This is a genomic window from Neorhizobium sp. JUb45, from assembly GCF_004343585.1.
Lineage (GTDB): Bacteria > Pseudomonadota > Alphaproteobacteria > Rhizobiales > Rhizobiaceae > Neorhizobium.
In genome coordinates, this window is sequence record NZ_SLYW01000016.1 from 1 (window position 1) to 56,098 (window position 56,098).

Consider the following 56,098-nt stretch of genomic DNA (forward strand, 5'->3'; position numbering starts at 1 on the left):
TTCACTGAATCTGCTCGTCTTCATCAAAATCTCCTCGATCATAAAGCCCGAGAAAATTCTACTTTTGAAGTCCGTTATTCGGAGGGGGGATTACCCAAGAAGGTTTGCGGCTTTCGCCACAAATCGCTCACAAGATAGGTCTGTGGGCATAAGTATCTCCGAGCGCACGAGCTCCATCCCCAGGACGGGGCAGGCAGATCTGCGGGATACGTGGGTGCAAACGAGAATTGCAATCTCGCGAACAGCCGCTACTCCTGCGGCAACCCGCCAACAGTGGCAGCTATCGCGAGCACATGCAATATAAGTGTTTATGGATCGTCCAGGCTTGAAGGTCTCTATACAGGATCGACGATATGGTTCGTGATCGCAAAAAACTCGAACTCGCCTAGTCCGACACACTTGAACGCTCTGTTCAAGCCAGTAAGCCAGTGTGAAAGAAGATCCGCGAGGGCTCTCGACATCTGGATTAAAGGGTCAGCCTAGCTTTTGGCCGAGCGGCCCTTCGGGAAAGTGCGGTGAGAGTGTTGCGGAGATGACGCTTTCAAATAAGTTTCTCAATCGAAGGCATACGAGGCGAAGAGGTGAGTTGAAGGCCGATGAGAACCAAGTCGATGTGCCTCTGGCTGTCAGCACTTGCAATCCCAGTCTTTATCCTTGTTGCCGTGCAGGTCGACAAGCCCTCTTCGCCATCAATAGGCGGTGGAGGCTACGATCTTGGGCCGCTCGTTTATTCCTGGTTGTTGATTATGATCACCGTGCTGTGGTCAGTCTGTACCTTCGTCGCAGCAGTCAACTTCAAAGATCGAGCGTCGTCCAAGCGCGCTTTCATTCTAATGGCTATGGGCATTATCACCTTCACCGTGGTCCTTCTCGTCTATCACGATAATCTCTCGTAGGCCATGCTCGAGATGCGATTCCTGCGAGCCGACGGTAATGCTAAAATGGAGTGTGTAGGTCACTTCTGTCGAATGCGCTTATAAGTTGGAAAGTGCGCGAAGCCTGGCGATGATGATAGAAAAGTCATAAGGCTTTGCAAAGAACTCTGCCGACGCAGGAAGCGTCAGGTCTGCCGGAGTAAGGCGGCCCGACGACACAATGATGCCTGCATCTGGAAAGCGCTCGGCAACGGCATGAGCCAGATCCACTCCAGACAGCGTGCCTGGCATCTGAACGTCGGTGAAGAGAAGATGGACATGGCGATTTTCGATGACTGCGAGGGCATCGTCAGCCGTCTCGGCCTCGATGACGTGGAACCCAGCATCTTCAAGCGCGTCGATCACCGTCAGGCGGATCAAGGGTTCATCTTCAACGACAAGAACGGTTGCCACGCGTCGCCTCCAGTATGTTGCATCGCCAAACACCCGACCGTTGCAGTCTGTTCCTTGTCGGCGAAAGTTTGTCGCCTATTCGCTGATCCTGACAATCTCGCCATCAGCATTATCGCCTCTGCTCCAAGAGCCATTACCGGCAAGGGTCGATGCCGCAATAAAACTGCGGCTAGTCGAAACATCACGTAAACTCTAAGGTTGTGTGCTTATCCCCAGCCAAACGAACCTCCATATTCATGCGAGTCGTCCACCCTTGAGGACGTCCAGAGGGTCAAGTCTGAGGAGCCTGAGCTGAGCGGGCTGCTCGGCACACGGACAAAGGCGGGCGTCTTCAGAACCACTGCCGACTGATGGGCCGTCCGATTATTCAACAGCTGGATTTGGGAAGGCCTGAGTGCTTTTCATAATCCGCCACGGCCGCGATGACTGGGCGGGCCAACGGTCAAAAAAAAGGGCAAGTAGTTGCCAATACTGGACAATTATTCTTAGATATTTTCACTAGAACGGGGTGCGAGAGTTCGTATCCCTTCAAGACCGACGTGGGAACTTGTCACCTTGGGAACTGATAATTGCAGGGGTTTACCTTACTTGACTAGCTATCGGTAAGATGAAACGCCCTACCCATTCGGGCAAATAGGTGGCATTTTCCAAATCAGTGGCTCGTTGAGATCCTGCTTTGCAGCAGGTCGCCCTGCTGTTCAAGAACGGGATAGGCGGTTGCGGCGACAAGATGGGAGTTGATCTGCTTGAGGTCGCGCAGCAGATCGAGATGCAGGGAACTGGTTTCGGTTGCCGTGACATCTCCTTGCCGAAGCCTGTCAAAATGGGCTTTTGTGCCTTCGCGTTCCGCTTTCCTGAACGCAATTTTCTCTTCCACCAGCATGCGGGCCATTCGCCCGTCCTGCGACATGAACAAGGCGGCAGCGATTTGCAGGTTGGTCGCAAGGCGGTCGAAAAGAGCGTTCAATTCGCTTTTGGAGGTCTTTGAGAATGTCATGCCGCGCCGCAGACGTTTGGCGAGGTGTGGAAGTACATTCTGATCGAGCACGTCACCGGCATGTTCGAGCCCGGTGGAAAAGATCAGGATTTCTTCGAGCCTACGCTTGTCGGCATCACTGAGTTCGTCGGGATCGATGGAGGTCAGGTAGATCTTCACGGCGGTGTTGAGCCGATCGAGCACCGTATCCTGCTTGCGCAGAACTGACAGCGCCCGGCGATCGTTGGTCGAGAGTGACGCTTTGGTGCCCGCCAGCATTTCATCCAGAATATCGACGATCCGCAGGACCTCACGGGCTGCTGCCTGTAGCGCAACGATCGGTGTCTCCTTGGCCGAGGGATCGAGATAACGGGGCTGGCCTGGGTCGCTTTCGTCGATGCGTTGCGGCATGAACCGGACAAGAGCATTTGCGAATGGCGTCAGGAAGGGCATGAACAATGCCGCCACCACAAGGTTGAACACTGTATGGAAATTGGCCACCACGCGGCCGTCGTTGCTTCCAGAGGAGGTCATTAGGGTGGTGATCTGCTCGAGGAAGAGGAAAGCCAGCGCAACGCCGATGACGCGAGTGAGAAGGTTGCCGATCGGAAGCCGTCGCGCTGATAGATCGGCCCCTGACTGGCCCTCGACAACGGGATTGATGGCCGTTCCGAGATTGGCGCCCAGCGTCAGCGCACAGGCCTGATAGGGATCAAGAAGGCCCTGGCTTGCCAGAGACATGATCAGCAGCACCACTGCGACGCTGGAATGCGCTGCCCATGTCAACACTGCTGCCAGCAGGAGGCTGAGAAGGGGAGCCTTCGAAATTGCGTGGAGAATGGTCTCGAAGGCGGGTGTATGGGCATATTGCTCCAGCACATCGAGCAATTGATGCAGCGCCAGCAGCATGAAGCCGATACCGATGAACACGCGGCCAAGATCATGAACCTGCGGGTTCTGCACCTGCCGGAACATCAGGACGCCGATCAGGATGAGAGCCGGTGAAACTGCTGCGACATTGAAGGATAGCACCTGCACGATCAGCGTGCTACCGACATTGGCTCCCAGCATGACCGCCAACGCCGGCACCAGATCCACTAGCCCGCCGGCCGTAAAGCCCGTTGCCATAAGGCCCGTCGCCGTGCTGCTTTGCAGAACTGCCGTGACACCCATGCCGGCCAGAAAGGCTTTCAAGCGGTTGCTCAGCGCATGACCCAGAAACGAACGCAGGCTGGGTCCGAAGGCGCGCTGGATGCCAGTCTGCACCATGCGCGTCCCCCACAGAAGGAGCGCGATATGGCCGGCCAATGCGATCAGGGCTATGATGACGGACATGGATATTCCAGTCGAAAGCAATCGAATTTTCATTAGCCGTCTAATAATATTCAGGCTGTTGCGGTAATCAAGTGTCGGCAGGAAATGCTGCGCGATGATGCCGTCACGGGTTCCGCGGCTCCACGCGACGGCCTTCGGCGTCGAACAGGTGAAAACGATCCGGTGAGGCGGTCAGCGACAGTGTCTCACCGATCGCGATGACAGAGCGGCCGGGCACGCGGAACACGATCGCGCTGCCATCTTCCGTTAGGCCATGGACATAACTTTCCGCACCAACCAGCTCGACCGCCATCACCTGTACCTGCGTGCGAAAACCATCGTCCACAGCGGGATCCGCGATCAGGAGGTCCTCCGGGCGGATGCCGACAGTGGCCACATTGGCGGGCCAGTTCACGCCGCTACCCTGTTTGCCGGCCAGCGGCATCAGGTTCATCGATGGCGACCCAATGAAGGTGGCAACGAATGTGGTGGCCGGTTTTTCATAAAGCTCGATCGGTGTGCCGACCTGCTCGATGCGCCCTGCATTGAGCACCACCAGCCGGTCGGCAAGTGTCATCGCCTCCATCTGGTCATGGGTGACGTATATCGAGGTGGTAGCGAGCGAACGCTGAAGCCTGCGGATTTCGACGCGCATCTGCACGCGCAGCTTGGCGTCGAGATTGGAGAGCGGTTCATCGAACAGGAAGGCTGCCGGCTTGCGCACGATCGCACGGCCCATGGCGACACGCTGTCGCTGGCCGCCGGAAAGCTGTCGCGGCTTGCGGTCAAGAAACGGCTCGATTTCCAGCGCGCGGGCTGCCTCGGTAATGCGCCGGTCGATTTCGTCTTTCGGCGTATTGCGGTTCTTCAGGCCGTAAGCGAGGTTCTGGCGCACCGACATATGTGGGTAAAGCGCATAATTCTGGAACACCATGGCAATGTCGCGTTCCGACGGTTCAAGATCATTGACCCGGCGTCCGGCAATCGTCACGTCGCCGCCGGTAATGCTTTCCAGTCCGGCCACCATGCGCAGAAGCGTGGATTTTCCGCAGCCGGACGGGCCGACGAGCACGATCATCTCGCCATCCTTGATGTCGAGCGATACGCCCTTGATGGCCTCGATATTCGCACCATAGGTCTTGCGGACGTCCTTGAGTTCAATCGTAGCCATTACTTTTCGGTCTCCACCAAACCTTTGACGAACCAGCGCTGCATCAGCACCACGACGATGACGGGAGGGATGATTGCCAGGATCGCCGTCACCATCACGTAGTTCCACGGCGTCGAGGCATCTGCGAAATCCACCATGCGGCGCAGGCCGATGATGATCGTGTTCATCTCTGCCCTGTCGGTGACGAGCAGCGGCCAGAGATATTGCGTCCATCCGTAGATGAAGAGGATAACGAACAGCGCCGCGATATTGGTCATTGATAGCGGCAGAAGGATATCCTTCATGAAGCGGAACGGCCCGGCATTGTCGATGCGCGCCGCCTCCAGCATCTCGCCCGGAATGGTGAGGAAAAACTGCCGGAACAGGAAGGTGGCTGTCGCCGAAGCCATCAGCGGCAGGGTGAGACCGGCATAGGTGTTGAGCAGGCCGAGATCGACGATCACTTTGTAGGTCGGCAGGATACGAACCTCCACCGGCAGCATGAGCGTGATGAAGATCATCCAGAAAAAGCCCATGCGAAAAGGAAAGCGGAAGAATACGATGGCGAAGGCCGACAGGAACGAGATGACGATCTTGCCGATGGCAATGGCGATCGCGACGACAAAGCTGTTGAACAGCAGCCGTTCGAGGCTGACGCCGACGACGCGTTCGACGCCGCCGGAAATGGATTCCGTATAATTCTCCACCATATGCCCGCCCGGCAGAAGCGAAAGTGGTGGACGAACGATTGCGCCGGCCGGCGCCGTCGAGGCGATGAAGGTGTAATAGATCGGGAAGGCGACGATTATGATGCCGAGGATCAGCATCAGATGCGCCATCAGGCTTGCTACGGGTCTGTTTTCGATCATCTTTTCACCTCACGCATAATGCACGCGCCGCTCGACGAAGCGGAACTGGAAGGCGGTCAGCGCAATCACGATGACCATCAGGATGACCGACTGTGCGGCCGACGAGCCGAGATTGAGGTTCACAAAACCGTCGTTATAGACCTTGTAGACCAGCGTTTCGGTGGCCTTGGCCGGTCCGCCGCCGGTGACGGAATGGATGATGCCGAAGGTGTCGAAAAAGGCGTAGACGGTGTTGACGACCAGCAGGAAGAAGGTGGTCGGTGCGAGAAGCGGAAAGACGATTGTCCAGAATCGCCGTGCGCCGCGCGCACCATCGATTGCAGCGGCTTCCAGCAGCGATTTCGGGATGGCCTGCAGACCCGCCACGAAGAACAGAAAATTGTAGCTGATCTGTTTCCATGCGGCGGCCACCACGACCAGCGCCATGGCCTGATCACCGTTCAGCAGCGGATCCCAGGCGACGCCGTTGCGGCGCAGAATATAGGCGAACGTGCCCATGGCGGGGTTGAACATGAACAGCCACAACATGCCGGCCACGGCGGGCGCCACCGCGTAGGGGATGATCATCATCGTGCGGTAAAAACCTTTGCCGCGCACGACGAGATCGGCAGCCGTCGCCAAAAGCAAGGCGATGCCCATCGAGAGAAGAGCGGTTGCCACGCTGAACACGACAGTGACGCGCAGCGCATGCAGATAGTTCGGGTCCGACAGGATCGCCGAAAAATTGGCAAACCCGACAAAGGCGCTCTGCAGCCCAAAGGGGTCTTCCCGCATGGCAGACTGGTAAAGCGCCTGGCTTGCCGGCCAGAAGAAGAACACGATGGTCAGCACGATCTGCGGTGCGACCAGAAAATAGGGAAGGATCTTGTTCGGAAAGACGACGCTCTGCACCGGCAACCTCCTCGATATCGGGATAGCCGTCCGCATGGTTTTTACATGCGGACGGCGTATATGGATGTTATTTGCCGATCGCCTGCTGGATCGCCGCATTGCCGCGTTCGACGGCCTTGTCGAGCGCTGCCCTGGCATCCTGTTTGCCGGCCAGCATTGACTCGAATTCCTCGTTCATGATGTCGCGCACCTGCGGCAGGTTGACGAGGCGCACACCCTTGGAGTTTTCGGTCGGTGGCTTGCCCATCATCTGCAGAAGCGGCGTCTCGCGGCCGGGGTTCTTGTCGTAGAAGCCGGATTTCTTGGTGTCTTCATAAGCGGCCATTGTCACCGGCATGTAGCCGGACACCTGATGCAGGCGGGCCTGGATCTTGGTCTGCGACAGGAAGTTGAAGAAGGTGGCGACACCCTTGTATTCCGCATCGCTTTTGCCCGCGAACACCCACAGGCTTGCGCCGCCCGGAATGGTGTTCTGCGGCCGACCTTCGCCCTCATAATAAGGTAGCTGGCCGATCCCGTATTTCATGCCGGATTTGATGATGTCGCCAAGCCCGCCGGAGGATTCCGTCAGGATGCCGCATTCACCGGATGTGAACAGCTGCTTTGCTTCCGAGGTTCTGCCGCCATAGCGGAACGTGCCGTCCTTGGCGAGATCGGCGATCGACTGGAAATGTTTGACGAAGGGTTCGGCATTGAAGGCCAGCTTGACGTCGGTGCCGCCGAGGCCGTTTTCGTGGCTCGCATAGGAGAGATTGTTCCAGGCGGCAAGATTTTCGGTCTGGATCCAGGTCAGCCATGTCGAGGTGAAGCCGCAGTTCGCGGCCCCGCTGGACTTGATCTTTTTGGCGGCTTCAAACACTTCCGGCCATGTCTTCGGCGGCGCATCTGCGTTCAGCCCTGCCTTCGCAAACACATCCTTGTTGTAATAGAGGATCGGCGAGGACGAGTTGTAGGGGAAGGACAACATCGTGCCGTCCGGTTTCGAATAATAGGCGACGATACCCGGCAGGTATTGCGCCTTGTCGAATTTGAAGCCGCCCTTTTCCAGAACGTCGGCGACCGGCACGATAGCGCCTTGCGCGCCCATCATCACGCCGCTGCCGGCATCGAAAACCTGCATGATCGCCGGTGGCTGTTTGGCGCGGAAGGCGGCGATGCCAGCATTCAACGTTTCCGGATAGGTGCCCTTGAAGACCGGAACGATCTTGTAATCGGACTGGCCCTCGTTGAATTCCTTGGCAAGCTGGTCGATCACCTCGTTATTGGCGCCGGTCATGGCGTGCCACCAGGAAATTTCCGTGGCGGCCAATGCGCTGGATGCCATCAGAGCCAAGGCTGCGGTTGTCAGAACTGATGTCAGAACAGTCTTCATGGTCGTATTCCTCCCTTTCCATGAATAGGCCTGCCGCCCTATCCGGCGGTATTGTCTGAGGCCCTCCTCGGCCTCAGCATGTCCTTCGCAGCTACGCGGCGGCGACACCTTCCTTGTCGATACCGGAAATACGCAGCAGGTCTTCGATTGCGCCCGGACCGGCGGCGAGAACAGGTGCCCCCTTGGTCAGATGATCTCCTTCGCTGGGGAAAGGCAGAAACCAGCCTCCCGCTTCACGCACGAGGCAATAACCGCCAAGGCAATCCCAGGCATGCATGTATGGCTCGAAATAACCGACGAGGCGGCCTGCTGCGACATAGGCCAGCATCAGCGCACCGGAGCCCAGCCGGACGAAATTGCCACCGCTCGCCAGTAGATCCTCGACGATCTTCCCAACCGATTCCGGCGTCACATGATGATTGGCGCCGATACCGGTCACGGCATTGCGGATGGTTTTGGTCGTGCCAAGTTCAAGAAGCTTGCCATTCAGAGTGGCGCCTTGGCCCAGCGCGCTCGAATAAAGTTCGTCGTGGCACGGCACATGGATCACGCCGACGACCGGCTCGCCCTTGTGCAGCACGGCAATCGAAACGCACCAGTTCGGCATGCCATGCACGAAAGGGCTGGTGCCGTCGATCGGATCGACCACCCAGGTGTAGCCGCTATTGCCGCCGGTCAGGCCGTATTCCTCTCCGAGAAAACCATCCGCGCCAAAGGCATCACCCGTGCAGTTGCGGATCAGTTCCTCGACTTCGCGATCGGCGATCGAAACGACGTCCTGTGGATCGCCCTTGCTCTCGATCACCAGTGTGTCGCGGCGATTGAAGTAGCCGAGCGCAAGCTTGCCGGCTTCGACGGCGACGCGTTCGGCCAGCTTCCGGCGTTTTCTGATTTCGTCCTCTTGTGCTGCCATGGGCAAATATCCTTCGATCTGTGCAGGCGCATCACTGCGCGATGATGGCGATGCCGCGGTTTTTCAAACCGATCGCCACGCGGGTACCGGGTGCAAGAGGGCGGTCGACCGACGGGTCCACGATGAACAGGGTCCCGCCGCTCGTTTCCGCCTCGTATTCGATATGATCGCCCAGATAGGCCGCATGGCTGATGCGGCCCGGAAAGGCAGCCGTTTCGGCAGGCTCGAGCGTGATGGCGCTGGGACGTACAGCCAGCTGGTGCCTGCCGGGCCGGGCACCTCGGGCCGGCACGACGTGGCGCAATCCTTCGATGCTGATGGTCGCATCGCTGCCGGTGATGTCGATCACTTCACAGGGCACAACATTCGCCTCACCGATAAAATCGGCAATGAAAGGCGAGGCGGGGGCTTCGTAAAGCTCGCGCGGCGAACCCTGTTGGGCGATTTCGCCGTCCTTCATGACGATGATCCGGTCGGACACCGCCAGCGCCTCGTCCTGATCGTGGGTGACGTAGACGGCAGTAAACTGCAGGCGTTGCTGCAGCTCGCGGATTTCGGTGCGCACTCGACGGCGAAGGCGGGCATCGAGATTGGAAAGCGGCTCGTCGAGCAACAACACCTGCGGTTCAAGCACGAGCGCACGCGCCACGGCGACGCGTTGCTGCTGGCCACCGGAGAGTTCCGCCGGAAGCCGCCCGCCCATGCCGGCAAGGCCGACGAGTTCGAGCCCATGTTCGGCCTTCTGCCGCGCTTCCTTGCGCGGCAGACCGGAGGATTCCAGGCCATAAGCGACATTGTCGAGCGAATTCATGTGCGGAAACAGGGCGTAGGACTGGAACACCATCGACACATCGCGCTCGTTGGCGGGCAGCATGGTCACATCCTTGCCACCGATCAGGATACAGCCAGATGTCGGATGTTCCAGACCTGCCAGCATGCGCAGGGTCGTCGTCTTGCCGCAGCCTGAAGGGCCGAGCAGCGTCACCAGCGTGCCGGGTTCGACCGTGAGCGACAGGTCGGCGATGGCGGTGAATGCGCCAAACGTCTTGCGCACATTCTGGAATGTGACCGATCCGGCATTTCGGGTCATGCGGCTTTCTCCTTGGAGATGATGGGGAGGGTCGGCTGGTTCAGTCCGGCAACGCGGTTTTCGCGCCGCAGCCGTCGCTCGCCCACCAGCAATTGGAAGCCGGTGATGACGGTGATCATCACCACGATCAGCATGGAGGAATAGGCGATGGCGACGCCATACTCGCCGTTCTCGACCAGCCCGACGATATAGGACGTCGCCATGTTGTACTGGGCACTGACCAGGAAAACGACGGCGCTGATGGAGGTGATGGCGCGCACGAAAGAGTAGACCAGCGCTGCAGTGATGGCGGGGCGCAGCAGCGGCAGGATCACCTTGCGGGCGGTGCGGAAGGTGGTGGCGCGCAGCGTCATCGAGGCTTCGTCGAGGCTCTTGTCGAGCTGGCTCATCGCCGCGATGCCGCCGCGCACGCCGACCGGCATGTTGCGGAACACGAAACAGGCGATCAGGATCAGCGCCGTACCGGTCATTTCAAGCGGCGGCAGGTTGAAGGCCATGATGTAGCTGATGCCGATGACGGTGCCGGGAATGGCAAAACTCATCATCAGCGCGAATTCGAACAGCTCGCGCCCGGCGAATTTCTGCCGCACGATGACATAGGCCGTGGCAAGGCCGACCGCTGCCGTCAGCGGTGCGGCGATCAGGGCAATTTCCATCGTCGTCCAGAACGAGTTCCAGGCGACGCCTGTCCAGACCAGCGAGCCATCGCGGAACGTGATGGAAAACGCCTTGGCGTAATGGGCGAGCGTCAGACTGTTGTCGAGGCCCCAGGTTTTGACGAAACCGCCGAACAGGATCATGCCGTAGACAACGAGCGTAAAGATCATCCATGGAATGACCACGGCATGCACACCGATCGAAAGCGGTCTTGGCAGGGCGATATGGGCGCCGCTGTCGCCCTTGCCGGTAACGGTGGCAAAGTTCTTGCCCGACAGCCAGAGACGCTGGGCGAGGAAGGCGGACAGCGTGAAGCCGAGCAGGATCATGGCGAGCACGGCGGCGCGGGCCGGATCGTTCTGCGAACCGACGACGGCGAAGAAGATTTCCGTCGACAGAACGCCGTGGCTGCCGCCAAGCACCAGCGGATTGCCGAAATCGGCCATGCTTTCGATGAAGCCGATCAAAAATGCGTTGGCGAGGCCGGGCTTCATCAGCGGTAGCGAGACACGCCAGAAGGTGCTCCATCGATCGGCACGCAATGTCTGGGATGCTTCCTCCATCGAGGGGCTGACGCCTTCAACGACGCCGATCAGAACGAGGAAGGAAATCGGTGTAAACGACAGAACCTGTGCGATCCAGATGCCGGTCAGACCGTAAAGCCAGCGGCTCGGTTCGATGCCGAAAGTCGAAGATAGGCCTTGAGTGACGATGCCGGCACGGCCGAACAGCAAGGTGAGGGCCAGGCCGATCACGAAGGGTGGCGTGATGATCGGCAGGATGGTTAGAAGCCGCAGCCCCTTCTTGAACGGAAACCGTGTGCGGGTTGCGACAAGCGCGAAGGCAAGGCCAAGCGCGGTGGAGCCGGCAGCCGTCATGATCGCGAGGAACAGCGTGCGCCATGCAACACCGCAGCGGGCACCGCCAATGACGCAATCCAGGCTCCAGATCGAAGAGTCGACGAAATTGCGGGAAAAGCCGGCAAAATTCACCGAGCCATCGAAATCCTGAAAGGCACCGATGAACATGGCGCCGATCGGGTAAAACACGAAGACCGCAACGAGAAAGACCAGCATGGAAATGGTCGCGACGACAAAGGCATCGCCGCGCATGACGCCGCGTTCGGCAAGGCCGAAGGCGAATATCAGCACGAAGCAGATGGCTGACAGAACGGCACCCGCTCCCATCGGCGGCTGGCCGTCCGCCAGCGGACCGAAAATCGTTTCGCTGATCGTCCAGGTAAAACCGGTCATGCCGATTGCCAGTCCCTGCAGCGCAAGGAACAGCACGCCGAAACCGCCAGCAATGGACAGCAGTTTTCCGCGCAGCATCGGATCGGCGGTAAAGCGTGCGGCCACCGCCAGACCATAGGCAAGCAGGACGGCAATCAGCCACATGCGGCCATGCAGGGCGATTTGCAGGATGCCGGGTGCCACCGAAGGCTTGCCCGGAAAATCCGCCAGCCAGGTAAAGGCATAAAAGCCTTGTTCTATTCGATACCACGGCATGAGCACCAAGGCTGCAAAGCCGAGAGCCAGCACGATATCCATTCTGCGGTTATGATTGTTCATGGTGCGATGCGACCTCATCACATGACTAGTCGATCATGCCGCGCACCGGTCAGCCGAAGCGCGGCAGACAGCAAGGGATCAGTTGGCGTTGGCGCCGATTTCCTTGTCCCAGCGTTCCAGCACCTTCTTGCGCTCGGTCGGATCGCCATAGGTCTTGAAGTCGTAGTCGATCAGCTTGATGTCCTCGAAGCGCGGTGATTCCTTGGGAACCTCGGCTTGTCTGTTCGACGGCAGCTGGAAGGATTTTGCCTCCTTCATGTGCGACTGCACCTCGGCCGTCAGCGCCCAGTCATACCATTTCTTGGCGCTTTCCAGATTGCGGGCGCCCTTGATGATCGACATCGAGCCGATCTCGTAACCCGTGCCTTCGCAGGGCGCGATCGACTTGATCGGAAAACCTTCGACAGTCTGCGCCACGGCATCATGCATGAAAACGATGCCGAGGCCGGTTTCGCCGCGCGCTGCCGCCTTCACCGGTGCCGAGCCGGATTTGGTATATTGCGAGACATTGGCGTTGAGCTGTTTCAGGTAATCGAACGCCTTGTCCTCGCCCATGATCTGCACCAGCGATGCGAGCGCGGTATAAGCTGTGCCCGAGGAATTCGGGTTGGCCATCTGGATTTCGCCCTTCAGGGCAGGGTCCAGCAGGTCGGCCCAGCACTTGGGCTCTTTGTAGTTCTTCTTTTTGAAGAGATCGGTATTGTAACCCCAGCCCAACGCGCCGGCATAAACGCCGACGGTTTTGTAGCCGGAGCTTTCCGCCTGTTTCTTGGCCCAGTCCTGCAATTCATCGAGATGCGGCGACTTATATTCCTGCGTCAGTCCTTCGGATGCTGCCTGCAGGTGCGGGTCGCCTGTCCCCGCCCACCAGATATCGGTTTTCGGATTGCGTGCCTCGGCACGGACCTTGGCATAGGTCTCACCCGAAGACAGGCGGACCATGTTGACCTTGATGCCGGTGTCCTTCTCGAACATCTGTTGCATCATTTCGCAGATCACCACATCGGCGGAACATATGAGGTTGAGGTCTTCGGCGGCTTTGGTCGCCGACGCATTCAACATCAGGCCGGCCAGAGCGGCCGACGCCATCAAAGCAAGACGCATGATATCCTCCCAGATTTGGATGACGCCTCCACATCATCCCGCTCTTGCAAGCGTGTGCAAAGGTTTCATGCGTTCATGCGGATTGTCAACCTCAAATATGCTAGGGCCAGATGCTGTGCATAAATGCGATGTCACACGCATGTTGCACTCCCTTGCAAAAAGATGCAGGAAAAGCGTGGGAGTATGTCGTGAGCCAGAAGATATTCGTGAGCGCCAAGGAAGTTGCGGAACGGGCAGGCGTGTCGCGCTCGGCCGTATCGCGTACCTTTACGCCCGGTGCCAGCGTTTCCGAAGAGACCCGCCGCCGTGTGATGGAGGCGGCGGAGGCGCTCGGTTATCACGTCAATCATCTCGCCCGCGGGCTGATGCGCAACGAGAGCGGCATCGTCTGTCTTATCGTCTCCGAGATGGATACGCCCTATCGCGCAAGCCTGATCCGGGCGATCTCCCGGCACCTTCAGAATGCCGCGAAGATTGCCATGCTGATCAACACCGATCGTTCGGACAGAAGCGTCGACGAAGCCTTAAAGCTCGCCATCAGCTATCGTGCCGATGCCTCTATCGTCCTGTCAGGGATGCCGGACAAATCGATCACTGATCTGTGCGTAAAAAGCGGTCAGCGACTTGTTCTCATCAATCGCGACGAGGAGCGTGCAGGGGCTTTGATGATAAACCTGCGTGATCAGGAGGCGGCGCGGCGAGCCTTTATCGCGTTCCAGCGAGCCGGATGCCGCAGTTTCGCCTTCGCCAATTCCGATGTCGGCACACCCAGCCTGATGGCGCGCGAAGAGGGGTTTCGTGCGGCGGGACGAGAGTTCGGTATAGACGTGACCGTCGAGCGTTTCGGGCCGACCCGTTACCAGAGCGGTGTCGTGCTGGCGCAACGATTGCTGACGCGAGAGGTGCGGCCGGATGCGATCTTCTGCGCCAACGATCTTCTGGCCTGCGGCGTGATGGACACTGCCCGCCATCAGTTCAAGCTGGCCGTGCCGGATGATCTTTGTGTCGTCGGTTTCGACGATATCGAGCAATCCTCATGGTCATCCTATCAACTCACCACGTTCGCCCAGCCGGTGGATCGTATTGCCGAAGAAGCCGTTTCATGGCTGAGCCAGCCAATGACCGACGATGGTCAGTTTTGCAGAATGACCGCTGATCTTGTCTGGCGCGAATCCGTCAGGGGCGGATGATGCAGGCAAGGGTATGGCGCGCGAACTCTATTGAACATTGATACTGTTTCGGTCAAAGCAGGTCATGAAAACCGTCAGGAAACAGAGCAAACCCAAGGATACAAAGCCCAAGACCTTGCTGAGCCAGCTGGCGGCCATGCCTGACAAGCTGTTCAAGGAAGACTTTCGCCAGCAGTATGGCGCACTGTGTTTTCGCATCGTTGATGACGGCAATATCGAAATTCTTCTGATCACGTCGCGCGACAGCGGCCGCTGGGTCATTCCCAAGGGATGGCCGATGAAAAAGAAACAACCGCATGAAGCGGCCGCACTCGAAGCATGGGAGGAGGCGGGCGCCCGCGGTGTCGTCAGGAAGAAGCCGGTTGGCCGTTACACCTATCTGAAATGGCTGAGCGACCGTGATGTCGCGCCTTGCATGGTGGATATCTATCAGATCGAGGTCAAAGAGATGGCCGAGGATTTCGAGGAGGTCGGCCAGAGGAGGCTCGCCTGGGTCACGCCGGATGAGGCGGCGAGGCGGGTGCGCGAAATCGAGTTGAAATCCATTCTGGTTGATTTCAAGCCACGTGGCCGCGGGAAAAGTGGGCAGGTGTGAGATCCCAAGGGTGCGAACCCGGTTTTATCAGGCCCAGCCCTTCAATGCCCTGCCGGAATAATAACTTGGTGTCGTCGCCCGGTAGAGAGGGATCGTCGCCGCACCCAGATGCGGCACCTCGCTCAGGCCGGATTTGCGGATCTCCGGCGGTTCAACAAAAAAATCCTCGCCGAGGCTTTCAAGCGATCCCAACCTTTTGACGATCTCACCGATCAGCCAGTCCGGCAGCGAACCGCCGAACACGATGGCGGAAGGGTCGAGCGTTCTTGCAACGGTCAGTGCAAGCGCGCGTAGCTGGTCGGTCGCTCTTCCCAGCCATTCGGTCACTTTGGGATGGTCGGCATAACTTTCATCGATTTCGCATAGCCGGTTGATGGTGATGCCGCCGGATGCCAACTGATTGCACAGGTCCTGGCCGGAAGGGCGGTGATGCGACTTTGGAAAAAGGCCGCCGAACTCGCCGGCATTCCTGTTGCTGCCACGATAGAGATGGCGTTGCACGACAACGCCGCCGCCGATGCCGTAGGTCAGCCAGATCATTGCGAAATTGGCGAGGTTTCGCCCGACCCCGTAATACAGCTCCGAGAGAATGACGGCCTTGCCATCATTCTCGTGATGCACCGGATAATCGAAGAAGGGCTGAAAATCCCGATCGACATCGACATCATGCCAACTCGCAAACTGCGGAATCTGGAAAACGTGGCCCGGATTGCGGGAGAAATGCCCCGGAAAGGACAGTCCGCATCCGAGGATGCGCGATGTATCGACCTTCGCCTTCAGGACGACTTCGCGCGCGGCCGGTTCGGCGATGCTCATGATGTGTTGAAAACTGTGGTCCTGCAAATCCTGACGGATCTCGGCGCGGATCTGGCCGTTCAGATCCGCCACGCAAATTCGCAAATCATCCGGGTTGAAATAGATGCCGAGAGTGAAGAGACCGTCGGGATCAAGCTCCAGGGCGGTCGAAGGCTTGCCCCTGCCGCCGGCGGTTCTGGCTTCATCGGCCTCCCGTATCATGCCGGCTTCCAGAAGACTTGAGGTGAGACGCGTGAGCGTCGGTGCCGACACATCCATATCCCGCGCAAGTTCGGTGCGAGACATGCTTCCACGACCGCGCAACATCTCGATCAGGCGGCGTTCGTTATAGCCGAGATTAATCACGCCTGTTCCCCCATTACGCGAGCCGTCCGAGGCTTAGCGTAAATCGATAGTTCAAGCATGTGATTTCTTTGCCGGCTGTCGATCCAGACAGAGTTCTGCACAGCGGAGAGAGGCGAAAAATGGTTACGTACCATATGGTTACATCAATTGTGACAGTTCCATGAAAACCGTCTTGACATATTTACTTACGTAATGAAAATTAAAAATAGGCGCCGACATGTGATCGATAGAACCGGAAAACCGGACACAACATGGGTGAGACGCTCCCGGGAACCAAATATAAAAGTGGAGGCCATTTTGGGCTATTTTCGTAATGTTCTGACTGCTCTTGCGGCTGGTGCCGCCATGTTCGCATCCGTATCTGTCGCCCATGCCGATGGCACTGTCGTCGTTTATTCCGCAGCGCCGCAGCAGATGATGGATGAGTTGCTGCCGGCCTTCGAAAGGAAGACGGGCACCAAGGTCGAGCTGGTCAAGGCGGGTTCGGGCGAGCTGATGAACCGTATCAAGGCGGAAAGCGGCAAGCCTGCAGCGGACGTCATCTGGAGTGTCGATGGCACCGTCATCGATTTTTCTGCCGATCTTTTCCAGCCCTATGAGCCGAAGGAAGCATCGGCGATCACGCCGTCACTTTCGCCGAGCAAGAACTGGATCCCTTTCACGGCAGTCGTCACCGCGTTTATCGTCAACCGTGACGCGTTGAAGGGGGCGCCTGCTCCGACATCGTGGGAAGATCTTGCCAAGCCGGAATACAAGGGCCTGATCTCCTCGGCCCGCGCCGACCAGTCCGGTTCGGCCTATATCCAGCTGTCCACCGTGCTGCAGCTGTTCAAGCCTGAAGACAAGGCCTGGGACATCTACAAGGGCATTCTCGCCAACACCGTTTTCTCGACCTCGTCGGGCGCCGTGCCGCGTTTCGTCAATGACGGCGAACAGGCGATCGGCATCACCCTCGAAGACGCAGCGCTGCGCTACAAGCTCGGCAAGGCGCCGGTCGATATCGTCTATCCGAAGGAAGGCACTGCGATCGCGCCGGACGGCATGGCCGTCGTTAAGGGCGCCCCGAATGCTGAAAACGGCAAGGCATTCATCGATTTCATCGTGTCCAAGGAAGGCCAGGAAGTCGTCGCCAAGCACGGTCGCCGGCCGATCCGTGGTGACGTTCCTGCCAACGCTGCGCTCGTGCCGCTGACGGACGTTCCGGATGCGAAGTATGACTTCAAATGGGCTGCCGACAACCGCGATCGCGTCATGAAGGCCTGGAACGACGTCATGTTGGATATCCAGTAACAGAACCCGCGGCCATGACCCGTGAGATCATGGCCGCATCCTTTCGCAAATTCCTGTTCGTTTGACCGCAGGCGCCAATGTCCTGACGGTCCACGGAGATGCTTTATGTCCGCTGTCGAGATTTCCAGCATCCGCAAGAGTTACGGCGCGACGGTCGCTCTGTCGGATATCAATATTTCCATCCCTTCCGGCTCGTTTTTTACCCTGCTCGGTCCAAGCGGCTGCGGCAAGACCACGCTTTTGCGCACGATTGCCGGTTTTCATCAGCAGGACAGCGGCAGTATCGCGATTGCCGGCCACAAGATCGAAAACGTTCCCGCTCACAAGCGCGATGTCGGCATGGTGTTTCAGGATTATGCGGTTTTCCCGCATATCAGCGTTGCCGACAACATCGCCTTCGGCCTGAAGCAGCGCAAGGTTTCCCGGTCGGAGATCCAGAAGCGGGTTGCCGATATCCTCGATATCGTCCAGCTAAAACCCTACGCGCAGCGCATGCCGCACGAACTCTCCGGCGGTCAGCAGCAGCGCGTTGGCCTTGCCCGCGCGCTTGTCATCAATCCGCAGGTTCTGCTGATGGATGAACCGCTCTCCAACCTGGATGCTAAGCTGCGCGTCGATCTGCGCCGCGAGCTGCGTGCCATCCAGCAGTCGATGAACATCACCACCGTTTATGTCACGCACGATCAGGAAGAGGCGCTCGCCATGTCCGACTTCGTCTGTGTCATGTATGGCGGCGTCATCCAGCAGGCGGCGGCACCGTGGGAGGTCTATAACAGCCCGGCCAACCGTTTTGTCGCTTCCTTCGTCGGTGCCAACAATTTCATGGCGCTGTCCGTCGAAGGTGCACAGCCGGCAATTGCGGGCACATCCGTCGCGTTGCCGCAGCTGGCCGGCCTGCCGACAGGCCAGCCGATCGTTGCCGCAGTTCGCCCGGAATTCATCTCTGTCAACGCGGCCGCACTCAGTGATGACCTCATTCGCCTTCCGGTGAAAATCCGTCAGGTCAGCTTTACCGGTCGCGAAATGGCGGTTGCTGCGGTGCTGGCATCCGGCGAGGAGATCGAGGCGATCACCAAGCCGACGCCGGATATCATCGCGCTTCACCCCAATGACGACGCCACCTTCGCCTTTGCCGCCGGTAGCGTCCAGTTGTTCGAGGACGGTGTCACCGGAGCGAGGTTGTTCTGATGAGTGTCGCCGCAACATCTGCCTTTTCAGGCCGCTTGAGAATGCCCGGTTTCTGGACGGTCATCACCATCCTCGCGGTTCTCCTGCTCGCCGTTTTCCTGCTTTTGCCGATCGTGAACGTGCTTGCGATCAGCTTTTTCGATGCCTCGACCGGTGATTTCGGCATTTCCAATTACGTGCAGGTTCTGACGCGCCGTTTTTATACGTTAGCGCTTTGGAATACGATCGTGATCGGCCTTATGGGCATGCTCGGCGCCTGCCTGATCGGCATTCCGCTGGCCTTTTGCACATCGCGTTATCGCATTCGCGGCCGCGCCGTCATCGCCACCTTTGCCGTTCTCGTACTGTGCGCGCCGCCGTTTATCGGAGCCTATGCCTGGATCATGCTGTTCGGCTCCAACGGTGCCGTCACCAATATCCTGTCGGCCATCGGCCTGCCGGCGCCGACGATCTACGGCATTCCCGGCATCGTCATGGTCTTCAGCCTGAAGTTTTTTCCCTACATCTATCTGATGACGGAAAACGCGCTGAACACGATCAACAAGTCCTACGAGGATGCCGCTGAAAATCTCGGCTGCACCGCGTTCCAGCGCTTCTACAAGGTCACGCTGCCACTGATCTTCCCGGCGGTCAGCACGGGCGCCATCATCTGCTTCGTCCTGTCTATCGCCGATTTCGGAACGCCGGCCATTCTCGGCCGCGGGGTTCGCACGCTGGCGACGATCGCCTATGCGCAGTACACGTCCGAAATGGGCGGCACACCGACCATGGCGGTCACCGTTTCGATGCTGATGATCGCCATTTCGATGATCGCGCTCGTGCTGCAGCGGCACATTCTTTCCAAGCGCAGATATGCCAGCGCCTTGACCAACCGGCCCGTCAAGAAGTCGATGTCACCGCTGAAGTCGATTCTGGTGCATGGCTTCTGCTATCTCGTCGTCTTCATCGCCATGCTGCCCGCCTTTACCGTCGTATACACGTCGTTCCTCGAAACCAGCGGCCCTGTCTTCACCGGCAATTTCGGGCTCGGTAGCTATGAGCGCATTCTTCGGGATAGTCCGCAGGCGATCTACAACAGTTTTCTGTTCGCGCTTGCCGCCGTCGCCCTGATCGCGGTGGTCTCTGGCCTGTTGTCGTTCATCGTGGTCAGAAAGGACAATGTCGTTTCCGGTTCGCTCGATCTGGTGCTGATGGTACCCTATCTCATTCCGGGCGTGGTCATGGCGATCGGTTATGTCGCGACCTTCCGTCATCCGCCATTCGATATCACCGGCACGGCGCTGATCATCATCCTGCTCGTCTTCATCCGGCGCCTGCCTTACGGCGTGCGCTCGACCACATCAATCCTGCGGCAGATCAAGCCCTCGATCGAGGAGGCGGCAGTCAATCTCGGCGCATCACCGGCGAAAACCTTCATGTCGATCACCGTGCCGCTGATGATGCCCGGCCTGATCATCGGTTCGCTGATGAGCTTCATCACCGCCATCAACGAACTGTCCTCGACGCTCATCCTCTACACGTCGCGGACCATTACCATGCCGGTGTTGATCTATGTGCAGGTCATCGACGGTGAGTTCGGCACGGCGGCGGCGCTTTCCACGCTTCTGCTGGCATCGACCGGGCTTTGCGTCTTCATCGTCTTCCGCTTTTCGGATCGCAAGGAAGCTGCCTTCGTCTGAGACTGGCCTTGGCCAATCGACAGTCCCGACCGGCGCCCTCGGGCGCCGGCTGGAGACCTGTCGCCAACAGGAATAGCATTTATGAATATCGAAGCATTTTCGCGCTCCAAATATAAGAACAGCACCAAGCCCGGCGACGACGTCGTTCTCATCGAACCGGACACTCTGCTGGCGGTTTTCGATGGCGCAACCGATCCGACCGGCGCCTTTTATGATGGCGAAAGTTCGGGTCGCATCGCCGCACGCAGTGCAGCCCAGGCGACCGCGAGGCTGGCCGCTTCCGGCAAGCTCATCTCCGCATCGAGCCGAGATATCTTCCAGGTTCTGAGCGACGCTGTCCGCGACGCCGCGATCGAACGTCACATCGCTCATCCGCCATCGACGACGGCTGCCATCGTCGTCAGCACCGGTGATCATTTCCGTCTTCTGGCCCTTGGCGACACCGGCATCCGTATCAATGGCAAGGTCATCTACCAGCACCATAAGCTGATCGACACGGTGAGCACGGCGGCCCGCATTGCCGTTCATGGCATTCTTTCGGGCCGGATGGACAACAGCGACGAAGCCGAGATGGCCACCCGCAAGGTGATTTTCGACGGTCTCGATGCGGCCGTTGAAACCGGTCGTTTGACGGAAGCCGATGCATCGGCTGCCATCGCCGCCGCCGTATCTGCCGCCGCGACATCGCCGAAGATCGCCGCGACCTTCCTGAAGGGCGGCATTCGTACGCAGTTCCATTATGCCAACAGCACGCAATTGCTCGGCTACGCCTCCATCAATGGCAAGGACATCATTGTCGATGGCATAACCGATGTGCTGTTGCCCAAGGCCGAGGTCAAAAGCATCGAGATCTTTTCCGATGGCTATGTCTCGATCCCGACCGATGGAATCCAGGTCGGCGACTGGGAGGCTGAGTTTGAACGGGTCGAGGCAGCCGATTTTCACAAGACGGGCGCTTTTCCGGCCGTGAAGGGTTCGACATCGGCCGAAAGCTGTGACGACAGGACGATCCTGTGCGCCATTCTCCCGCAGGCAACCGGGATATAATCCCGCCCGCATATCCCAATTTCCGCCAGCGTCACGCCGGCACTGAAACGAGCAAGAACAGGAACTGATCATGCGGCCCGAAGACAGCCAGACATGGAACGAGATTTTCGCACAGCCCCGGATCTGGGCCGAATGGGGCCCCATTCTTGCGAACCAGGCGCGAGACATAAGCGACTGGATCCGCGAGAAGCAGATCACGGAAATCATCTTCGCAGGTGCAGGCACCTCGGCCTTTATCGGTGATACGCTGAGCTTTGCGAAGACCTCCGGCCTGCTCATCAAGGCGATCCCGACAACGGACATCGTTGCGTGCCCCTTCGAATGCCTGCGGGATGATCCGCAGCTTCTCGTGGTGCAGTTCGGCCGTTCCGGCGACAGTTCCGAAAGCATCGGCACGCTCGATCTTCTGGATCGGCAGTTTCCGAAAGTGCAGCGGCTGAACATCACCTGCAATCCGACCGGCGCCCTTGCCACGCGACAGCCCGCAGGCGCCGGCGAGCAGAAGGTGATCGCATTGCCCGAAGCCACCCATGACAGCGGCTTTGCAATGACGTCGAGCTTCACGACCATGCTTTTGTCCGCACTGGCCTGCATCGATGAGCAGGCGGATGTGGCGGGAAATCTTGGCACGATCGCGGACAAGGCATCCGTCCTGTTGCCCGCGCTGCAGGCCATGACGCCGGCAAGGCCGGAGCGGGTCGTCTTTCTGGGATCGGGTGCCCTGAAGGGCGTTGCTCGCGAATCTGCCCTGAAGGTTCTGGAACTGACGGCCGGCCGAACCATGACCTCGTGGGACAGCACGCTCGGTTTTCGCCATGGTCCCAAGGCGGTCATCACCGGTCGCGACCTGATCGTGGTGATGATCCATCCCGATGCGCATACGGCGCTTTACGACTGGGATGTGGCCCGCGAAATCAAGGCGCAATATCCGGACGCCACGGTGCTGACGCTCGGCGGCGAAGGCTGTGACGTCGATCTGAGAACGCTCGGCGAGGCGCGCTGGGAGGCACCGCTCTATATTCTTGCCGCTCAGATTTGGGCTGTGGCGTGGTCGGGCGAGCTTGCGCTCAATATCGACAATCCGTTCGCGGGGCAGGGCAATCTTTCGCGCGTCGTATCCGGCGTGACGCTTTATCCGGTGCGGGCATGATCTGCGGCGGCATCGATATCGGCGGCACGAAAATCGAGGCGAGACTGTTTTCCGACGATCTCGCCACCGTCGAGATGCGACGTATCGCGACGCCGAAGGACAGTCTCTCTGACTTCATCGATGCCCTTGCAGAACAGGTGCGGTGGCTCGAGCAGCTTTCCGGCGAAGCGCAATCCTTGCCCATCGGTATGGCTATTCCGGGCCTGATCGATGCTCAAACCGGCCGCGCCTTCACTTCCAACCTGCCGGCCAGCGGCCATGACATCGGCTTGCTGTTGTCGAACGGGATCGCCCGCCGGCTGCCACTGATGAACGATTGCCAGGCCTTTGCACTTTCGGAAGCAAACGGTGGCGCGGGAGAAGGTTGCAGAAGCGTCGTCGGCCTGATCATGGGAACGGGCGTCGGCGCGGGGCTGACGATTGACGGCCGGCTGACGGAACGGTTCAACGGTTCGGCGCTGGAGGTCGGTCATATCGGCATTCCCGCCCATGTGCTGGTGCCGCGCGACCTGCCAATATGGCCCTGCGGCTGCGGCAAACACGGATGTTTCGAGCAGTATGTTTCCGGCAACGGCCTTGCCGCGCTCGGCTCCCATCGCCTTGGCCGCCCCCTGAAAGCAGAGGAAATCGTCGCGTCGGCGATGTCCGGTCAGGCAGACCATATGGCGTTGCTGTCGGAATGGGCTCACATCGCCGCGGAACTACTGCTGATCATCCAGCTTGGCCATGATCCCGATTGCATCGTTCTCGGTGGTGGACTGTCCGGCATCCCGGATGTCGTGCCGATGCTCGAAAAGCCGTTTCAATCGCTGCTGCTCGGAGAAATGCGGATGCCTTTTATCCGCACGGCCATTCATGGCGACAGTTCCGGTGCGCGCGGTGCCGCCATCATGGCGACCCGCCAGCTATCCTGACCCGTTTGGAGACTTTTCCGATGCGACAACTGATTGCCACCGATTACCTCTGGACCGATGGCGCGCTGCAAACTGGACTTGCCGCCGAACTGTCCGGTGGCGAATTGACAAGAATTCGGCCGCTTGAGAGCGGGGAGGTCCCTGACCGCCACGTCCATCTGCTCGGCCCTGCGCTGACCGATCTTCAGGTCAATGGCAGCGGCGGCGTCATGCTCAATTCCGCGCCGACGGCACAGACCATCGCTGATATCGTCGAGACCCAACGATCGCTCGGCACCGGCTGGGTCATGCCGACGCTGATCACCTGCGAGAGCGAGCGCATGCGCAAGACAGCCGCTGCGGCGCGGGACGCCTGGGGGCTGGATGGTTTTCTGGGGCTGCATATCGAAGGCCCGCATCTGAACGTGCTGCGCAAGGGGACGCATAATCCCGCCTTCATCCGCTCGATGGAGAATGCGACGCTAGAAATCCTTCACGACCTGCGCTCAGCCGGCATTCCGGTCATGCTGACGCTTGCGCCCGAGATGGTGGATGCGGAAACGATCCGCCGCATTGCGGATATGGGCGTAATCGTATCGGCGGGGCATACCGCCGCAACCGCACACGAGGCACGGATGGGGCTGGAAGCCGGCGTCAGCTGTTTCACGCATCTTTTCAACGCGATGCCGCCGATGGAATCGCGTGCGCCCGGTATCGTCGGCGTTGCGATCAATTCCGATGCCTATGCCGGCATCATCGTCGATGGTCACCATGTGCACTGGTCAATGGTCGCTCTGGCCTGCCGTGCGCGTCCCGTTGATGGACGTATGTTCATGGTTTCCGATGCGATGGCGACGATCGGGGGGCCCGATCATTTCGAACTCTACGGGGAAACCATCAGCGTACGTGACGGTGCATTGATCAACAGTGCCGGCTCTCTTGCCGGTGCGCATGTGGATCTTGCCACCTGCCTCTCGAACGCTGTCCATCACGTCGGGCTGTCACTGCAGGAAGCGTACAGCATGGCCGCCATGGTCCCTCGGGATGCAATGCGTATCGAGCGTCCGATACTTCGCTCAGGAACACCGGCTCACGAAATCCTCGCACTCGACGGCAATCTTCGTCGCATCTCACTTTGAACAAACACTTCGCCACCGGGCATCACGCTCCGACCTGTCTAAGGCTTGCACAAAATGGCTCTATCCTCGCAGACGACGGCACTGGCTCAGATTCCTCGCGTACATATCTTTCCGACGGCAGGTGAGGCGGCAGACGCGGTCGCGGAACATCTACTTGCAACGGTCAAGCGCAATCCGAAAAGCGTTCTTGGTCTGGCAACTGGCCAGACGCCGAGGCATGTCTATGCGAAGCTGGTCCATGCTTTTCGCGAAGGCAAGATCTCGTTTTGCGATGTCGAGACATTCAATCTCGACGAATATTGTGGCCTGACGGCCTCTCACCCGGATTCCTTTGCCGCGTTCATGCAGCGTGAACTGTTTGGTCTGGCTGATTTCGATCCGCGTAAGACCAACCTCATCAATGGCGATGTACAAGATGTCGTTGCAGAGGCCAGACGGTATGCAACGAGGTTGAAGGAAAGCGGCGCTGTCGATGTTCAATTGCTCGGACTCGGTACGAACGGACATATCGGTTTCAACGAGCCCGGTTCGGCCTCAGATAGCCATGTGAGAGTGGTGGATTTAGCCGATGAAACGCTTTCGGCTAATCAACCAAGCTTGATCGAACTTACGTCGGTGCCGGAGCGGGCGATTACCATCGGTATCGCCGACATTCTGCACGCGCGTGAAATCGTCATGCTGGCGACCGGTTCAGCAAAGGCAGGCGCCGTGCGTCGTAGTTTGCGGGAGGCTCCCTCCACTGATTGCCCGGCAAGTTTTCTCGGTACCCACCAAGCAGTCCATTGGTATCTCGACAACGCCGCCGCTGCCGAAATCGGCTGAACACAGCATGTTCAGGTGACAACGAAAGACAATTGCCATGCCTCGTATAAGATTCAGCAGTCGGGAGTTGCGGCTCGCATTCGACGGATCATCAGTCGAATTCCCACCTGCATACAGCACGAAAGTCGAAAAATACTGGGCGAAGATCAATCACGAAGGTCGCTTTTTTAATGGGCCGGTTCTGTCTGCTTCATCCATTCCAAACGAGAACGAAGATTCCGCCGTCCATATGCAACTGACGGATTACGCACATTATCTGTACGCGGCGCAGGACGATGTTAACGAGTTTGATTGTCGCGCCGTTTTTTCAGCGGCGGTTGTCCTTACCTGCGACAACTATATTCTATTAGGACAGATGTCGTCGCACACATCGGCACCTTCGCAGATACAGTGCCCAGGTGGCGGCATCGAACTGGATTCCGATGGACAACTCGATGCTAAGCTCTGCTGCCAGCGTGAGGTCATCGAGGAACTGGGACCGGATTTCGGCGAAAAGCTAGAGCGGTATCGACCGCTTTGCATGAAATCAGGCGGTGACCTTTCCACCGTAGGAATTTTCTATGCACTGCGGCTCGATATGACTGCGGAGCAGGCTCAGTATTCCTTTTCCCATCACCGGGCAGCTCTGTGTGCTGCCGGCGAACGTCCCGAGTTTGATTGTCTGCATGCCGTGAAGTTCGAGCGCCGGGTGGTGGCAGAATTCGTCCAGACGAACCGGGAACAGGTCGTGGACTATCTCGCGCCGATCTTCCTGAGCGGTTGGCCCGATGTTTTCGAAGCCACTGCTTCCCCCTGATGCCACGGAGATTTTGATGACAAGCTCACCTCTTTTATCCTTGCGGCCGCGCCGTGATCGTGGCGAAAAATATGGAATAACATCGGTATGCTCAGCACATCCGGACGTCATTCGATCAGCTCTTCTTCTCGGGCGCAGTCTTGGCCAGCCGGTGCTTATCGAAGCAACCTGTAATCAGGTAAACCAGTATGGCGGCTACACCGGAATGACGCCGGCCGATTTTCGCGGCTTCGTCGAGCAGATAGCTGGAAGTGCCGGCTTCGACGTTGGAAGTCTCATCTTCGGTGGGGATCATCTCGGCCCTAATCCATGGAAACATCTGCCCGCAGTCGATGCAATGGCAAAAGCGCAGGAAATGGTCGCGGCCTATGCCAAGGCAGGATTCTCGAAGCTGCATCTCGATTGTTCAATGGGATGTGCAGGAGAACAAGAAGTTCTTGCCGATGAAGTCGTGGCCGAACGCGCGGCCGCACTAGCAGCGGTCTCTGAGAGCAAGAGCGCCAACCTGCCCGTCTATATTATCGGGACTGAAGTGCCAGTGCCGGGTGGCGCATCGCACGCCGTCGACCATCTGGATGTTACCGATCCGGCCGCGGCGCGCAGGACGTTAGATGTTCACTCGAAGTCTTTCGCGAAGAGGGGGCTCGAAGCCGCCTTTGAACGTGTCATCGGACTGGTCGTTCAGCCAGGTGTAGAGTTCGGCAACGCCAATGTGATTGCTTATGACCAGGATCGGGCAAAATCTCTCTCGCATGCGCTGTCTGACATGCCGAGTATTGTGTTTGAAGCCCATTCTACCGACTACCAAACCAAAGCAGCATTGTCCGCTTTGGTTGATGACGGATTTGCTATCCTGAAGGTCGGTCCGGGCTTGACCTTTGCTTTGCGCGAGGCGCTCTATGGTTTGGATCTCGTCGCTGCTGAACTGGACGGTGGTTCTCCGGGACTCAAGAATAAGTTGGAAGCGATCATGATGACTGATCGGGCGCACTGGGAGAAATACTATCCAGGCAATCTGACGGAGCAGCACGTTCAACGACATTACAGCTATTCGGATCGCATAAGGTATTATTGGAACCAGCCGGCTTCGCGGGCGGCTGTCGAGGGGTTGAAGCAACGATTAAGGAATGTCCGAATTCCGGAAACCTTGGTCAGCCAGTATCTCGCGCCGGCTGCTTCGCATGTAAGGTCCGGCGAAATTGAGCCAGAATTTGAAGCGATAAAGACAGCATATGTTCAGGCAATTCTTCGTGATTACGCCAGCGCATGTGGCCATCACTTGAGTTGACTGTGTGATCATCGCGAGTGGATTTGCGCCCATTATCATTTACCCGCTGGTGGTATCGGTACCTCTGCCAGTCGCGCTCTAAACCCTACACGAATGTTCAAGGAGAATAGCGATGAAAGCAGTGAAGTTCGGGCTTGTCAGTATCGTCATCAGCGCATCCGTTTTTGGAATTTCGATGCCGACAGCTGCAGAAACCGGCGCATCCGGGGCCAGCACGGATGAGCTTTCCCATCAATATCCAATTCATTGGGTTGATATCGAAAAAATCGAAAAATCACTTGAGGGGCAACCGCCACTGACGGTCGGCTTTGACGTGGACGATACAGTTCTGTTTTCCAGCCCCTGCTTCTTTTACGGGCAGCAGAAATACTCTCCCGGTAAATTCGACTATTTGAAGAACCAGGAATTCTGGACAGATATTAATGCTAACTGCGATATCAACTATTCGCTTCCAAAAGAGGTTGCGGCCAAATTGATAGCCATGCACACAAAGCGCGGCGACAATATCTTCTTCATCACCGGGCGTACGGGCAGCCCAGGCGAACGGGTGACTGAAACGATCAAGCGGAATTTTCGCATGGCATCGATTAATCCAGTGGTATTCACCGCCGGTGATGCGACCAAGACGGCTTTTCTCAAGGAGCACGCTGTAAAGATCTATTACGGTGATGCTGATGGAGACATGCGACAGGCCCTAGAGGTTGGTGCTCGTCCGATAAGAGTTCTGCGTGCCTCAAACACCACCTACAAACCCATGCCAAAGAACGGATCATTTGGGGAAGAGGTGATCGTCAACTCGGACCGTTGAGTGCGAGACAAGGCTCGCAATGGATCTTGAGGACATGCTTCTCGATGCGGGCTACGAGGTCGTGGGCCAGGCCTCCCATATGCAACAGGCTATCACGCTCGCCGAGCAGAACGTGGGCGTGATCGACGTCGCCATCATGGACATAAACCTCGCTCGAGGAACGAACGGGGTCGAGACGGCGGCTGCCCTACGGGAGCGTTGGAACATCCCGTCGCTCTTCGTCAGCGGGAACCTGGATGAGCGGACGCGGGAAGCCGCCCTGCCACTCGGACCGCTCGGCTTTGTGGGGAAGCCGTATTCCGAGAGGGAGGTACTCTCCTCTCTCCGCCAACTCGCGGTCTGTGACTGAATTTTCGGCAACCGCATATCTTTTGCAAAAGCCTCTTCACATAAGTTTTGCTATCAGAAATCGGAGCGCCGTGCGAACATGGGCGCTGATATAACGGCTAATACCGGAAAGACGATGGTCGATGGATCAGCGAACCAGACCTTCAACGCCACTCGCTTCTCTGTCCAAAGCTCTCGCGACGATCGCCCGGGCCCGAACGGTTGAGGCTGCCATTGAGACTGTTCGAGAGACCTCCCGGTCAGTGATCGGCTGCGACGGTATCGCGATAATCTTCAAGGATGGCGACCTCTGTCACTACGTCGAAGAAGATGCCATCGGCCCGCTTTGGAAGGGACAGAAGTTTCCTTCGATCGCCTGCGTCAGCGGCTGGTCGATGAGCAACAGGGCAACGGCGGTCATTCCTGACGTGACGAAAGATGACCGGATCCCTTACGAGCTCTATGCGGGAACCTTTGTCCGCGCGATGGCAATGGCGCCCGTCCCATCGGAGAACCCTGTCGGGGCGATTGGCGTATATTGGTCGCAGCCTTACACACCTGCTGACTGGGAGGTTGAGGCGCTCGAGGCGCTTGCCGAGGCCGCCGCTACCGCCCTGGAGAATGCCGCCTTCATCGAGTCCATGGCTTCGTCCAGGGTGCCAGCCAAGATTGACGTCGAGACGTCTGGTGAGGACTTCGCACAAGATATCGAACGGGTTGCCGGGATCGCAGCCGTGCCGACGATGCTGGACGTCGTCCTGCGTATGACGGAAATGGGTTTCGCCGCGGTCGCGCGCGTCACCGAGAGCCGCTGGGTCGCCTGCCAGGTTCTCGACCCGGTCGGCTTCGGGCTCAAGCCCGGCGACGAACTTCCGATCGAGAGCACTCTCTGCAACGAGATCCGCGGTCATCGCCAGACGATCGTGTTCGATGATGCAGCGGAAGATCCGCAGTACCGGGATCATCATACCCCACGTATCTACGGTCTCCGCAGCTACATCTCGGAGCCTATCATTCTGGAGAACGGTGCCTTTTGGGGCACGCTGTGCGCCATCGACCCCAACCCTGCCAAGCTAAAGAACCCCGCAGTGCTGGGCGCATTCAAGCTATTCGCGGAATTGATCGCCCATCATCTGGATGCCGGGAAGAGGCTGGAGACAAGCAGTGCCGCGCTCGAGCAGGAACGGGCGCTTGCCGAACTGCGCGAACAGTTTATCGCCGTGCTCGGTCACGATCTGCGCAACCCGATCGCGGCGATCGATGCGGGAACGTCCAGGCTGCTGAGGGATGGATGGACCGACCGCAGTCCGGTCATCCTCAAGCTCATAAAGGCGAGCCTGTCCCGGATGTCAGGGCTGGTGGAGAACGTGATGGACCTTGCCCGGGCACGCATGGGGGACGGAATCTCGCTTTCGTTATCGGAGGACAACCTTGCTCGAACGCTGCAGCATGTCATCGATGAGGTGCAGGTAGCCAACCCAGACCGTTTGATCACGGCATCCCTGAACGTTCCGGAAATTGTCTCCGTTGACCATTTTCGTCTGGCGCAGATGGTTTCGAACTTGTTGTCAAATGCAGTCACTCATGGCGCACAGGATCAGCCGATCACGATCCGTGCTGAGGCAAGCGACGGGACGCTTGAGATCTGCGTGACCAACGGCGGAACGCCAATTGAAAAATCGCAGATCGACAAGCTCTTTCTCCCATTCAGGCGTGGCGAGGGCAAGTCCGGCACGCAGGGGCTTGGTCTTGGCCTCTACATCGCTTCGCAGATCGCGCAGGCCCATGCAGGGCGGATCGACGTAAGTTCAAACGAAGAGCAGACATGCTTCACCTTCCGTATGCCGATGACTGCCGGAACCAGAGTTCGCTAAACCGGTCAGCATACGGTGTGTTCTTTGCAAGTTTCCGGTTGAGGTCGTGGGCTCACGAGTCGAGAGACCAGTTCCCGCCTCACATCCTCCGTCAAACGGTGATTGCTCAAACGCCATGCCCCTCCCGCGAACGACCATTTACCGTCCATCCGGAGTTGCGGAAACGTCTGGTCTGTTATCAGTGACAATCAACAGGTAAGCCCCAGCGTGTATGCACCAGCTGCTTTTGGCCGCCGGCCGCGTTACCAACGATCTGCCCCATTTGGTCGGGGTTCGTCTGATAGGCGAGCATGCGCCAGCAGCCGGGATCAGTGAAGGATGTCATGTCCATCACCATCGAGGACGAAACCGGGCCGGCCAATATCGTCGTCTGGCCATCGCTGGTCGAGAAACGCCGTCGCATCGTGCTCGGCTCCAGTATGATGGTAATCAATGGCCGCATCCAACGCGAAGGCGAGGTCGTGCATCTGGTCGCGCAGCAGCTGTTCGATTTGACCGCTGATCTGTCAGGCCTGGCGGACCGGGATGCCGAGTTCAAGATGCCGGCGGGCAGAGGTGATGAGTTTGCTCATGGTGGTGGGCCGGATCCACGCGACAAGCCCAAGCCCGTGCTGACCCCTCGGGATATGTTCGTGCGCGATCTTCATATCGATACGCTGAAGGTGGAGGCTCGGAATTTTCAGTGAAATCTGATTTCTAACAATGGTCGGTTCCGATCCCATCCACAGCTTAAGGCGACATCAACATCTACAGCCACGCAGTCCGCCGCGCGTATTGACGGTAACCATGCTGTGCGCGACCAGTGGCGCGGTCGTGAAATAATCGCTCGACTTAGCCATTTTTTCCGTGCGCACTTATTCGGTAGGGTCCTGCTCGCTTCTTCATAACGTTAGATTTCCAGCTGAGCGTGATCTCTCCTCGCGCAACCAGGGCATCCACCGACTCGTGTACCATTGACATATACTCACGCCACTTAAACGGGGAGTTCTGGTCGTTTGCAAGGGTGCGTGCAACTTCGCTCGGGCACGTTGTGCCGTTAGGTCGATCTGCGACACATCTCAAGATCGTCGATACAACATGCACGCTCATGGCTCAGCTTCAACCTCTGGGAACGCGTTCAGGTCAACCACGGCGAATAAAGGTTTCGTCTAGTAAGCATCAGCGCCGGCCAGACATCAAACTACAAATGCTGTGATGATGGCCCTCGTGGGCGTGTCCGATATCACGGTAAGCAAAACTGCCGGCACTTGGTGGAGTTTTGCTCTCTCTGAAGCCGACGAAAATGGAGCTGGTCGGCTTTAAAACCGACCAACCTGTTACATCCGGACGGCCTCGATTATTCGTCGTCGTACTCGGCTGCGGCAGCGTTCACCGAGTCCTCAGCGAGTTCCGTAAGATTGGCGTCGGCAGCTTTCTCCTGGGCAAGGATGTCATCAATGTGCTGCTTGGCTTCATCCATACCTAGAGCGTCCGCGAAAGCACGCATCGAACCGTAACGTGTGATCTCATAGTGCTCGATCGCCTGGCAGCTGAAGATGATCGCGGCGTCCGCAGCGACGCTTGTGCCGAAATCCTCAAGCAGGCTTTCGCTTTCTTCAAGAATGCCGTCGATAGCATCACACTTTTCAGCTTTGGCGCGTTTGCCGAGAAGCTCGAAAATCGCTTCGAGTTTTTCGATCTGGCCGGCTGTTTCATCACGATGCGAGGTCAGTGCCTCAACGAGTTCAGGATGATCGGCTGCCTTGATCATCTTTGGCAAAGACTTATAGATCTTTTTTTCGGCGTAGTAGATGTCGCCAAGTGCGTGCTCAAAGAGGTCAGAGAGGCTCTTGACGTCCTTTTGAGAGGCCCGTGTTTCTTTGCGAGCCGCGGCCTTGGTGGCCACCGCTTGCGCACGCTTCTTGCGCGTTTCGGTATTGGCAGTACCGCTCTTTGTCCCAGAGGCGCGCGCGGTCTTCTTTGCGACATTCTTAGAAGCCTTGTCATCCTTGGTGGACTTGTCGGCAGTAGCCATCGTGTTCTCTCCCTTGTGATGCCATGGAATAGGCGGGACAGAACGAGGGCGGTCAGCCAAGGTTCCGAACAATGTCAGCGGGGTCATTAATCGGCCCGGTCAACTCGCTCGGCGTCCGCTAGCAAGAACATGCGCAGCGGCTTTCAATGTCGTTTCGATCGCATTCCTCCAACCCCCGTCACAGACTCACGTGGAATCCAAGAGGTCCGGAAGTCGGAACCTTTCCCAACCTGAAGTGTTCTCCAGGTGCATTCAAAACGGTGCAGGATTTGGGAGTAAGACTATGAAAAAAATTGCTTTTGGCGTTGTCGCCGCACTTCTTTCCGCAAGCGCCGCCATCGCGCAGACCGAAGCACCGAAGACCACGCAGACGACACCTGCGGTCTCGAATTCGGGCGAGCAGAACCCGGGTGCGCCCGTGGCTGGCAAGAACAGCTTTACCGAAGCCCAGGCGAAATCCCGCATCGAAGAAGCTGGTTACACAGACGTATCGGGTCTCAAGCTCGACGATCAGGGTGTCTGGCGTGCGATGGGCAGCAAGGATGGCAAGCACGGCAACGTCGCGCTCGACTTCCAGGGCAACATCACGATGGCTCAGTAAGCCAGCTCTTCCAACAACAAAAACAAAACGACGAGGAAACCCCCAATGCCTACGATTACAGGTCTCTACGACTCCTACGACGATGCCCGCGCTGCCGTGAAGGCTCTCGAAGATGCAGGCGTTCCGTCCGATCACATCAGCATCATCTCGAACAAGGATGGCAAGGAAGATATCGAAGGGCAGGGTAACAACGCTGCCGAAGGTGCGGGTACTGGCGCTGGTATCGGCGCTGTCGCCGGCGGCGCGGGTGGTCTCCTGACGGGCCTCGGCTTGATGGCGATTCCCGGCGTAGGTCCTGTCGTGGCCGCAGGCTGGCTCGCAGCTACCGCTGTCGGGGCTGTCGCTGGTGCTGTTGCTGGCGGCGCTGTCGGTGGCATCGTCGGCGCGATGATCGAATCTGGCGTGAAAGAGGAAGACGCTCACGTCTATGCTGAAGGTGTTCGTCGCGGCGGCGCGGTAGTCGCTGCCAAGGTCGAAGAAGACAAGGTTGCCGCTTCCGAGGCTATCCTTCGCAGCACCCGGTCGGTCGATCTCACTGCCCGCCGCCGGGCCTACACCACTGAAGGCTGGTCACGTTTCGATGACGCCGCGGATCCCTATACGGCCGATCAGATCGCAGCAGAGCGTGGTCGCTACGGTCCAGACCCCCGCGCCTGACGCTGACTGATATTGCCAAACTTCAAGGCTACTCGAGAGAGTGGCCTTTTTGCATTTGGGAACCTCAGAATTCATCGGTGGGCAGGTCCTCAATTCGGGCGTCTCTCGGCGGCGGAGAAATGCGGACGAAAGCGAGCGTTCCCAGCGCAACAGTGGTAAAATACCTGACTGTAATCGCCGTTGTCGCCTCTGGTAAAAATCACCCTGGCATCTACATTAGTGTTGAGAATACGCCGTTTGGCTATCAACAATTGAAAAGCGTTCTGCCGTCTGCTTCAGCATTACCCGGAAGCGCATTCCAGAATGATAATACTGGAGAGCTTCTTCCTATGCTCGAGTTGACGTCCGACCTGGATCAAAAACCTTCGGTGCCGTTTTGGAATGAGTCCGATCGTCTGGCCGCGATCGAGCGCTACACGATACTCGACAGTGGCCGGGAAGAGGCTTTTGATGATGTGGCCGAGTTGGCTGCGGATATCCTCGAAGCGCCCATTGCCGTGGTCAACTTTATCGCTGCCGATCGCCAATGGTTCAAGGCGGAGGTTGGCATCGGCACGGACACCCTCCCGCTCGATGTGTCCATCTGTCGGCACGCAATCATGCAGCCGGGCGTTCTTGTTGTGCCGGACCTCACGCAGGACCATCGCTTCAGAGGCAATCCGCTGATCCACATCGCCGACGGCCTGCGCTTCTACGCAGGCGCCGTTCTAGAGACGCCTGACGGCATACCGCTCGGCACGGTTTGCGTCCTGGATCGGAAGAGCAGGCCACAGGGTATCAGCGAGCGGCAGAAACGCGCGCTTGAGGTGCTCGCCAAACAAACCATGGCGCGGCTAGAGCTCAGGCGATCGGAAAGTACCGCGCGGGCCGAGCGAGCGCGGGCCGAGAAGCATGCCCGTCGCCTTTCACTTGTCGCCAAAGCGTCGCCGATCCTGCTCGGGGCGGATGATCAGGTTGAGGCTGTGCGAACCTTATTCTTGCTTGTTGCAGACGAGTTTGGCCTAGACGTAGCTTTTCACTACCAGTGCGGCGACGGTGCGCTCAAGTTGATCACAGCAGTTGGGCTGACGCCGGAGCAGGAGCAAGCCGCGGCTCGGATTGAATTTGGCCAAACTGTCTGTGGGATTGTCGCGGTTAATCGTGCAGCGATGCACGTTACCGAAATTCAAACATCCGTTGTGGCGCACGCAGTATTCCTGAGGGTGTTGGGCCTCGATACCTATTTTAGCGCGCCGCTGCTCGCTGGGGGCGATCTGCTTGGCACTGTCTCATTTGGTCGTCGGGGTAAACCTTTCTCGCCAGGAGAACTCAACGCGCTGAGCGCAATCGCCGCCCAGCTCGCAACTGCGATCGAGCGCGGACATGCCGAGGAAGCCCTGCGCGAGAGCGAAGCTCGCCAGGCATTCCTGCTCTCGCTTTCGGACGCCATGCGGGTGCTCAAGACGCCGAAGGAAATCGCCGCGGTCGCGGCTGAGCGACTCGGTGAGCGGTTCGATCTCAGCCGGGTGTTCTATGCGGAGTGTTTCGGCAGCCTCATGAAGATTGAGCGCGACTATACGCGCGGTGTCGATTCGATCGTAGGCGAACACGATCTTGCGGCATTCGGACCGGAGCTGCTACGCGCCTATCATGAGTGCCCGGTCGTCAAGGTCGACGATGTCCAGACAGATACGAGGTTCAATGAAGACGCTCGGGCCGGGCTCAGGGCCAGGCAAGTCGGCGCCTACCTTGATGTCGTCCTGTTCGAGGATGAGAATTGGGTCAGCTTGTTGGCCTTGCAGAGCACCTTTCCTCGTGCATGGACGACGTCAGAGGAAGGCCTGTTTCGCGAGGTGGCAGAGCGCGTCAGAGCAGCAAGCGAGCGCGCCCGCGCCGAGGATAGCCTTCGTGAGCTTAACGACACGTTGGAGCGGCGGGTGGCCGAAACCAGCGCAGAGCGCGACCAGATTTGGCGCCATAGCCTAGACTTGCTCTCGGTGATTGATCTGACCCGTGCAACGTTCGACACGGTCAATCCCGCCTGGACGGCAGCGCTTGGTTGGACGGCGGACGAGGTCGTGGGCCGGCCATTTGCGCAATTTGCTCATCCCGACGACGCAGAGGCAATCGCACACGCACTTAAGCTTGTGCGGAACGGCGTATCGGTCACGCGCTTTGAAAACCGCTACCGGACCCGAGATGGCGCATGGCGCTGGCTATCGTGGGTCGCGGTGCCGGAAAGCGGCAAGCTTTATTCGATAACGCGCGACGTTACCGACGATAAAGCACGCCAAACTGAGCTAGAGGTCGCACAAGACGCGCTCCGGCAATCGCAGAAGATGGAGGCGATGGGCTTGCTCACTGGCGGCGTCGCGCACGACTTCAATAATCTGCTAACGCCTATAGTCGGCACCCTTGATCTGCTCCAGCGCAGGGGGGTGGGGAGTGAGCGAGAGCAGCGTTTGATAGCAGGGGCAGTGCAGTCCGCCGAACGCGCGAAGACTTTGGTTCAGCGGCTGCTCGCTTTCGCCCGACGTCAGCCGCTTCAGTCGGTGCCAGTCGATGTCGCTCAGCTCGTCGCGGGAATGGGTGAACTCATCGCAAGCACGACGGGTCCGCAGATTAGGGTTGTGGTCGAGGTGCCGGAGGACCTTCCACCTGCAAAAGCTGATCCGAACCAACTCGAGATGGCGCTCTTGAACCTTGCTGTGAACGCACGCGACGCAATGGGGGAGAACGGCGGTAAGCTGCGAATTTCTACCAGAGTGGAAAATGTTTTGTCGGGTCATCGAACAAACCTTCCGGCCTGTGATTATATCTGCGTGTCCGTCGCAGATACTGGAGCAGGCATGGACGAGGCGACGCTTGCTCGCGCAATTGAGCCATTTTTCTCGACCAAGGGCGTGGGGAAGGGTACGGGCCTTGGTCTCTCGATGGTACATGGACTTGCGTCCCAGCTTGGCGGCGCACTCACCATCCAGAGTTGCCTCGGACTGGGAACCAATGTTGAACTGTGGTTGCCACTGAGCGCTGCTACTCCGGAAACCGCCGACACCGTTGCCGATTTGCTCGAGGTGCCACACACTTGCGGGACCGCACTCCTTGTCGACGACGAGGACCTGGTGCGGATGAGCACGGCAGATATGCTCGGCGACTTGGGCTACGCGGTCATCGAGGTGGCTTCCGGCGAGGAAGCTCTCCATCTGATCAAGTCTGGGACGCACTTTGATCTTCTTGTGACCGACCATCTGATGCCTGGCATCAGCGGGACCGATCTGGCTCGGGAAGTAAGGAGCGTAAAGCCTGACGCACCCGTTCTTCTGGTTTCTGGCTATGCCGATAACGAGGGCGTGGATCCCGATATTCCGCGCCTGACGAAACCCTTCCGCATAGACGAACTGGCGACGATGCTCGCGCAACTGGCGACCACAATCTGACCTCCGTTTGAGGAAGTGCTGGTTTGTCAGGTCCTCAAGCTATCACCGCCTAGCGGTATTCAGGACAGCCCCTGCCATGCCGGAAATCAAACCTTTGTTCGGATTGAAATTGGTTGATAGCAAGTCACTTGAACGACGGGTCGCAGGTTCGGCTCCGCTCAAGAGCTTGATACTTGATTATCGACGTCGTTCGTCAATCAGCGCATTTGACTGCAAAGTGCCGAAACTTGATGTTTATCTGCATCAGGAATTCCGATATGCATGTCTGATTGTGATATGCAGGCTCGCTCCATGAACCCGAAATTTCTTGTGATAGACCCCGAGAAGGATATCGCCGCCATCAAGGGCGTTTCATCCTTGCCACGTATCAAGCTCTTGAAGGAGTTGTCGAAGCGACCCGGCATCAATATCAACGACTTGGCGCAAGCGGCAAACCTCCCGCAGTCTTCCGTCTCGACGCACTTGCAGGTCCTCGAAAAGGCCGGGCTGGTGAGGATCGAAGTCCAGAAAGCGCGCAAAGGCAACCAGAAAATCTGTTTTGCCATCTATGACGAACTCATCGTCACCTTCCAGCCGAAAACGCAGGAACTGGCATCCGACCTGATCGAGGTGTCGATGCCGCTCGGGCTTTACACAAACAACGCCGTTACAGCCCCCTGCGGCATCTGCTCGACGGAGGGTATCATCGGCCTCCTCGATGTTCCGGAAACCTTCATGGATCCGGAGCGGATGAAGACGAGCCTCCTGTGGTTCACCAGCGGTTTCGTCGAATACCAGTTCCCGAATAATGCCAAGCTGCGCGGCGATGCGATAGAAGCCGTTGAAATCGTGATGGAAGTCAGCTCGGAAGTGCCGGGAACGCTTCCCAATTGGCCATCAGATATCGTGCTTTCCATCAATGGTCACGAGATCGGCGTTTGGACATCGCCGGGCGATTTCGGCGACCGGCGCGGGACCTATACGCCCGACTGGTGGAAGCTGAAGGGGTCTCAATACGGCATGCTTAAAACATGGTCGGTGACGGAGGCCGGGACCTATGTGGACGGCTTGAGAATTTCCGATGTGGCGACCTCCTATCTTGCTCTCGACGAACATCGGTCCATCCGTATTCGGGTTGAAGTCAAGGCCGACGGCAAGCATCCAGGCGGCATCAACATCTTCGGCAAGGGTTTTGGAAACTATGAGCAGGATCTGCTGTTGCGCCTGAAAACCAAGCAATAAGTCAGATCGTCGGTCTGCAATCCGCCTGTTTTTGCTGCGGTGCATCACAATTTCCCCATTGACTTCATCGGCCATCTCTAATGAGTATATCAAAAAATACGATTTATATCGTTTATTTGATTGCTTCTGGGAGGAACAAGCATGAAGGCACGCATCGCCGTTCACCGCGATTTCAAGATCAGCGATATCGATCAACGGCTGTATTCGGCCTTCATCGAACATATGGGCCGCGCGATCTATGGCGGTATTTATGAGCCCGGGCATCCCAAGGCTGATGCCAATGGTTTTCGTACCGATGTCCTGAAATTCGTTCAGGATTTGAAAATTCCGGCCATCCGGTATCCGGGCGGAAATTTCGTATCAGCCTATCGCTGGGAAGATGGTATCGGCCCGCGCGATCAGCGTCCGGTCCGTCTGGATCTCGCCTGGCGCTCTAAGGAAACCAACCAGATCGGCATCAATGAATTTTCCGAGTGGGCGGATATGGCCGGCATCGAGATGATGCTGGCGGTGAACCTCGGCTCGCGCGGATTGGAAGATGCACGCAACTTCCTCGAATATGTAAATTTCCCATCGGACACGACGTGGAGCGACCTGCGCCGCTCGCATGGCCGCAAGGACGGTTACGACGTCAAGATGTGGTGCCTCGGCAACGAGATGGATGGCCCCTGGCAGATAGGCCACAAGGTGGCAACCGAATACGGACGTCTCGCCAATGAAACCGCCAAGGCGTTCAAGGGTTTTGACAGCACGATCGAGGCGATCGTCTGCGGCAGTTCCAACGACGGGATGGCAACCTACCCGGAATGGGAACGCGAGGTTCTCGAGGAATGCTACGAGAATGTCGATTACATCTCGCTGCACAAATATTTCGGCAATTCCAGCAAGGATACGCTGAATTACTTTGGCAAGATCGAGGAAACCGGCCGTTACATCCAGACGATTGCCGGCACGATTGATTACGTCAAATCGAAGAAGCGCGCCAAGAACGACGTCCATATCTGCTTCGATGAATGGAATGTCTGGTATCATATCCGCGAGGAAGACAGTCATCGCTGGCGCACCTGGGACTGGCCGGAAGCACCAGCGCTGCTGGAAGAAACCTACAATTTCGAGGACGCGCTTTTCGTCGCCGGCCTGCTCAACGAGTTCATCCGCCGCTCCGACCGTGTCCGCATCGCCTGCATCGCGCAGCTGGTCAATGTGATTGCGCCCATCCGCGCCGAAAAGAACGGTCCTGCATGGCGCCAGACGATCTATCACCCCTATCGTTTTGCCTCGATCTTCGGTCGTGGCGAGGCGCTGCGTGTGGCGGTCGATGCGCCGACCTATGATTGCCAGGTGGCCGACGATGTTTCCTATCTCGATGTCGCGGCGGTGCGTAACCGGGACGAAAGCCTGCTGACGCTGTTCGTGGTCAACCGCCACCTGACGGAAAAGGCGGAGCTTGATGTCAGCCTCACCGGGTTTGCCGACATTTCCTTGTATGAACATCATGCCATGGAGGGATATAATCTCACCGACACAAACGGCCCGGACAAGCCGGATCACGTCGTACCGAAGGCGGGCAATGGCGTCGGCGTCGAGGACGGAAATCTGAAGGGCGCGATCGCCCCGCTGTCCTATCACGTTTTCCGTCTGAAGGTTTCGTGAGGTCCGGCATGGGGATCACGCTTCGCAATGTCAGCAAGAGTTTTGGCGCACTCGGCGTCGTTCATGATGTCAGTCTCGATATCCCGACTGGTGACTTCGCCGTCTTCGTCGGGCCATCTGGCTGCGGAAAGTCAACGCTGCTGCGCATGATCGCAGGGCTGGAGGAAACGACGGCGGGTTCGATATCGATCGAGGGCCGGGATGTTACCGATGTCGAGCCGGCCAAGCGTGAAGTGGCGATGGTTTTCCAGTCCTACGCGCTTTATCCGCATCTGACCGTATTCGAGAACATGGCCTTTTCGCTGCGGCTGAAAAAGACACCAAAAGCTGAGGTCAACGATATGGTGCAGGAGGCGGCCCGCATCCTGCATCTCGAGGAACAGCTGCAGAAACGGCCATCCGAACTCTCGGGTGGCCAGCGCCAGCGCGTGGCCATCGGGCGGGCGATCGTGCGCAAACCAAAAGTGTTTCTGTTCGATGAGCCGCTGTCCAATCTCGATGCCGAACTGCGCGTGCAGATGCGGCTGGAACTTGCCAGACTGCACAAACAGATCGGTGCCACAATGATCTACGTCACCCATGATCAGGTCGAGGCAATGACGTTGGCCGACCGCATCTTCGTTCTGAAAAGCGGGGTTTTGCAGCAGGCGGGAAAACCGCTCGAGCTTTATGATGATCCGCACAACCAGTTTGTCGGAGGCTTCATCGGCTCGCCGGCCATGAACTTTTTGCCCGGCAGGGTGGCGGCAAGACAGAACGGCATGATCCGTGTCGCGCTCGATGGGCTCGGTTTCGAACTGTCGGCAAAGTCGGATGCCAGCGTTGCCGAAGGAACGGCGGTCAAGGTCGGCATCCGGCCCGAGCATTTGCATCCGGCCGAGGGTGGTTTCGAGGCTGTTGTGGATATGGCCGAGGATCTCGGCGGCGTGTCCTACCTGCATGCGTGCCTGGTGACGGGCAAGGACATCGTGGTGGAATTGCGTGGCCGCCGCGAAAATTTCGATGGCAGAAAGATATCGCTTTCGGCGGATGCAGGGGAGGTTCTGCTCTTTGCCGAAGACGGCAGCCGGTTGCGATAGGAATTCGCGCCGGAGTTCAGGGAAATGGCAGACATTTCAACCCGCCACCTTCGGGAGAGGTGGCTTCGTGATGGAGGACACTTCAAATGTTGTGCAGAAAGCTTTTCGCGGCAACCGCGATCGCCCTAATGTCCGTACCGGCTCTGGCTGCGGAAAACATCACCTGGTGGGATTTCTTCTCCGGCGGTGATGGCGTGCGCATGAAGGCGCTGATCACCCGTTTCAACGAGGAACATCCGGGTATCAAGATCACCGGCACGACGCTGGAATGGGGCGTGCCCTTCTACACCAAGGTGCGCACTGCCGTTGCCGTGGGGCAGGGACCTGACGTAATGACCTACCATCTGTCGCGCATGCCGCTGGGGCTGAAGGAAGGCGTGCTGGATGAAATCACCGACAAAGACCTGACCGATGCCGGTCTGACCAAGGACAGCTTTTTTCCCGCAGCGCTTCAGGCCGCCAGCGGCGATGACGGCAAGCTGCATGCGGTGCCGTTCGATATCCATTCGATCGTGCTCTATTACAACGCAAAATTTCTCGAAGGTTCGAAATTCCTCGATGCCAATGGCAAGCTGACCGGCATCAACAATCTCAAGGATTTCGAAGAAGCGCTGACCTACGCCAAGGAAAAGGGCGCCGAGGCACCGGTTTCCTATGCCACCGGCGATGATGGCGCGACTTACCGCGTGTTCTACACTCTGTTCCGCCAGCTGGGCGGCGAGCTGATCACCGGCAACGAGGTTCTGGCCGGCGACAATCTCCAGAAAGCCGCCAAGGCGATCGAGGTGATGACCAACTGGCAGACCAATGAGTGGCAGCCGGAACAGGCGGAATATGAAGCCTCCGTTGCGTTGTTCACCTCCGGCAAATCGGCCTTTTCGCTGAACGGCGTCTGGGAAGTGCCGACCATGGTCGACCTCGATAAGAAGGGTTCGCTCGGTTACAAATGGGGCGCCGTGCAGGTGCCGAACCTGATGGGCACGCAGACCACATGGGCGGATTCGCATTCCTTCGCCATTCCCGCCAACAACAAGCTAACACCGGAAAAGCGCAAGGCGGTGATGACGGTGATTGGCTGGATGGAAAAGAACGCGATTGCCTGGGCCGATGCCGGGCATATTCCCGCCTTCAAGCCGGTGGCCGAAAGCGCCGAGTTCAAGAAGATGGAGCCGAACGCCACCTATGCGGCGCTGGCCGAAACCGCATCCTATGATCCACGCTCATCCATCGCCGGTGTCGGTTCGCCGATCTATGACGCTGCCATCAACATCATCTCGCCCGCCATCCACGGTTATGCGGAGCCTCTGGCCGCTGCCGAGCAGATGAAGTCCGACCTGCAGAACGTGTTGAAGTGACACCGTCAGCCGTGGCCGCCGCTCTTCGGCGGCCACTCTCACGAGCATGGAGGTTCAAGACGTGGCAATGCTGACTAATCGGCGCAAAGAAATGGCGGTGGCGGCTTCGCTTGTGGCGCCCTTCGTGCTGACATTCGCGCTGGTCTTTCTTTATCCGGCCATACGGCTGGTGGAGTTGAGTTTTACCAACAGTCCGCTGATCGGCGAGGGTGAGTGGGTCGGTTTCGACAATTTTAGCCGCCTGCTGTCTGACAAGCTTTTCCTGACGTCGCTCAGGAACAACGGTTATTTCGTCCTCCTGACGGTTATCCCGACCACGGTGCTGGCGCTCTGCATTGCGCTGATGATCAACCGGCTGCGCGGCTCCGTGCAGGCCTTGGCGCTCGCCATCTTTTTCCTGCCCTACATCCTGCCTGTGTCCGTGGTTACGCAGATCTGGACGTGGATGCTGGATTTCCAGTTTGGCGTTTTGCAGCCGGTCATCGCGTTTTTCTTCGGCAAGTCCGTCGCGGTGTTCAAGAACCCCTATTGGGCCATGCCGACGGTGGCGCTGGTCACCATCTGGTGGACCAACGGTTTTAATGTCCTGCTGTTCATTGCCGGCCTGCGCAACATTCCAAAAGATTATTACGAGGCGGCCCAGCTCGATGGCGCCACCCGCATGCAGCTTTTCCGCCGGGTCACATGGCCGCTTCTGTGGCCGGTGACGGCGCTTGTCCTGACATTGCAGATGATCCTGCAGCTGAAGATCTTTGATCAGATCTATCTGCTGACCAAGGGCGGGCCGTTCAATTCGTCCTATGTGATGCTGCTGATGGTCTATCGCGAGGCTTTTCAGCTCAATCACGGCGGTTATGCCTCGGCCATCGCGCTGGTGCTGTTCATCGTCATCGCGGCCTTCTCCGTGCTGCAATATCAACTTCTTCGCGCCGGAGGCCGCCGATGACATCGCTCCGCAAACTCGAAAACGGTGTGCTGACGGTCGGTACCTTCGCCGCCGCCGCCCTGTGGATTTTTCCACTCTACTGGGCCTTCATCACCTCGATGCGCTCGGAAGATAGGGTCGTCTCCAAGGAGGCCGGCGTCATCCCCGACGAGTTTAATCCGGCCGCCTATATCGACATTCTCTGGAACACCAATCTCGTCAGCTGGTATATCAACTCGATCGGCACGGCGGTCATTATCACGTTCACCGTCATCGTTTCGGGCATGATGTGCGCCTATGCGATTTCGCAGATGCGCTTTCCCGGTCGCCGCATTCTTTATGGCGTCGTGCTGGCGAGCTTCATGGTGCCATCGCAGGCGCTGGTGGTCACGCAGTTTATCCTGATGAACGACATGGGGCTGATCAACACATGGGCCGGCATCATCCTGCCGCAGTTGATCGTTCCGGTGGTCATCATCGTCTACAAGCAGTTCTTCGATGCCGTGCCGAAGGAACTGCGAGAAGCCGTCGTGCTTGATGGTGGTGGTGATTACACGCTGCTGTTCAAGGTCTACCTGCCGCTCAACTGGGGCATTACCACAGCACTTGCCATCATCACCTTCATCATGGCGTGGAACCAGTTCCTCTGGCCTTTCCTGGCGGTGACCACGGAGGACAAGATGACAATTCCGGTCGGCATAACCCAGGTCAACGACGCGTTCGGTGTGTTCTACGCGCGCCTTATGTCCGTTGCGCTTCTTGGTGCCATGCCGGTGGCGATCGCCTACCTGATTTTCCAGAAAAAGGTGACCGAGGCAGTGATGATCTCGTCCGGTGTCAAAGGTTAGCAGGCGCCTCTTGAGCCGACGTTCGACCATGTCCTTGCTGAGCAATTGCCGTCTCTAGAAACGGACTGCGCATCTCATCGTGACGGGCTGGTTCGCCAAACAGCATCTTTTGGGTGGTGAGAGTTTCGATCTTCAGCAGGAGCTACTGAGATTGCCTGCCGCCAAGCCTAATAGAACATCCGGCGAAACGGCATGACGGCTGCCCCCATGGCGGCAGCATCACTGGTTATCTCCGAAATAATCAACTTCGGTCCGCCACGATGCACGCCATAACGGGGGCGATCGAAAATCTTCGTCCGCTCGATCAGCATGGATGCCAGTGCGGGGGGAATCTGGCCGCCGAAGACGATCGCCTGGGGGTCGAGTGTGGCCCGGATGGCGTTGACGAGGCGGATATAGGCGGGCGTCACCTCCTCCACCCAGTCTGACACGCCAGGCCAGTCCCGATCGAAATGGCGGCGCATGTAATGGATCGAGGGTACGTTGACACCGTTTTGGTTCAGCCGGTCGATGAGATATTGCAGGGCAGGGCGCCGGTCGGTCTCGATCTCATCATACAGTCCGGAAAATTCGCCGGCATTGCCATTGCCGCCTTGCAGGAGGTCGCCGTCGATGATCACGCCGCCGCCAAAACCGTAGTTGAAGCTCAGATAGGCGAAATGCCGGATGAAGCGGCCGGTCCCGAACATCGATTCTGCAATCGCGCCAGATTTTCCGCCATTGATAACCCATGTGGGTCGGTCGAAAAGCTCGGTGATGATCGGGCCGAGCTCGATCATCGACCACTCGTGAAGTGGCAGCGGCGCGTTATGGCGCGTGCCATCGACATGGTAGCCGGCAATCGCAAAACCGATACCGAACAAATCATCCCCGGCGAGGCGGTTCTGCTGTTGCAACTCGACGACCTGCCGCTTCACCACCTGTAGCGCCTGATGCATCGTCGTTTCGCGAAGCGGCACTTCCCGCTCGCCCAGGATTTTGCCGGCAAGATCGATGAGGCAGATGCCGATGATGTCGGTATTGACGGAGATGCCGCAGGCATAGGCATGGCCGCCGTTCAGGAGCAGCATCGGGCTGGGTTGCCCGCGCCCAAGCCCCGGTTTGGCCGAGCCCAGCAAAATGACATTGCGGTCTGCGAGGTGATCGAGGATGCGATGAACCGATTGCTGCGTCAGGTCGGTGTGCCCGGTGATCTCCGAGCGGGAGATGCCGGGATTGCGCCAGATCAGTTGCAGCAGCTTGCGCTCATTGGAGGAGACGACTGTTGTCTCGTTTGCCCGGAGAAAGCGCTGTGCAATCAATGCCTTGGGAACATAAACACCTGACACGCCAAAATACCTTACTGGATAAGTGTAATAATCACGTTTTTCTCATCACAACTTATGCCTGCTTAGCGGCCAACAACTGTCCTTTCAAGCCATTTTCATCGTCATGTATTTGTTACACACAAAGCGTAATAAAGCACCGTCAGGATCGGGCGAGGCTCGGTCGACCCGAAAAGGCAAGGGCGATGATGAACAAGTTTACTCTGGCGGCCGTGGCTGCCGTGATGGCGGGCGCCGGGTCCGCACAGGCCACCGATATCGAATTCTGGTATGGCAACACCGGCAATGTCGAAGTCGCCATCAAGGCACAATGCGATGCCTTCAATGCCTCCCAGAGTGAACACAAGGTCAACTGCGTCGGCCAGGGCTCCTACGAAGTGTCCATGCAAAAGGCGATTGCCGCTTACCGCGCCAAGAACCACCCGGTTCTCATCCAGTTTTTCGATGCCGGTACGCTCGACCTGATGCTGTCCGGCGCTGTCGAGCCGGTTCAGGACCTGATGCCGGAAGTGAAGTGGGACAGCTATATCGCCGGTGCCCGCGCCTATTACGAAACCTCGAAGGGCAAGCTGTTCGCCCAGCCCTACAATTCCTCGACGCTGCTGTTCTACACCAACAAGACCGAGCTCGAAAAAGCCGGCATCACTGAGACGCCGACGACGTGGGAAGGCATTATCGAAGCCGCCCGCAAGCTGAAGGCCGCCGGCCATGCCTGCCCGTTCGTCACTGATGGCGACACCTGGCGGATCCTCGAGCAGTTCTCCGCCCGCCACGGCCTGCCGATCGCCACCAAGCACAACGGTTATGACGGTCTCGACGCCGAATACGTCATCAACAGCACCTTTGCAGCAAAACATCTCGCCAATCTGGTCGAATGGCGCAAGGAAGGCCTCGTTCGCCTCGCCGCCGATACCAAGGCCGGCAACTACACCGCCGCCTTCAATGCCGGCGAATGCGCGATGATGGAACAGTCCTCCGGTTCCTACGCGGCCGCCGCCAAAGCCTTCGACGGCAAGTATGAACTGACCGTCGACATGGCGCCGATGTACAAGGATTACACCCGTCACAACACCTTTGTCGGTGGTGCTTCCATCTACATCATGAAGGGTCACGACAAGCCTGAGATCGAGGCAGCAAAAGCTTTCCTCGACTTCCTGCGCAAGCCGGAACAGCAGATGGCTTTCACCGCCGCCACCGGCTACGTTCCCGTCACCACCGACGTTCTGGATACGATCGCCAAAAGCCCGGACGCCAATTCGCCGAAGTATGCCACGGCCAAGGTCGGCGTCGAATCCATGAACCAGCCGGCCACCGCCGATACCCGCGGCATCCGCCTCGGCTTCTACGTGCAGTTCCGCGAAGTCTTCATGGAAGAAACCCAGAAAGCCTTTGCCGGCCAGCAGACCATGCAGGTCGCACTCGACAACACCAAGAAGCGCGGCGACCAGCTGCTGCGCCGTTTCGAGCAGACCTACAAGGGCAAGCAGCTTCCCTGATCAGGGTCTTTCGAGACCTTCCAAAGCATGGGGCGGTTTCCGCTCCATGCCTTCTCTTATTCGGAACTGTGTTCATGTCGTCGGAATCCTCCCTGTTCAGCCATCGCTGGCTGCCCGCTCTTTTGCTGGCACCACTGATGCTGCTGATCGTGCTGTTCTTTTATGTGCCGGTCTTCCAGGCCTTCTACTGGTCGTTTTTCCTCGAACAGCCTTTTGGCGGCGGTTCGGAATTTGTCGGTCTGCAGAACTTTCAGCGCGTGCTGAGCGATCCCGAGTTCTGGGGCGCGACCGGCCGCACGGTCATCTTCATGCTGACGGCATCGTCGCTTGCGGTCATCGTGCCGCTGATGCTGGCGGTGGCGGCCGATCGCAAGATCGGCATGTCCTATCCGGCCCGCAATATTCTCGTCTGGCCGAAGGGCATTGCCGGTGCCTCCATCGGTGTCGTTTTCGCCTTCATCTTCAACCCGTTCGTCGGTCTTATGGCGCCGCTCAATTCGCTGTTTCCCGGCCTGTGGAATCCCGGCATCGACGGCACGGATGCGTTCGTCACGCTGGTGGCCGCCCATGTGTGGAGCGGCATTCCGTTCAACTTCGTCATCCTGCTCGCCGGCCTGCGGTCGATCCCGCCCACCATGTATCAGGCCGCCGCCATGGATGGCGCCGGTCCCTGGCGCCGTATCTTCGATGTACAACTGCCGCTGATCATGCCGCAGCTGTTCCTCACCTTCGTGCTTGAATTCACCGAAAGCATCACCTCGGTCTTCGCGCTGATCGACACCATTACCGGCGGCGGTCCGGGCGGCTCCACCACGCTGCTCGTCTACAAGATCTATGTCGACGGTTTCCGCGGGTTCGATCTTTCCGGCGCCTCCACCCAGACGGCCATCCTGATGGTCTTTGTCCTTCTTCTCGCAGCCTGCCAGTTCTTCTTCCTCGGCCGGCGCATCAATTACGAGCGCTGAGCCATGGTCGAAAACGCACGTTCCATCAACATCGCCGCCAGCATTCTGCTCGCCATCGGCATCCTCTATATCGTCGGGCCCTTGTACCTCACGTTGTCCACCGCCTCGCAGTCCTATGAATACATGCTGCGCAACGGTCTGGCCTGGGTTCCGGGCACAGAGCTGTTTGCCAATATGGGCAAGGTCATCCACGATACGCGCATCCCGGTGCAGATGCTCAACAGCATGATCGTGGCGTTTTCCAATGCGCTTGCCACCTGCGCGCTGTCCTTCCTGTCGGCCTATGCGATTGTCTATTTCCGCATTCGCTGGGCGGGCGTGGCCTTTGCGCTCATCCTCGCCACCATCATGCTGCCGCTCGATATCCGCGTCATCACCACCTATCAGGTGGCGTCGAACATCTTTTCGCCGCTGAATGGGGTGTTGGATTTCACCGGCCTCAACAGCCTGATCGAAATGGTTTTTGGCGCGCCGGTCCAGTTGGAATTGAGCGTACTCGACACGCATTTCGGCCTGATCGCGCCGCTGGTGGCGCATGGCACCGGCACGTTCCTGTTCCGTCAGTTCTTCCTGACGCTGCCCAAGGATCTGTTCAAGGCGGCGCGCATGGATGGGGCAGGGCCGATCCGTTTTCTCATCGATATCCTGCTGCCTCTGGCCCGTCCCAGCTTTGCCTCGCTTTTCGTGCTCACCTTCCTCAGCGGCTGGACGCAATATCTGTGGCCGCTGGTCGGCGCCTCGACACCCGACATGCAGACCGCCGTCGTCGGCCTTGCCCGCCTCGTGCCGGATGCCGACGGCCAGGTGCCCGATTTTCCGATGATCATGGCCGGTGCCGTGCTCGTCTCACTCGTTCCGCTCACGATGATCGCTCTTCTGCAGCGCTTTCTCGTCCAGGGCCTCGTTCTTTCGGAGAAATGATCCATGACCGCCATCGACTTAAGCATTCGCGCCGCCGCGGCCGAGATCGAGCTTATCGGCGTCACCAAATCCTATGACGCCAAAAACACCATCATCCCGGCGATCGACGTGACCTTGCGTCCCGGTGAATTCACCGTCGTGCTCGGCCCATCGGGCTGCGGCAAGTCCACGCTTCTGCAGATGATCGCCGGTCTGGAACGCGTTTCCGGCGGCAGGATCGTCATCGGCGGCCGCGAGGTGCAGGATCTGGAACCGAAACATCGCGGCTGCGCCATGGTGTTCCAGAACTATGCGCTCTACCCGCATATGACGGTCGCGGAAAACATGGCCTATAGCCTCAAGGTCGCCGGCGTTTCCAAGTCCGAACGAGCCGAGCGTGTCGCTACGGTCGCAAAAATGCTCGGCCTTGCCGATTACCTCACCCGCAAGCCGAGCCAGCTTTCCGGTGGCCAGCGCCAGCGTGTCGCCATCGGCCGCGCCATTATTCGCGAGCCGGGCGTGCTGTTGTTCGACGAGCCGCTGTCGAACCTCGATGCCCAGCTGCGCCACGACATGCGTGTGGAGCTTGCCGAACTGCATCGCCGCATCGGCGCCACCAGCGTGTTCGTGACGCATGATCAGGTCGAGGCAATGACGCTCGCCGATCGTATCCTTATCCTCAACAAGGGCCATATCGAGCAATTCGATACGCCGAAAGCGATCTATCACCATCCGGCTTCGGTCTTCGTCGCCAAATTCATCGGCTCGCCGCCGATGAACATTTTGGAGGTCGAAGGAGACGGTTCCGTGCTGCGCCTAGCCGATGGTCAGGTCGTTGCCAACTATTCCGGTACGGGTAAATTCCAGCTCGGCATCCGCCCGGAAGATATTGCCGTCAACGAAGGCGGTTCCATCAAGACGGAAATCCGTTACCGCGAGGACCTCGGCTCGCACGAAATTCTGGAAACGAAGATTGCCGAACAGAACCTGCGGATCGCCATGCCCTTCGGCGTCGAGATCGATACGACGCGGACCTTGTCGCTGTCCTTCCCGCAGGCGCGCCTGCATCTCTTTGACGGTGACACCGGCCGCGCCATCGCCAACGCTTTCGGTGGCGCGCAACCGGCATCGGTGAAGGAATACCAGTGAGCTACAGGGAATTTATCGCCGACAAGGCCCGCGATTGCGCCGTGGTTGCGCATCGCGGCATCTGGCGCAATGCACCGGAAAACAGCCTGTCCGCTATCCAGCGTGCCATCGATGCCGGTTATGATGTCGTCGAGATAGATATCCGCCGGAGCGCCGATGGCGGCCTTTTTCTGCTGCATGACGAAACGCTGGAGCGCATGACAGGTCTCGGTCAGACGCCGGAGGCGCTGTCTTCAAGCGACCTTTCGGTTCTGCGCCTGCGCGATCGCGATGGCGGCGAAAACAATGCCTTCACGTTGGAAAAACTGCCGAGCCTTGCCGAAGTCTTCGAACTGACGCGGGACCGCATCTTCCTGCATCTCGACGTCAAGGAACGCGAGGTGATCCCGGATGTGATCGCTCTCGCAAAGGACATGGGTGTCGAGCATCAGGTTGATTTCTGGGCCTCGCTGAAAACCGAAAAGGATTTTTGCTGGATCGGAAAAACGATCCTTCCGCATGAGGTGCTGTTTCTGGCAAAAACCCGGCTCAACGTGCCGGGTGCTGCTACGCAGCTGGCTCTGCTGGAAGAACTCTCTCCCTCGGTCTGCGAAATCTATTTCGACAGGTTGGAAGAACTTGCTGCCCTGACGGACCTCACCCGCAACACCGGCATGGCGCTCTGGGTCAACACGCTCGACAGCGTTGCCTGCGCCGGCTTCACCGATACGGCGGCCCTTGCCGATCCCGATGCCGTCTGGGGCCGGCTGATCGATGCCGGCATTTCGGTCATCCAGACCGATGAGGCCGCTGCACTCAAATCCTATCTCGCGGCCCGCCGCACCTGAATACTCTCCAAGGAACATATGAAATGACGCATTACGTAGATTATATCGCCGACCAGAAACGCGATCCCGCCATCGTTGCCCATCGCGGCGCGTGGCATGGGGCACCGGAAAACAGCCTCGCGGCCATCGAGCGCGCGATCGCCGTCGGCGCTGACGTCGTCGAGCTCGATATCCGAAAGAGTGCTGATGGCGAACTCTTCATCATGCACGACGACACGCTGCTGCGCATGGCCGGTATCGACCGCGACGCCGAAACCTTTACCATTGCCGAACTGAAGGCCATTGCGCTGCGTGAAGATGATGGCGGCGAACATCGCGCCACGACGGATCAGCGTATTCCGACTTTGAAAGAGGTTTTGGAAATCATACGCGGACGTATTTTTACGGATCTCGATCTCAAGGATCGCGGCCTTTTCTCGGAAGTCGCAGCCTGCGCCCGCGAGATGAATGCCGCATCCTATGTGGACCTGAAGACCCGTGTCATGACCCGCGAGGAGCTGGACTGGGTGCGCGCCCAGAACATCGACGGCGTGGCCTTCATGGCGATGTCGAAATTCACCGCCGAGAGCATCCACGAAACCATGGCACTGCTGTCGGAAATCAGGCCGTTCATGTGCGAGATGCGTTTCGACAGCCTCGACACCATCAAGGCCAACCGCCAGATTTTTCGCGACGCCAACATGGCTTTGTGGACGAACACGCTCAACATGGAAGCCAGTGGTGAATGGGTGGACAAGACGGCGCTTGCCGATCCCGATCGCATCTGGGGCACATTGATGGAGGCCGGTGTCAGCGTTTTCCAGACAGACGAGCCGGAAGCACTCAAAGCCTATCTGCAGGCACGCCGCGCATGAAAACCGTTTCGGACGAACTGCTGAATGAATTTATGGGCATAATGCGCGAGGCGGCAGACAGAGAGATCCTGCCGCGTTTCCGTTCGGTCACGTCAGATACCATCCGCGCCAAGACCATGGCGGACGATATCGTCACCGATGCGGACATCGCCTCCGAGCGCATGATCAGCGAAAAGCTCGCGGCGCGTCTGCCGGGCATCACCATCATCGGCGAGGAAGCGGTGTCGGATGATGCATCGGTTCTCGCAAGGCTTGCCGATGCGGAGCTTGCGGCGGTCATCGACCCGGTAGACGGCACCTGGCATTTTGCCCATGGCACGCCGATGTTCGGCAGTATTCTCGCCATCGTTTCCGGCGGGCAAACCATTGCCGGCATCATTCATTATCCTGTTCTGGGTGATTTTCTGGTGGCACGACCGGGGCAGGGCGCATGGCACGTGGCGGCAGACGGTTCACGCACACGGCTTTCCGTCGCCATGCCGACACCGGTAGACGAGATGCACGGGTTCATTCCGCTGCATATGTTCGAACCGGATCTGCGAGCTGAGCTGGCGCCGCGCCTGCTAAAGTTCCTGCGGGTAACGACATGGCGTTGCTCGGCCTGGGAGTATCGCATGCTTGTGACAGGCGCTATGAGCTTCTGCCTCAATGAGAGTCTGAAGCCCTGGGATCACGCGGCCGGTGTTCTGATCCATGCGGAGGCGGGCGGATATGCGGCGACCATCACGGGTGAGGTTTATCGTCCGACGATGACGCAAGGGCACCTGCTGACGGCTCCGAACAAGATATCTTGGGACGCCGTTCGAGACACATTGTACTCGGATCCAGCTTTGAGATAATTCTACCGGTTTAAAAAGCAGCCTGGGGCTGCGCACCCGTTCTCACGTGATAAATCATATGAGTTTCAGGCGCTTAAACGTTTTGATGAGCATGGCACTGGTTCTGATCCCCTCAAGGTGCGAAACAAGGACGCTCGGCCCAGACGCAATAAGGTTTGCGCATCCGAGCCGAGCAGCTCACTTTAGGTTACGCGGCTTCCCAAACCTGATTGAGGATTTTGGCAGCGAGAGCCGCCTTGTCCTGCGGCAGAAAGCGACCGTAGTGCTGCTGCACAACATCGGGCGTGTCCTGAATGGCGTAGTTCGCCTGCTCATATGATCCGGTCTGCTTCAGGATATGCGTCGCAAGAATGTCCCGCAGGTTATGGGGGCCATGCGGCAGCAGTCCCTTGATCGCACCTCGCCCGGTGTAGGGATTGTAGATACCGTAGCGTTGTATGACGGTCCGCCAGGCTTCGTAGAAAGTGGTTGAGTTGTAAGCCGCATCGATACTGATCGTTTTCACCGTTTTGACGAAGAGGGTGCCGGGATCTTTTGCACCATCCAGCAGGACACCTCGATGGCGATCGATATAAGCATCGAGATATTTGTAGAGGTCGAGCAGATCCGGCAGGATCAGTCGAAACGGCTTTTGCCCGAAGAAGGATGAGCCCGAGTTCTTGAATGCGACGGATGGGATCAGGACTTCCCACCCATGATCGCGATCGCTCCAGCGCAGCTCGCCGCATCTCATGTCTTCAAGCCTGCGTTCCGATGTCGGATGATGCCCGCGCGGACAGACACGCAACTGGCGAAGGTTCTTCTGCCGAAGACCGAGATGCAATCCAAGACGGAGCAGCAGGAATGAGCGTACGGCTTCGGCGGCAGACCGCGGATATCGGCTTTCATCCGGCATGCGTTTCAGGATCTCGTCAGTGATCTTGCGATATTCCGCCAGTGGACTATCCGCTTCTAGGACACACATGATCGGTTCGAACGGATCGCGATGGATGCGCATGACGCGCTGGATCTCCTTTGATCGGTTGGCGGCATGCCGATGAAACGCATTGCAGGCACCATGCCAGTCGCGGGCCGCGAACTCGATCTCTTCATGCTCAATCAAGCCTTCGATAGGTATGACGTTCTTGAGCAATTCCGGATGCTGTCGAATCCAGCCGACATCGGCGCGAGTAAGAGCTTGCGCGACCATCAGCATGTCTTCTTCCCATTTGGTATAAAAGCCACGGCGCTGTTCGCGCCATTGAAGGTACCAATCCCAGACGCCGGGGAAGACGAGAAGGCCGAAGCTCAACTGACTGACTGGCACGCCGCGACCTTTTACGGCACCGTTTGGCGAGGCGGCCAGTGCGCCAAACATCAAACCAAGATGCTCGATCTTTTGAGAGGCCGTTTCCTCACCCCAGACGCCGTACCGTTGGAAACCAATCGCAGTTAGTGTCGAGGTTTTGAAACGAATGAGGTCAGCCATTTCCATGGCAAGTCTCGGCGGTGCGTCGACGACGCCGGAGAGCAGATCAGGATCATCAAACTCAGGCATCGCATTTTGATTTTCGCCGACGGCGGATGCCAAGGATCTGGGCGATAGAGAACTTCCGCCATAAGTGATACCGGGAAAGCGGATGGCATAACGCTGCTTGACGGCCGCTGCCTGATACCGGCGGTATTCCGTCGCACCGGAAATGATCACCCGGCGTACCCAATCGACGATCTCCTGACGCTTGGCAAAGGGCAGGCTGCTGAAATCATCCGGGAGATGCAATGACATCCTGCGCCGCTCAGCCGGGCTGATATCACCGAGATCATGACCGTAAAGCGAGCGTGCCTGATGCGGCAGCTTATCTTTGAAATATTCTTCTGGAAGGCGATAGCGTCGCTCAATGCGTCGGAGGATTTCGAGACTTGCGACAGATCTTGGCACACGCTCGCCTTGGATCCACGATAGCAGCGTTTTTTTGTCGAAAGTCTCATTCAGTTGCACAACGGCGCGGTGGAGTTGCCAGTAGGTGTCGCCGAACCGACGCATATTATAGGCCAACGCATCCTGAAAACTTGCCGGGTCTTCTTTCGCTTCGAACAGTGGTTCAGGGAATGGACTGATTGGTTTCGGTGCAGGCCCGCGCGGTAGCGACGCAGAGTTGGCAAAGGTACCGTCTGCCGCGGCGCGCTGCGGCTTTCTGGGCGAGGGGGAGGAGGCTGCCTTTCTGGTCGGCGCAATCTTGTCCGGGCGGACTGTTGGCTTTGGTGTCCGTCTCTCTTCGGCTGCTGGTGTTCCGCCGAGCCATCGGATGATTGCCTCCAGTCCTGGTCGGAGCTGCTTTTTCAATTCTGTGGTCAGTTCTGCTATTATTCCACAGGCCTGTCCGATCATGGACCAGTCGATACGACCATTCAGGAGCGGGGGCAATTTGCGGTAGACGATCAAACTGACCAGGTAGGGCCGGATGTTCTCCAGTACCCGTTTGGATGCAATCGGCGCCATACGCAGCTCGCAGAATTCGGATATTTTTCGCTGAAAATGGCGTGATGAAATGTCTTGTTTGAGCATGTTTATTCCGTTTCTCTCGGCACCAGTGCTGAGGGCGAGCGGGAATATGAGGCGAGCTTTAAGAAAGGATGTATCGGGCGTACATTTTCGAGACTGCCTGATCGTCGGGTTATGCCGTGAAACAAATCACTCGGCATCAAAGCTCGGGAGTTCGGCGCCCGCGTCGTTAATTAAGCTCGCTTATCTAAGCTTGTTGCTTAATTAAATTGAAGGCGTCTTGTTTAAATAGTGGCTGGCGCTGATAATGGGTTATGTCTGATTCCGTATCCAAAAATCGCATGGGTCGTTTTGTCGAAACGATCGCCGCCAGTGAAACAGCGCGCGCTAGGGCGTCTGGACGGTATCACAATGCTGCTGCCGCGACAGGAGCTGTTTCTATACATGTATGTGAGAAAGGAAGCCGTTCTTTCTTCGCAGATTGAAGGCACGCAGTCGACGCTTTCCGACCTCTTGCGGTTTGAGACAGAAGCTCAAGCGGGCCAACCGGTTGACGATATCCGTGAGGTATCCAACTATGTTGAAGCCATGATGTATGGTTTGGAACGACTGCAAACGCTCCCCATGTCGTTGCGTCCGATCCGTGAAATGCACGCCAGGCTCCTACACAGTGGGCGAGGAGGCACTAAGGATCCTGGAGAATTCCGCCGCTCGCAAAATTGGATTGGCGGAACGCGGCCCGGTAACGCACTTTTTGTGCCGCCACCCATAACTGAAATGTCCGGTTGCCTGGATGCGTTCGAACGTTTCATGCATGACGACCAGTCGCGCTTGCCGGCACTGATCAAAGCTGGACTGCTGCATGTGCAGTTTGAAACGATCCATCCGTTTCTCGACGGTAATGGTCGTATCGGCGGTAATCCCCCCTCCGAATAACGGACTTCAAAAGTAGAATTTTCTCGGGCTTTATGATCGAGGAGATTTTGATGAAGACGAGCAGATTCAGTGAA

General features: G+C 58.1%; 47 protein-coding genes and 2 pseudogenes. 34 read left to right on the forward strand and 15 right to left on the reverse strand.

Going from position 1 to position 56,098, the window contains the following annotated elements; translation table 11 throughout:
- Nucleotides 1-596 precede the first annotated feature (596 nt).
- Nucleotides 597-896 (forward strand): hypothetical protein, encoded by a 300-nt coding sequence (locus tag EDF70_RS28285; protein WP_132281203.1) that lies wholly within the window; start codon nucleotides 597-599, stop codon nucleotides 894-896.
- Between the two features lie 78 nt (nucleotides 897-974).
- On the opposite strand, the gene EDF70_RS28290 is transcribed toward EDF70_RS28285, so the two are convergent.
- From EDF70_RS28290 to EDF70_RS28335, 10 genes are all read right to left on the reverse strand, one after another.
- On the reverse strand, nucleotides 975-1,328 hold the full coding sequence (locus EDF70_RS28290; protein WP_132281206.1) for a response regulator: 354 nt from the start codon (nucleotides 1,326-1,328) through the stop codon (nucleotides 975-977).
- A gap of 652 nt (nucleotides 1,329-1,980) precedes the next feature.
- Nucleotides 1,981-3,639 (reverse strand): Na/Pi cotransporter family protein, encoded by a 1,659-nt coding sequence (locus tag EDF70_RS28295; RefSeq protein WP_132281209.1) that lies wholly within the window; start codon nucleotides 3,637-3,639, stop codon nucleotides 1,981-1,983.
- A gap of 103 nt (nucleotides 3,640-3,742) precedes the next feature.
- Nucleotides 3,743-4,789 carry a sn-glycerol-3-phosphate import ATP-binding protein UgpC gene (locus EDF70_RS28300; protein WP_132281212.1) on the reverse strand — a complete coding sequence of 349 codons (1,047 nt, stop codon included), beginning with the start codon at nucleotides 4,787-4,789 and terminating at the stop codon, nucleotides 3,743-3,745.
- On the reverse strand, nucleotides 4,789-5,637 hold the full coding sequence (gene ugpE, locus EDF70_RS28305) for a sn-glycerol-3-phosphate ABC transporter permease UgpE (RefSeq protein ID WP_112456489.1): 849 nt from the start codon (nucleotides 5,635-5,637) through the stop codon (nucleotides 4,789-4,791). The genes EDF70_RS28300 and ugpE overlap by 1 nt, the downstream gene beginning before the upstream one ends.
- Before the next feature lie 9 nt (nucleotides 5,638-5,646).
- Complete coding sequence (gene ugpA, locus EDF70_RS28310; RefSeq protein ID WP_132281215.1) at nucleotides 5,647-6,528, reverse strand: sn-glycerol-3-phosphate ABC transporter permease UgpA; 882 nt, start codon at nucleotides 6,526-6,528, stop codon at nucleotides 5,647-5,649.
- A gap of 67 nt (nucleotides 6,529-6,595) precedes the next feature.
- Complete coding sequence (gene ugpB, locus EDF70_RS28315) at nucleotides 6,596-7,900, reverse strand: sn-glycerol-3-phosphate ABC transporter substrate-binding protein UgpB (protein ID WP_132281218.1); 1,305 nt, start codon at nucleotides 7,898-7,900, stop codon at nucleotides 6,596-6,598.
- Between the two features lie 91 nt (nucleotides 7,901-7,991).
- Nucleotides 7,992-8,813, reverse strand: a complete 822-nt coding sequence (locus tag EDF70_RS28320; protein ID WP_132281221.1) for an inositol monophosphatase family protein — start codon at nucleotides 8,811-8,813, stop codon at nucleotides 7,992-7,994.
- Between the two features lie 31 nt (nucleotides 8,814-8,844).
- A complete protein-coding gene (locus EDF70_RS28325) occupies nucleotides 8,845-9,903 on the reverse strand; it encodes an ABC transporter ATP-binding protein (RefSeq protein ID WP_132281224.1) in 1,059 nt (352 codons plus the stop codon).
- Nucleotides 9,900-12,131, reverse strand: a complete 2,232-nt coding sequence (locus tag EDF70_RS28330) for an iron ABC transporter permease (protein WP_132281227.1) — start codon at nucleotides 12,129-12,131, stop codon at nucleotides 9,900-9,902. Before EDF70_RS28330 ends, EDF70_RS28325 begins: the two co-directional genes overlap by 4 nt.
- Nucleotides 12,132-12,209: 78 nt before the next feature.
- Nucleotides 12,210-13,235: an ABC transporter substrate-binding protein gene (locus tag EDF70_RS28335; protein ID WP_132281230.1), complete on the reverse strand. Its 1,026-nt coding sequence runs from the start codon at nucleotides 13,233-13,235 to the stop codon at nucleotides 12,210-12,212.
- A gap of 188 nt (nucleotides 13,236-13,423) precedes the next feature.
- On the opposite strand from EDF70_RS28335, the gene EDF70_RS28340 reads away from it, so the two are divergent.
- On the forward strand, nucleotides 13,424-14,425 hold the full coding sequence (locus EDF70_RS28340) for a substrate-binding domain-containing protein (protein WP_132281233.1): 1,002 nt from the start codon (nucleotides 13,424-13,426) through the stop codon (nucleotides 14,423-14,425).
- A 64-nt stretch (nucleotides 14,426-14,489) separates the two neighbouring features.
- Nucleotides 14,490-15,020, forward strand: coding sequence for an NUDIX hydrolase (locus tag EDF70_RS28345; RefSeq protein WP_132281236.1), 531 nt, complete (start codon nucleotides 14,490-14,492; stop codon nucleotides 15,018-15,020).
- A 27-nt stretch (nucleotides 15,021-15,047) separates the two neighbouring features.
- Here the strand turns inward: EDF70_RS28345 and EDF70_RS28350 are convergent, their stop codons facing one another.
- On the reverse strand, nucleotides 15,048-16,181 hold the full coding sequence (locus EDF70_RS28350; RefSeq protein ID WP_165932175.1) for an ROK family transcriptional regulator: 1,134 nt from the start codon (nucleotides 16,179-16,181) through the stop codon (nucleotides 15,048-15,050).
- A gap of 297 nt (nucleotides 16,182-16,478) precedes the next feature.
- Here EDF70_RS28350 and EDF70_RS28355 point away from each other — a divergent pair, with 297 nt between their 5' ends.
- The 13 genes from EDF70_RS28355 (at nucleotide 16,479) to EDF70_RS28415 (ending at nucleotide 30,482) form a co-directional block, all read left to right on the forward strand.
- Nucleotides 16,479-17,471 carry an ABC transporter substrate-binding protein gene (locus EDF70_RS28355; RefSeq protein ID WP_245519412.1) on the forward strand — a complete coding sequence of 331 codons (993 nt, stop codon included), beginning with the start codon at nucleotides 16,479-16,481 and terminating at the stop codon, nucleotides 17,469-17,471.
- Nucleotides 17,472-17,576: 105 nt separating this feature from the next.
- On the forward strand, nucleotides 17,577-18,659 hold the full coding sequence (locus EDF70_RS28360) for an ABC transporter ATP-binding protein (protein ID WP_132281239.1): 1,083 nt from the start codon (nucleotides 17,577-17,579) through the stop codon (nucleotides 18,657-18,659).
- Nucleotides 18,656-20,338, forward strand: coding sequence for an iron ABC transporter permease (locus EDF70_RS28365; protein WP_132281242.1), 1,683 nt, complete (start codon nucleotides 18,656-18,658; stop codon nucleotides 20,336-20,338). Before EDF70_RS28360 ends, EDF70_RS28365 begins: the two co-directional genes overlap by 4 nt.
- Before the next feature lie 81 nt (nucleotides 20,339-20,419).
- Nucleotides 20,420-21,385: a protein phosphatase 2C domain-containing protein gene (locus tag EDF70_RS28370; protein WP_132281245.1), complete on the forward strand. Its 966-nt coding sequence runs from the start codon at nucleotides 20,420-20,422 to the stop codon at nucleotides 21,383-21,385.
- A gap of 70 nt (nucleotides 21,386-21,455) precedes the next feature.
- Nucleotides 21,456-22,535 carry an SIS domain-containing protein gene (locus EDF70_RS28375; RefSeq protein WP_245519414.1) on the forward strand — a complete coding sequence of 360 codons (1,080 nt, stop codon included), beginning with the start codon at nucleotides 21,456-21,458 and terminating at the stop codon, nucleotides 22,533-22,535.
- A complete protein-coding gene (locus tag EDF70_RS28380; protein WP_132281251.1) occupies nucleotides 22,532-23,449 on the forward strand; it encodes an ROK family protein in 918 nt (305 codons plus the stop codon). Before EDF70_RS28375 ends, EDF70_RS28380 begins: the two co-directional genes overlap by 4 nt.
- A 20-nt stretch (nucleotides 23,450-23,469) precedes the next feature.
- Nucleotides 23,470-24,567 (forward strand): N-acetylglucosamine-6-phosphate deacetylase, encoded by a 1,098-nt coding sequence (locus tag EDF70_RS28385; RefSeq protein ID WP_132281254.1) that lies wholly within the window; start codon nucleotides 23,470-23,472, stop codon nucleotides 24,565-24,567.
- A gap of 54 nt (nucleotides 24,568-24,621) precedes the next feature.
- Entirely contained in the window at nucleotides 24,622-25,389 is a 768-nt protein-coding gene (locus EDF70_RS28390; RefSeq protein ID WP_132281257.1) for a glucosamine-6-phosphate deaminase, read from the forward strand.
- A 67-nt stretch (nucleotides 25,390-25,456) separates the two neighbouring features.
- Nucleotides 25,457-26,185, forward strand: a complete 729-nt coding sequence (locus EDF70_RS28395) for an NUDIX hydrolase (protein ID WP_132281260.1) — start codon at nucleotides 25,457-25,459, stop codon at nucleotides 26,183-26,185.
- A gap of 16 nt (nucleotides 26,186-26,201) precedes the next feature.
- The gene (locus EDF70_RS28400) at nucleotides 26,202-27,473 is read left to right on the forward strand and encodes a D-tagatose-bisphosphate aldolase, class II, non-catalytic subunit (protein ID WP_132281263.1); all 1,272 of its coding nucleotides are present in this window, start codon (nucleotides 26,202-26,204) and stop codon (nucleotides 27,471-27,473) included.
- A 112-nt stretch (nucleotides 27,474-27,585) separates the two neighbouring features.
- On the forward strand, nucleotides 27,586-28,281 hold the full coding sequence (aphA, locus tag EDF70_RS28405; protein ID WP_132281266.1) for an acid phosphatase AphA: 696 nt from the start codon (nucleotides 27,586-27,588) through the stop codon (nucleotides 28,279-28,281).
- Nucleotides 28,282-28,300: 19 nt separating this feature from the next.
- Nucleotides 28,301-28,630: a response regulator gene (locus EDF70_RS28410; RefSeq protein ID WP_132281269.1), complete on the forward strand. Its 330-nt coding sequence runs from the start codon at nucleotides 28,301-28,303 to the stop codon at nucleotides 28,628-28,630.
- A 121-nt stretch (nucleotides 28,631-28,751) separates the two neighbouring features.
- Nucleotides 28,752-30,482: a GAF domain-containing sensor histidine kinase gene (locus EDF70_RS28415; protein WP_132281272.1), complete on the forward strand. Its 1,731-nt coding sequence runs from the start codon at nucleotides 28,752-28,754 to the stop codon at nucleotides 30,480-30,482.
- 178 nt (nucleotides 30,483-30,660) lie between these two features.
- Here EDF70_RS28415 and EDF70_RS30145 read toward each other — a convergent pair whose 3' ends face one another.
- Nucleotides 30,661-30,807 carry a hypothetical protein gene (locus EDF70_RS30145; protein WP_165932174.1) on the reverse strand — a complete coding sequence of 49 codons (147 nt, stop codon included), beginning with the start codon at nucleotides 30,805-30,807 and terminating at the stop codon, nucleotides 30,661-30,663.
- Between EDF70_RS30145 and EDF70_RS28420 the strand changes: the two are divergent.
- Nucleotides 30,773-31,168 (forward strand): annotated as a pseudogene (locus EDF70_RS28420) (OB-fold nucleic acid binding domain-containing protein); the annotation flags it as partial. The gene EDF70_RS30145 and the pseudogene EDF70_RS28420 overlap by 35 nt on opposite strands.
- Before the next feature lie 650 nt (nucleotides 31,169-31,818).
- Here EDF70_RS28420 and EDF70_RS28430 read toward each other — a convergent pair.
- Nucleotides 31,819-32,496 (reverse strand): ferritin-like domain-containing protein, encoded by a 678-nt coding sequence (locus tag EDF70_RS28430; RefSeq protein ID WP_132281278.1) that lies wholly within the window; start codon nucleotides 32,494-32,496, stop codon nucleotides 31,819-31,821.
- A gap of 283 nt (nucleotides 32,497-32,779) precedes the next feature.
- On the opposite strand from EDF70_RS28430, the gene EDF70_RS28435 reads away from it, so the two are divergent.
- From EDF70_RS28435 to EDF70_RS28475, 9 genes are all read left to right on the forward strand, one after another.
- Entirely contained in the window at nucleotides 32,780-33,097 is a 318-nt protein-coding gene (locus EDF70_RS28435; RefSeq protein WP_132281281.1) for a PepSY domain-containing protein, read from the forward strand.
- 45 nt (nucleotides 33,098-33,142) lie between these two features.
- Nucleotides 33,143-33,754, forward strand: coding sequence for a general stress protein (locus EDF70_RS28440; RefSeq protein WP_132281284.1), 612 nt, complete (start codon nucleotides 33,143-33,145; stop codon nucleotides 33,752-33,754).
- A gap of 119 nt (nucleotides 33,755-33,873) precedes the next feature.
- Nucleotides 33,874-37,170 (forward strand): GAF domain-containing protein, encoded by a 3,297-nt coding sequence (locus EDF70_RS28445; protein WP_132281287.1) that lies wholly within the window; start codon nucleotides 33,874-33,876, stop codon nucleotides 37,168-37,170.
- Between the two features lie 291 nt (nucleotides 37,171-37,461).
- On the forward strand, nucleotides 37,462-38,391 hold the full coding sequence (locus EDF70_RS28450; RefSeq protein ID WP_132281290.1) for a winged helix-turn-helix transcriptional regulator: 930 nt from the start codon (nucleotides 37,462-37,464) through the stop codon (nucleotides 38,389-38,391).
- 141 nt (nucleotides 38,392-38,532) lie between these two features.
- Complete coding sequence (locus EDF70_RS28455; protein ID WP_132281293.1) at nucleotides 38,533-40,044, forward strand: alpha-N-arabinofuranosidase; 1,512 nt, start codon at nucleotides 38,533-38,535, stop codon at nucleotides 40,042-40,044.
- A gap of 8 nt (nucleotides 40,045-40,052) precedes the next feature.
- Complete coding sequence (gene ugpC, locus EDF70_RS28460) at nucleotides 40,053-41,123, forward strand: sn-glycerol-3-phosphate ABC transporter ATP-binding protein UgpC (protein WP_132281296.1); 1,071 nt, start codon at nucleotides 40,053-40,055, stop codon at nucleotides 41,121-41,123.
- Nucleotides 41,124-41,209: 86 nt separating this feature from the next.
- A complete protein-coding gene (locus tag EDF70_RS28465; RefSeq protein ID WP_132281299.1) occupies nucleotides 41,210-42,478 on the forward strand; it encodes an extracellular solute-binding protein in 1,269 nt (422 codons plus the stop codon).
- A gap of 67 nt (nucleotides 42,479-42,545) precedes the next feature.
- On the forward strand, nucleotides 42,546-43,424 hold the full coding sequence (locus EDF70_RS28470; protein ID WP_132281338.1) for a sugar ABC transporter permease: 879 nt from the start codon (nucleotides 42,546-42,548) through the stop codon (nucleotides 43,422-43,424).
- The gene (locus tag EDF70_RS28475; RefSeq protein ID WP_132281302.1) at nucleotides 43,421-44,251 is read left to right on the forward strand and encodes a carbohydrate ABC transporter permease; all 831 of its coding nucleotides are present in this window, start codon (nucleotides 43,421-43,423) and stop codon (nucleotides 44,249-44,251) included. Before EDF70_RS28470 ends, EDF70_RS28475 begins: the two co-directional genes overlap by 4 nt.
- Nucleotides 44,252-44,418: 167 nt before the next feature.
- Here EDF70_RS28475 and EDF70_RS28480 read toward each other — a convergent pair whose 3' ends face one another.
- On the reverse strand, nucleotides 44,419-45,579 hold the full coding sequence (locus EDF70_RS28480; RefSeq protein WP_132281305.1) for an ROK family transcriptional regulator: 1,161 nt from the start codon (nucleotides 45,577-45,579) through the stop codon (nucleotides 44,419-44,421).
- A 185-nt stretch (nucleotides 45,580-45,764) separates the two neighbouring features.
- Between EDF70_RS28480 and EDF70_RS28485 the strand changes: the two genes are divergently transcribed.
- The 7 genes from EDF70_RS28485 to EDF70_RS28515 all read left to right on the forward strand — a co-directional run bounded on the left by EDF70_RS28485 (nucleotide 45,765) and on the right by EDF70_RS28515 (nucleotide 52,606).
- A complete protein-coding gene (locus EDF70_RS28485; protein WP_132281308.1) occupies nucleotides 45,765-47,072 on the forward strand; it encodes an extracellular solute-binding protein in 1,308 nt (435 codons plus the stop codon).
- A gap of 74 nt (nucleotides 47,073-47,146) precedes the next feature.
- Nucleotides 47,147-48,037, forward strand: coding sequence for a sugar ABC transporter permease (locus EDF70_RS28490; protein ID WP_132281311.1), 891 nt, complete (start codon nucleotides 47,147-47,149; stop codon nucleotides 48,035-48,037).
- Between the two features lie 3 nt (nucleotides 48,038-48,040).
- Entirely contained in the window at nucleotides 48,041-48,958 is a 918-nt protein-coding gene (locus EDF70_RS28495; protein ID WP_132281314.1) for an ABC transporter permease subunit, read from the forward strand.
- Nucleotides 48,959-48,961: 3 nt separating this feature from the next.
- Nucleotides 48,962-50,086 carry a sn-glycerol-3-phosphate ABC transporter ATP-binding protein UgpC gene (gene ugpC / locus EDF70_RS28500; protein ID WP_132281317.1) on the forward strand — a complete coding sequence of 375 codons (1,125 nt, stop codon included), beginning with the start codon at nucleotides 48,962-48,964 and terminating at the stop codon, nucleotides 50,084-50,086.
- A complete protein-coding gene (locus tag EDF70_RS28505; RefSeq protein ID WP_132281320.1) occupies nucleotides 50,083-50,913 on the forward strand; it encodes a glycerophosphodiester phosphodiesterase family protein in 831 nt (276 codons plus the stop codon). Before ugpC (EDF70_RS28500) ends, EDF70_RS28505 begins: the two co-directional genes overlap by 4 nt.
- A gap of 23 nt (nucleotides 50,914-50,936) precedes the next feature.
- Nucleotides 50,937-51,767: a glycerophosphodiester phosphodiesterase family protein gene (locus tag EDF70_RS28510; RefSeq protein WP_132281323.1), complete on the forward strand. Its 831-nt coding sequence runs from the start codon at nucleotides 50,937-50,939 to the stop codon at nucleotides 51,765-51,767.
- On the forward strand, nucleotides 51,764-52,606 hold the full coding sequence (locus tag EDF70_RS28515; RefSeq protein ID WP_132281326.1) for an inositol monophosphatase: 843 nt from the start codon (nucleotides 51,764-51,766) through the stop codon (nucleotides 52,604-52,606). Before EDF70_RS28510 ends, EDF70_RS28515 begins: the two co-directional genes overlap by 4 nt.
- A gap of 187 nt (nucleotides 52,607-52,793) precedes the next feature.
- On the opposite strand, the gene EDF70_RS28520 is transcribed toward EDF70_RS28515, so the two are convergent.
- Nucleotides 52,794-55,151: a hypothetical protein gene (locus EDF70_RS28520; protein WP_207908351.1), complete on the reverse strand. Its 2,358-nt coding sequence runs from the start codon at nucleotides 55,149-55,151 to the stop codon at nucleotides 52,794-52,796.
- 251 nt (nucleotides 55,152-55,402) lie between these two features.
- Between EDF70_RS28520 and EDF70_RS28525 the strand changes: the two are divergent.
- Nucleotides 55,403-56,003 (forward strand): annotated as a pseudogene (locus EDF70_RS28525) (Fic family protein); the annotation flags it as partial.
- Nucleotides 56,004-56,098 lie beyond the last annotated feature (95 nt).

Excerpts from the sequence above, each read along its gene's own strand:
- EDF70_RS28285 (WP_132281203.1), top strand. The coding sequence starts at position 597 with ATGAGAACCAAGTCGATGTGCCTCTGGCTGTCAGCACTTGCAATCCCA.
- EDF70_RS28295 (WP_132281209.1), bottom strand. The coding sequence starts at position 3,639 with ATGTCCGTCATCATAGCCCTGATCGCATTGGCCGGCCATATCGCGCTC.
- EDF70_RS28300 (WP_132281212.1), bottom strand. The coding sequence starts at position 4,789 with ATGGCTACGATTGAACTCAAGGACGTCCGCAAGACCTATGGTGCGAAT.
- ugpE (WP_112456489.1), bottom strand. The coding sequence starts at position 5,637 with ATGATCGAAAACAGACCCGTAGCAAGCCTGATGGCGCATCTGATGCTG.
- ugpB (WP_132281218.1), bottom strand. The coding sequence starts at position 7,900 with ATGAAGACTGTTCTGACATCAGTTCTGACAACCGCAGCCTTGGCTCTG.
- EDF70_RS28320 (WP_132281221.1), bottom strand. The coding sequence starts at position 8,813 with ATGGCAGCACAAGAGGACGAAATCAGAAAACGCCGGAAGCTGGCCGAA.
- EDF70_RS28325 (WP_132281224.1), bottom strand. The coding sequence starts at position 9,903 with ATGACCCGAAATGCCGGATCGGTCACATTCCAGAATGTGCGCAAGACG.
- EDF70_RS28330 (WP_132281227.1), bottom strand. The coding sequence starts at position 12,131 with ATGAACAATCATAACCGCAGAATGGATATCGTGCTGGCTCTCGGCTTT.
- EDF70_RS28335 (WP_132281230.1), bottom strand. The coding sequence starts at position 13,235 with ATGCGTCTTGCTTTGATGGCGTCGGCCGCTCTGGCCGGCCTGATGTTG.
- EDF70_RS28345 (WP_132281236.1), top strand. The coding sequence starts at position 14,490 with ATGAAAACCGTCAGGAAACAGAGCAAACCCAAGGATACAAAGCCCAAG.
- EDF70_RS28360 (WP_132281239.1), top strand. The coding sequence starts at position 17,577 with ATGTCCGCTGTCGAGATTTCCAGCATCCGCAAGAGTTACGGCGCGACG.
- EDF70_RS28370 (WP_132281245.1), top strand. The coding sequence starts at position 20,420 with ATGAATATCGAAGCATTTTCGCGCTCCAAATATAAGAACAGCACCAAG.
- EDF70_RS28375 (WP_245519414.1), top strand. The coding sequence starts at position 21,456 with ATGCGGCCCGAAGACAGCCAGACATGGAACGAGATTTTCGCACAGCCC.
- EDF70_RS28380 (WP_132281251.1), top strand. The coding sequence starts at position 22,532 with ATGATCTGCGGCGGCATCGATATCGGCGGCACGAAAATCGAGGCGAGA.
- EDF70_RS28385 (WP_132281254.1), top strand. The coding sequence starts at position 23,470 with ATGCGACAACTGATTGCCACCGATTACCTCTGGACCGATGGCGCGCTG.
- EDF70_RS28390 (WP_132281257.1), top strand. The coding sequence starts at position 24,622 with ATGGCTCTATCCTCGCAGACGACGGCACTGGCTCAGATTCCTCGCGTA.
- EDF70_RS28400 (WP_132281263.1), top strand. The coding sequence starts at position 26,202 with ATGACAAGCTCACCTCTTTTATCCTTGCGGCCGCGCCGTGATCGTGGC.
- aphA (WP_132281266.1), top strand. The coding sequence starts at position 27,586 with ATGAAAGCAGTGAAGTTCGGGCTTGTCAGTATCGTCATCAGCGCATCC.
- EDF70_RS28410 (WP_132281269.1), top strand. The coding sequence starts at position 28,301 with ATGGATCTTGAGGACATGCTTCTCGATGCGGGCTACGAGGTCGTGGGC.
- EDF70_RS28415 (WP_132281272.1), top strand. The coding sequence starts at position 28,752 with ATGGATCAGCGAACCAGACCTTCAACGCCACTCGCTTCTCTGTCCAAA.
- EDF70_RS30145 (WP_165932174.1), bottom strand. The coding sequence starts at position 30,807 with ATGACATCCTTCACTGATCCCGGCTGCTGGCGCATGCTCGCCTATCAG.
- EDF70_RS28430 (WP_132281278.1), bottom strand. The coding sequence starts at position 32,496 with ATGGCTACTGCCGACAAGTCCACCAAGGATGACAAGGCTTCTAAGAAT.
- EDF70_RS28435 (WP_132281281.1), top strand. The coding sequence starts at position 32,780 with ATGAAAAAAATTGCTTTTGGCGTTGTCGCCGCACTTCTTTCCGCAAGC.
- EDF70_RS28440 (WP_132281284.1), top strand. The coding sequence starts at position 33,143 with ATGCCTACGATTACAGGTCTCTACGACTCCTACGACGATGCCCGCGCT.
- EDF70_RS28445 (WP_132281287.1), top strand. The coding sequence starts at position 33,874 with ATGCGGACGAAAGCGAGCGTTCCCAGCGCAACAGTGGTAAAATACCTG.
- EDF70_RS28450 (WP_132281290.1), top strand. The coding sequence starts at position 37,462 with ATGAACCCGAAATTTCTTGTGATAGACCCCGAGAAGGATATCGCCGCC.
- EDF70_RS28455 (WP_132281293.1), top strand. The coding sequence starts at position 38,533 with ATGAAGGCACGCATCGCCGTTCACCGCGATTTCAAGATCAGCGATATC.
- ugpC (WP_132281296.1), top strand. The coding sequence starts at position 40,053 with ATGGGGATCACGCTTCGCAATGTCAGCAAGAGTTTTGGCGCACTCGGC.
- EDF70_RS28465 (WP_132281299.1), top strand. The coding sequence starts at position 41,210 with ATGTTGTGCAGAAAGCTTTTCGCGGCAACCGCGATCGCCCTAATGTCC.
- EDF70_RS28470 (WP_132281338.1), top strand. The coding sequence starts at position 42,546 with ATGCTGACTAATCGGCGCAAAGAAATGGCGGTGGCGGCTTCGCTTGTG.
- EDF70_RS28475 (WP_132281302.1), top strand. The coding sequence starts at position 43,421 with ATGACATCGCTCCGCAAACTCGAAAACGGTGTGCTGACGGTCGGTACC.
- EDF70_RS28485 (WP_132281308.1), top strand. The coding sequence starts at position 45,765 with ATGAACAAGTTTACTCTGGCGGCCGTGGCTGCCGTGATGGCGGGCGCC.
- EDF70_RS28490 (WP_132281311.1), top strand. The coding sequence starts at position 47,147 with ATGTCGTCGGAATCCTCCCTGTTCAGCCATCGCTGGCTGCCCGCTCTT.
- EDF70_RS28495 (WP_132281314.1), top strand. The coding sequence starts at position 48,041 with ATGGTCGAAAACGCACGTTCCATCAACATCGCCGCCAGCATTCTGCTC.
- ugpC (WP_132281317.1), top strand. The coding sequence starts at position 48,962 with ATGACCGCCATCGACTTAAGCATTCGCGCCGCCGCGGCCGAGATCGAG.
- EDF70_RS28510 (WP_132281323.1), top strand. The coding sequence starts at position 50,937 with ATGACGCATTACGTAGATTATATCGCCGACCAGAAACGCGATCCCGCC.
- EDF70_RS28515 (WP_132281326.1), top strand. The coding sequence starts at position 51,764 with ATGAAAACCGTTTCGGACGAACTGCTGAATGAATTTATGGGCATAATG.
- EDF70_RS28520 (WP_207908351.1), bottom strand. The coding sequence starts at position 55,151 with ATGCTCAAACAAGACATTTCATCACGCCATTTTCAGCGAAAAATATCC.